Source organism: Roseovarius tolerans (assembly GCF_900109855.1).
Lineage (GTDB): Bacteria > Pseudomonadota > Alphaproteobacteria > Rhodobacterales > Rhodobacteraceae > Roseovarius > Roseovarius tolerans.
In genome coordinates this window covers 1-56,978 of sequence record NZ_FOBO01000008.1, presented here as the reverse complement: position 1 = coordinate 56,978, position 56,978 = coordinate 1, and the positions used below count along the sequence as shown (strand labels likewise).

The 56,978-nt window shown below is 64.2% G+C and carries 52 protein-coding genes, 1 tRNA gene and 1 pseudogene (1 of these 54 running past the window's edge); 24 read left to right on the top strand and 30 right to left on the bottom strand.

The annotated features are described in order from the left end of the window. The 5 genes from BMX04_RS09540 to BMX04_RS09520 form a co-directional block, all read right to left on the bottom strand. A protein-coding gene (locus tag BMX04_RS09540) for an FAD binding domain-containing protein (protein ID WP_074786021.1) crosses the window boundary here: on the bottom strand, positions 1-483 show its 5' portion. 351 nt of this gene lie to the left of the window's left edge; the window shows 483 of its 834 coding nt (coding positions 1-483); it begins with the start codon at positions 481-483; its stop codon lies beyond the left edge, outside the window. Between the two features lie 135 nt (positions 484-618). Beyond that, positions 619-1,692 carry an MHYT domain-containing protein gene (locus BMX04_RS09535; RefSeq protein ID WP_074786020.1) on the bottom strand — a complete coding sequence of 358 codons (1,074 nt, stop codon included), beginning with the start codon at positions 1,690-1,692 and terminating at the stop codon, positions 619-621. 197 nt (positions 1,693-1,889) lie between these two features. After that, complete coding sequence (locus tag BMX04_RS09530; protein WP_074786019.1) at positions 1,890-3,233, bottom strand: sensor histidine kinase; 1,344 nt, start codon at positions 3,231-3,233, stop codon at positions 1,890-1,892. Beyond that, entirely contained in the window at positions 3,230-3,895 is a 666-nt protein-coding gene (locus BMX04_RS09525; RefSeq protein WP_074786018.1) for a response regulator transcription factor, read from the bottom strand. Before BMX04_RS09525 ends, BMX04_RS09530 begins: the two co-directional genes overlap by 4 nt. Continuing rightward, on the bottom strand, positions 3,895-4,188 hold the full coding sequence (locus BMX04_RS09520; protein WP_074786017.1) for a PepSY domain-containing protein: 294 nt from the start codon (positions 4,186-4,188) through the stop codon (positions 3,895-3,897). Before BMX04_RS09520 ends, BMX04_RS09525 begins: the two co-directional genes overlap by 1 nt. A 133-nt stretch (positions 4,189-4,321) precedes the next feature. Here BMX04_RS09520 and BMX04_RS09515 point away from each other — a divergent pair, with 133 nt between their 5' ends. Further along, the gene (locus BMX04_RS09515) at positions 4,322-4,615 is read left to right on the top strand and encodes a PepSY domain-containing protein (RefSeq protein ID WP_050661218.1); all 294 of its coding nucleotides are present in this window, start codon (positions 4,322-4,324) and stop codon (positions 4,613-4,615) included. Beyond that, a complete protein-coding gene (locus BMX04_RS09510) occupies positions 4,615-5,223 on the top strand; it encodes a cytochrome b/b6 domain-containing protein (RefSeq protein WP_074786016.1) in 609 nt (202 codons plus the stop codon). Before BMX04_RS09515 ends, BMX04_RS09510 begins: the two co-directional genes overlap by 1 nt. Before the next feature lie 11 nt (positions 5,224-5,234). Here the strand turns inward: BMX04_RS09510 and BMX04_RS09505 are convergent, their stop codons facing one another. Then, a complete protein-coding gene (locus tag BMX04_RS09505; RefSeq protein WP_074786015.1) occupies positions 5,235-6,200 on the bottom strand; it encodes an NAD(P)H-binding protein in 966 nt (321 codons plus the stop codon). 184 nt (positions 6,201-6,384) lie between these two features. Between BMX04_RS09505 and BMX04_RS09500 the strand changes: the two genes are divergently transcribed. Further along, complete coding sequence (locus BMX04_RS09500) at positions 6,385-8,187, top strand: M24 family metallopeptidase (RefSeq protein ID WP_074786014.1); 1,803 nt, start codon at positions 6,385-6,387, stop codon at positions 8,185-8,187. Positions 8,188-8,244: 57 nt separating this feature from the next. Then, a complete protein-coding gene (locus BMX04_RS09495; RefSeq protein WP_074786013.1) occupies positions 8,245-8,589 on the top strand; it encodes a DUF427 domain-containing protein in 345 nt (114 codons plus the stop codon). Between the two features lie 235 nt (positions 8,590-8,824). Here BMX04_RS09495 and BMX04_RS09490 read toward each other — a convergent pair whose 3' ends face one another. Then, entirely contained in the window at positions 8,825-10,201 is a 1,377-nt protein-coding gene (locus tag BMX04_RS09490) for an FAD-binding oxidoreductase (RefSeq protein ID WP_074786012.1), read from the bottom strand. An 87-nt stretch (positions 10,202-10,288) separates the two neighbouring features. On the opposite strand from BMX04_RS09490, the gene BMX04_RS09485 reads away from it, so the two are divergent. Next, positions 10,289-11,977 (top strand): chloride channel protein, encoded by a 1,689-nt coding sequence (locus tag BMX04_RS09485; protein ID WP_074786011.1) that lies wholly within the window; start codon positions 10,289-10,291, stop codon positions 11,975-11,977. Positions 11,978-12,149: 172 nt separating this feature from the next. Here BMX04_RS09485 and BMX04_RS09480 read toward each other — a convergent pair whose 3' ends face one another. Both BMX04_RS09480 and BMX04_RS09475 read right to left on the bottom strand, forming a co-directional pair. Continuing rightward, positions 12,150-12,587 (bottom strand): DsrE family protein, encoded by a 438-nt coding sequence (locus BMX04_RS09480; RefSeq protein WP_074786010.1) that lies wholly within the window; start codon positions 12,585-12,587, stop codon positions 12,150-12,152. 115 nt (positions 12,588-12,702) lie between these two features. Then, entirely contained in the window at positions 12,703-14,334 is a 1,632-nt protein-coding gene (locus BMX04_RS09475; RefSeq protein ID WP_074786009.1) for an acyl-CoA dehydrogenase family protein, read from the bottom strand. 129 nt (positions 14,335-14,463) lie between these two features. Here BMX04_RS09475 and BMX04_RS09470 point away from each other — a divergent pair, with 129 nt between their 5' ends. From BMX04_RS09470 to BMX04_RS09455, 4 genes are all read left to right on the top strand, one after another. Beyond that, a complete protein-coding gene (locus BMX04_RS09470; protein ID WP_074786008.1) occupies positions 14,464-14,760 on the top strand; it encodes an FtsB family cell division protein in 297 nt (98 codons plus the stop codon). 340 nt (positions 14,761-15,100) lie between these two features. Further along, positions 15,101-16,111: a pyruvate dehydrogenase (acetyl-transferring) E1 component subunit alpha gene (pdhA, locus tag BMX04_RS09465; protein WP_050661226.1), complete on the top strand. Its 1,011-nt coding sequence runs from the start codon at positions 15,101-15,103 to the stop codon at positions 16,109-16,111. Positions 16,112-16,126: 15 nt separating this feature from the next. Next, on the top strand, positions 16,127-17,509 hold the full coding sequence (locus tag BMX04_RS09460; RefSeq protein ID WP_074786007.1) for a pyruvate dehydrogenase complex E1 component subunit beta: 1,383 nt from the start codon (positions 16,127-16,129) through the stop codon (positions 17,507-17,509). 13 nt (positions 17,510-17,522) lie between these two features. After that, positions 17,523-18,854, top strand: a complete 1,332-nt coding sequence (locus BMX04_RS09455) for a pyruvate dehydrogenase complex dihydrolipoamide acetyltransferase (RefSeq protein ID WP_074786006.1) — start codon at positions 17,523-17,525, stop codon at positions 18,852-18,854. A gap of 51 nt (positions 18,855-18,905) precedes the next feature. Here the strand turns inward: BMX04_RS09455 and BMX04_RS09450 are convergent, their stop codons facing one another. The 9 genes from BMX04_RS09450 to BMX04_RS09410 form a co-directional block, all read right to left on the bottom strand. Beyond that, the gene (locus BMX04_RS09450) at positions 18,906-19,184 is read right to left on the bottom strand and encodes an HlyU family transcriptional regulator (RefSeq protein ID WP_074786005.1); all 279 of its coding nucleotides are present in this window, start codon (positions 19,182-19,184) and stop codon (positions 18,906-18,908) included. Between the two features lie 9 nt (positions 19,185-19,193). Further along, positions 19,194-21,179, bottom strand: coding sequence for an RNA polymerase sigma factor RpoD (gene rpoD, locus BMX04_RS09445; protein ID WP_074786004.1), 1,986 nt, complete (start codon positions 21,177-21,179; stop codon positions 19,194-19,196). Between the two features lie 120 nt (positions 21,180-21,299). After that, a complete protein-coding gene (gene dnaG, locus BMX04_RS09440) occupies positions 21,300-23,252 on the bottom strand; it encodes a DNA primase (protein WP_074786003.1) in 1,953 nt (650 codons plus the stop codon). Positions 23,253-23,291: 39 nt separating this feature from the next. After that, positions 23,292-23,579 (bottom strand): DNA primase, encoded by a 288-nt coding sequence (locus BMX04_RS09435; protein ID WP_074786002.1) that lies wholly within the window; start codon positions 23,577-23,579, stop codon positions 23,292-23,294. Between the two features lie 31 nt (positions 23,580-23,610). Further along, on the bottom strand, positions 23,611-24,198 hold the full coding sequence (locus BMX04_RS09430; RefSeq protein ID WP_074786117.1) for a sarcosine oxidase subunit gamma: 588 nt from the start codon (positions 24,196-24,198) through the stop codon (positions 23,611-23,613). After that, positions 24,191-27,121 carry a sarcosine oxidase subunit alpha family protein gene (locus BMX04_RS09425; protein WP_074786001.1) on the bottom strand — a complete coding sequence of 977 codons (2,931 nt, stop codon included), beginning with the start codon at positions 27,119-27,121 and terminating at the stop codon, positions 24,191-24,193. The genes BMX04_RS09430 and BMX04_RS09425 overlap by 8 nt, the downstream gene beginning before the upstream one ends. Then, a complete protein-coding gene (locus BMX04_RS09420) occupies positions 27,118-27,375 on the bottom strand; it encodes a sarcosine oxidase subunit delta (RefSeq protein WP_074786000.1) in 258 nt (85 codons plus the stop codon). Before BMX04_RS09420 ends, BMX04_RS09425 begins: the two co-directional genes overlap by 4 nt. 57 nt (positions 27,376-27,432) lie before the next feature. Further along, on the bottom strand, positions 27,433-28,686 hold the full coding sequence (locus tag BMX04_RS09415; RefSeq protein ID WP_074785999.1) for a sarcosine oxidase subunit beta family protein: 1,254 nt from the start codon (positions 28,684-28,686) through the stop codon (positions 27,433-27,435). A gap of 132 nt (positions 28,687-28,818) precedes the next feature. Further along, positions 28,819-30,249 carry a Glu/Leu/Phe/Val family dehydrogenase gene (locus BMX04_RS09410; RefSeq protein WP_074785998.1) on the bottom strand — a complete coding sequence of 477 codons (1,431 nt, stop codon included), beginning with the start codon at positions 30,247-30,249 and terminating at the stop codon, positions 28,819-28,821. 355 nt (positions 30,250-30,604) lie between these two features. Between BMX04_RS09410 and BMX04_RS09405 the strand changes: the two genes are divergently transcribed. The 3 genes from BMX04_RS09405 to BMX04_RS09395 are packed head-to-tail and all read left to right on the top strand — an operon-like array spanning position 30,605 to position 33,550. Next, entirely contained in the window at positions 30,605-32,407 is a 1,803-nt protein-coding gene (locus BMX04_RS09405) for a Tad domain-containing protein (protein WP_083398146.1), read from the top strand. Further along, positions 32,404-32,940, top strand: coding sequence for a TadE/TadG family type IV pilus assembly protein (locus BMX04_RS09400; RefSeq protein ID WP_050661237.1), 537 nt, complete (start codon positions 32,404-32,406; stop codon positions 32,938-32,940). The genes BMX04_RS09405 and BMX04_RS09400 overlap by 4 nt, the downstream gene beginning before the upstream one ends. A gap of 1 nt (position 32,941) precedes the next feature. Further along, entirely contained in the window at positions 32,942-33,550 is a 609-nt protein-coding gene (locus BMX04_RS09395; RefSeq protein ID WP_074785997.1) for a TadE/TadG family type IV pilus assembly protein, read from the top strand. A 12-nt stretch (positions 33,551-33,562) separates the two neighbouring features. Here BMX04_RS09395 and BMX04_RS09390 read toward each other — a convergent pair whose 3' ends face one another. Further along, positions 33,563-34,045 carry a hypothetical protein gene (locus BMX04_RS09390; RefSeq protein WP_074785996.1) on the bottom strand — a complete coding sequence of 161 codons (483 nt, stop codon included), beginning with the start codon at positions 34,043-34,045 and terminating at the stop codon, positions 33,563-33,565. 155 nt (positions 34,046-34,200) lie between these two features. Between BMX04_RS09390 and BMX04_RS09385 the strand changes: the two genes are divergently transcribed. Then, a complete protein-coding gene (locus tag BMX04_RS09385; protein ID WP_074785995.1) occupies positions 34,201-35,103 on the top strand; it encodes a pirin family protein in 903 nt (300 codons plus the stop codon). A gap of 65 nt (positions 35,104-35,168) precedes the next feature. On the opposite strand, the gene argE is transcribed toward BMX04_RS09385, so the two are convergent. Both argE and BMX04_RS09375 read right to left on the bottom strand, forming a co-directional pair. Then, positions 35,169-36,332 carry an acetylornithine deacetylase gene (gene argE / locus BMX04_RS09380; protein ID WP_074785994.1) on the bottom strand — a complete coding sequence of 388 codons (1,164 nt, stop codon included), beginning with the start codon at positions 36,330-36,332 and terminating at the stop codon, positions 35,169-35,171. 2 nt (positions 36,333-36,334) lie between these two features. Then, entirely contained in the window at positions 36,335-38,155 is a 1,821-nt protein-coding gene (locus tag BMX04_RS09375; RefSeq protein ID WP_074785993.1) for an ABC transporter ATP-binding protein, read from the bottom strand. 291 nt (positions 38,156-38,446) lie between these two features. Here BMX04_RS09375 and BMX04_RS09370 point away from each other — a divergent pair, with 291 nt between their 5' ends. The 3 genes from BMX04_RS09370 (at position 38,447) to BMX04_RS09360 (ending at position 42,162) form a co-directional block, all read left to right on the top strand. Then, entirely contained in the window at positions 38,447-40,153 is a 1,707-nt protein-coding gene (locus BMX04_RS09370; RefSeq protein WP_074785992.1) for a peptide ABC transporter substrate-binding protein, read from the top strand. 76 nt (positions 40,154-40,229) lie between these two features. Next, on the top strand, positions 40,230-41,237 hold the full coding sequence (locus BMX04_RS09365; RefSeq protein WP_074785991.1) for an ABC transporter permease: 1,008 nt from the start codon (positions 40,230-40,232) through the stop codon (positions 41,235-41,237). Continuing rightward, positions 41,230-42,162 carry an ABC transporter permease gene (locus BMX04_RS09360; RefSeq protein WP_050661244.1) on the top strand — a complete coding sequence of 311 codons (933 nt, stop codon included), beginning with the start codon at positions 41,230-41,232 and terminating at the stop codon, positions 42,160-42,162. The genes BMX04_RS09365 and BMX04_RS09360 overlap by 8 nt, the downstream gene beginning before the upstream one ends. Positions 42,163-42,471: 309 nt before the next feature. Here BMX04_RS09360 and BMX04_RS19400 read toward each other — a convergent pair whose 3' ends face one another. The 6 genes from BMX04_RS19400 to BMX04_RS09335 all read right to left on the bottom strand — a co-directional run bounded on the left by BMX04_RS19400 (position 42,472) and on the right by BMX04_RS09335 (position 47,718). Beyond that, positions 42,472-42,621, bottom strand: coding sequence for a hypothetical protein (locus BMX04_RS19400; protein WP_175477345.1), 150 nt, complete (start codon positions 42,619-42,621; stop codon positions 42,472-42,474). Next, a complete protein-coding gene (locus tag BMX04_RS09355) occupies positions 42,606-43,604 on the bottom strand; it encodes a phage portal protein (RefSeq protein ID WP_244888513.1) in 999 nt (332 codons plus the stop codon). The genes BMX04_RS19400 and BMX04_RS09355 overlap by 16 nt, the downstream gene beginning before the upstream one ends. A gap of 149 nt (positions 43,605-43,753) precedes the next feature. Beyond that, positions 43,754-44,518 (bottom strand): potassium channel family protein, encoded by a 765-nt coding sequence (locus BMX04_RS09350; protein ID WP_074785990.1) that lies wholly within the window; start codon positions 44,516-44,518, stop codon positions 43,754-43,756. Positions 44,519-44,582: 64 nt separating this feature from the next. Continuing rightward, entirely contained in the window at positions 44,583-46,400 is a 1,818-nt protein-coding gene (locus tag BMX04_RS09345) for an ABC-F family ATP-binding cassette domain-containing protein (RefSeq protein ID WP_074785989.1), read from the bottom strand. A gap of 41 nt (positions 46,401-46,441) precedes the next feature. Then, complete coding sequence (locus BMX04_RS09340; protein ID WP_074785988.1) at positions 46,442-47,173, bottom strand: GNAT family N-acetyltransferase; 732 nt, start codon at positions 47,171-47,173, stop codon at positions 46,442-46,444. A gap of 77 nt (positions 47,174-47,250) precedes the next feature. Beyond that, positions 47,251-47,718 (bottom strand): outer membrane protein assembly factor BamE, encoded by a 468-nt coding sequence (locus BMX04_RS09335; protein WP_074785987.1) that lies wholly within the window; start codon positions 47,716-47,718, stop codon positions 47,251-47,253. An 88-nt stretch (positions 47,719-47,806) separates the two neighbouring features. Here BMX04_RS09335 and BMX04_RS09330 point away from each other — a divergent pair, with 88 nt between their 5' ends. From BMX04_RS09330 to BMX04_RS09315, 4 genes are all read left to right on the top strand, one after another. Continuing rightward, the gene (locus BMX04_RS09330) at positions 47,807-48,364 is read left to right on the top strand and encodes a YceD family protein (protein WP_083398144.1); all 558 of its coding nucleotides are present in this window, start codon (positions 47,807-47,809) and stop codon (positions 48,362-48,364) included. A gap of 167 nt (positions 48,365-48,531) precedes the next feature. After that, entirely contained in the window at positions 48,532-48,738 is a 207-nt protein-coding gene (gene rpmF, locus BMX04_RS09325) for a 50S ribosomal protein L32 (RefSeq protein ID WP_050661262.1), read from the top strand. Positions 48,739-48,760: 22 nt separating this feature from the next. Then, positions 48,761-49,867 (top strand): phosphate acyltransferase PlsX, encoded by a 1,107-nt coding sequence (plsX, locus tag BMX04_RS09320; RefSeq protein WP_074785986.1) that lies wholly within the window; start codon positions 48,761-48,763, stop codon positions 49,865-49,867. Further along, complete coding sequence (locus tag BMX04_RS09315) at positions 49,864-50,838, top strand: beta-ketoacyl-ACP synthase III (RefSeq protein WP_074785985.1); 975 nt, start codon at positions 49,864-49,866, stop codon at positions 50,836-50,838. The genes plsX and BMX04_RS09315 overlap by 4 nt, the downstream gene beginning before the upstream one ends. Here BMX04_RS09315 and BMX04_RS19050 read toward each other — a convergent pair. Further along, positions 50,785-51,168 carry a hypothetical protein gene (locus tag BMX04_RS19050; RefSeq protein ID WP_139194527.1) on the bottom strand — a complete coding sequence of 128 codons (384 nt, stop codon included), beginning with the start codon at positions 51,166-51,168 and terminating at the stop codon, positions 50,785-50,787. The two genes, BMX04_RS09315 and BMX04_RS19050, sit on opposite strands and share 54 nt — an antisense overlap. Between BMX04_RS19050 and ihfA the strand changes: the two genes are divergently transcribed. The 4 genes from ihfA to BMX04_RS09295 all read left to right on the top strand — a co-directional run bounded on the left by ihfA (position 51,160) and on the right by BMX04_RS09295 (position 53,671). Beyond that, positions 51,160-51,462, top strand: a complete 303-nt coding sequence (ihfA, locus tag BMX04_RS09310) for an integration host factor subunit alpha (RefSeq protein ID WP_074785984.1) — start codon at positions 51,160-51,162, stop codon at positions 51,460-51,462. The genes BMX04_RS19050 and ihfA overlap by 9 nt on opposite strands. 14 nt (positions 51,463-51,476) lie before the next feature. After that, entirely contained in the window at positions 51,477-52,382 is a 906-nt protein-coding gene (locus BMX04_RS09305; RefSeq protein ID WP_074785983.1) for a MerR family transcriptional regulator, read from the top strand. 56 nt (positions 52,383-52,438) lie between these two features. Next, positions 52,439-52,515 (top strand) — tRNA-Pro (locus BMX04_RS09300). A 79-nt stretch (positions 52,516-52,594) separates the two neighbouring features. Next, positions 52,595-53,671 carry a 2'-deoxycytidine 5'-triphosphate deaminase gene (locus BMX04_RS09295; RefSeq protein WP_074786114.1) on the top strand — a complete coding sequence of 359 codons (1,077 nt, stop codon included), beginning with the start codon at positions 52,595-52,597 and terminating at the stop codon, positions 53,669-53,671. A 147-nt stretch (positions 53,672-53,818) separates the two neighbouring features. Here BMX04_RS09295 and BMX04_RS09290 read toward each other — a convergent pair whose 3' ends face one another. Together BMX04_RS09290 and BMX04_RS19645 are read right to left on the bottom strand one after the other, a co-directional pair. Next, a complete protein-coding gene (locus BMX04_RS09290) occupies positions 53,819-55,594 on the bottom strand; it encodes a Hint domain-containing protein (protein WP_074785982.1) in 1,776 nt (591 codons plus the stop codon). A gap of 1,068 nt (positions 55,595-56,662) precedes the next feature. Then, positions 56,663-56,978, bottom strand: a pseudogene (locus tag BMX04_RS19645) (hypothetical protein); the annotation flags it as partial.

Genomic DNA, 56,978 nt, shown 5'->3' with positions numbered 1-56,978 from the left:
CCGGGCAGTGAAATAAGCCGCCTCATAGAACGCGCGCGCGGCCACCTCGCGGGTGCCCTCCGGCCCCACCAACTCAAACCGCGCATCCACGCATTGCATCAGCCCCGGCATGTCATTTCCCGGATCGCCATTGGCGACATTGCCGCCGACCGTGCCCAGATAGCGCACCTGCGGATCGGCGATCTGCAACGCCGCTTTGCGCAGGATCGGCAGCGCCGTGGCCAGCCCCTCATGGGTGATCATCTCATGCTGCGTGACCATCGCGCCGATGCGCACCTCTCCCCCTGCGATCTCGATACCGCGCAGATCGTCGATGGCCTGCAAATCCACCAGATGCGCCAGATCGGCCATGCGCAGCTTCATCATCGGAATGAGGCTGTGACCGCCCGCAATCACCCGCGCCTCGTCGCCATGCTGCTGCAAAATCCCGATGGCCGACGCGATATCGGTCGGCCGGTGATACTCGAACCCGGCTGGTATCATGTGTTGTCCTCCCTGCGACCCGTCCTCCCCGACTGGCCATGGGCATCAAGCGCCGCCTTCTGCTCACGCTCAAATCACGCGGAACAATCCGCGCTGTTCATTTCACGAAATGCGAATTACCCGCACGAACTGCGATCAGAGGCCCAGTGCCTCGCGGATCGCCGTCAGGCGCGAGCGGCTGACCGGCACCTTGGAGAGCGCGGGCACAGCCTCAAAATAGCACGTGCCGTTATCCTTGTGCCGCTCGAACCGCGAGACATGCGCCGGATTGACCAGGTAACTGCGATGCACGCGCAGGAACCCTGACGGGAGCAGCCGCACCTCGGCCTCGGTGATCGACCACGGGCAAAAGAGCTTATCCTCGCCCTGATAAAGCACCGTGTAAGGCCCCTCGGCACGGATTGCGGCCACGGCGGCGGCATCGGCGAAATGGGTCTGCCCCTCGCGCTCATAGGGCAGGCGCGCGGGCCGCGATGCAGGCACCGGCACGGGCGGCGCCTCGGCGGGTTTCAGGAACGTCACCCCGGTCAATAGGAACGCAGCGCAAATCAGGAACACCGACACCGTGACGCCCATGGCGAGAATGCGATTATCGAGCACCGGCCCCGCCCCGCCCGCCTGATCCGTGGCGACAAAGCCGGTCAGCGCGATGGCCACGAAATGCACCGCAAAGACCGCGCTGCCAAAGCAGACCGTACCCAGCAGGATGTTGCGATGCGTGCGCGCGTCATAGGCCACCCAGATCGCCAGAGAGGACAGGATCACCGAGGCCAGCGTCGCGCTCATCACCTGCACCGGCCCCGACACCGCGCGGCACATCTGCATCCCCGCCATGCCGATGTAATGCATGACCACGATGCCAAGCCCCACGATCACCCCCGCTCCGAGGATCGCGCGCGGCGTGCGCCTGCGGAAATGCAACAGCAGCAGCGCCAGACCCACCATCAGGATCGCCACCAAGGCCGAAACCAGCGTTATCAGCGCATCGTAATAATAAAGAATCGGCAGTTGCAGCCCCAGCATGGCCACGAAATGCATCGACCAGATGCCACCGCCCAGCACCACGGCGGCCAACGCCACCAACAGCTTGCGCCGCCCCTCATCGAGATGCGACGCGCCGCGTGTCAGCGACAGCCCGGTGAACCCGGCCATCAGCGCCACGGCGAGCGACGCGGCCACCAGCCAAGGATTATGCGAATAGTCCAGCACCTGCGTGATCCCCCGGCCCTGCAGGCAAAGCCTAGCAAGGCGCGGCGGCACACGCAATTTTATCACGCATGAGGCGCGGGAATGTGAGGGGTGCGCGAATGAACCCAATGGTGCGATAAGCGGCCTGAAGCGGACGTTTGATTGCCACCCGCGCGCAACGCGGTCGAAAACCGCCGCGCATCGCCATGCCGGCCCTCCTACCCCGCGCCCAGAACCACCGTCGCCCGCAGCCCCCGCGCGCCGTTCTCCAGCCGCAAGCTCCCGCCCGCGCCCTCCACGATGTCACGCGCAATCGCAAGGCCGAGCCCCTCGCCCGGCCCGCTCTCATCAAGCCGCGCGCCCCGACGCATCAGATCGGCCAGCCGCGCCTCTGGAATGCCCGGCCCGTCATCGGCCAGTTCAAGATGCACGCCGCCATCATCGCTTTTCGACACCAGCACCGTCACCCGGGCGACCGCGTGGCGCGCCGCATTCTCGGCCAGCGCCCCCAAGGCCTCGGCCAGATCGCTCTCGTCGATCACCGCCATCAGGCCGCGCGCCCCGCTCACCTGCCAGTCAAGCCGCCCGCCCTCGGGTGTGCGCCGCAAGACCGAGATGACCCGCTCCACAACCTGCCCGACATCGGCCCGGGCGTGGCGCGCGCGCGCTGCGCTTCGGGTGCGCGCCAACTCGCGCGTGACGTGGCGCTGCATCGCGTCCGCCACGCTTTCGATCGCGTCCGCAGCCGCACCTTGCCCCGCATCGCGCAGCCGTGCCGTCTCGCCCATCAGCGCTTGCAACGGGGTCTTGAGTCCATGTGCCAGATCGCCAGCACGCGCACGCGCCCGCTCGATATCCGCCTCGCGCTCGGCCAGAAGGGCGTCCATCCCGGCGGCAAGCGGCTGCACCTCACCGGGCCAGTCTGTGCCCATGCGCGCGCTCTCGCCCCGGCGCAAGTCGCTCAGTCGCGCACCCAACCGCCGCAACGGGCGCAACCCCACCACAAGCTGCGCCCAGCCTGCCGCCACCAGCACCAGCGCCAGCAGCGCCAGATAGGGGGCCATGTCGCGGGCAAAATCGCGCCGCGCCTGCGCCAGCTCTGCCGCCTCCATCGCCACCGCCGCACGGGCCGCTCCGCCTCCCAGACTGTCCGGCAGGCTGACGCGCCGCTCCAGCACCAGCACCGCACCACCCTGCGGCCCCGGCACCTGATGGACATGCGGCGCACCATCCTGCGGCGTGTCCTCGGGCAGGGGCAGCGCGTAATCCCACAGCGACCGCGCGCGCAGATCAGTCGCACCCGCCTCGACCTGCCAATAGAGCCCGCCATACGGCCGCGCAAAGCGCGGATCGGCGGGCGGCGTCACCAAGACCAGCGCATCGCCGCGCCGTTCGAGCCCCGCGATGACCTGATCAAGATGCACCGAGAGTTCGGCCAGCGCCCGCCGCTCCACATGGGTGCCGAACAATGCCACCAGGCCAACCCCGGCCAGCCCGAGCGCCAGCGCTGTCGCCACCGCCCCCGCAACCGCCAGCCGCAGTCGGAGCGAGAGCCGCGTCACGCCTCCGTCCCTTCGATGAAATACCCAAAACCGCGCCGGGTACCGATCACCCCCGTCCCCAGCTTGCGCCGCAGCCGCGCGATCACCGCCTCAAGCGCGTTGGCCTCGCGCGCGTCCTCATCACCGTAGAGATGCTCGAGCAATTCGGTGGGCGGCACCACCCGCGCGCGATGCAGCGCGAGATAGGACAACAGCCGGTATTCCAGCGCCGTCACCTGCACCGGCGCACCGCGCACGGTCACCCGCATCCGGTTGGTATCGAGCGCAAGCGCGCCCACCTCCATCATCGCACCCGCGTGGCCCGCCGCTCGGCGCACCAGCGCCCGGGCGCGCGCGACCAGTTCCTCCATGCGGAACGGCTTGGGCAGGTAATCATCGGCACCGCTCTCGATCCCCTCGACCCGGTCCTGCCACGCGCCGCGCGCGGTCAGCACCAGCACCGGCATCACCCGCCCCGCCGCCCGCCAGCGACGCAGCACCGATAGCCCGTCCAGACCCGGCAGGCCCAGATCCAGAACCGCGAGATCATAGTCTTCGGTATCGCCCAGAAACCACGCCTCTTCGCCGTCGCCGCAGGATTCCACCCGAAACCCGGCCTGTCCGAGCGCCGCACACAGATCAGCAGCAATGCGCGGGTCATCCTCGACCACCAGCGCGCGCATCAGTCCTTCTCGACTTCGAGTATTCGGCCACTGGTGGCGTCTATCTCGACCTCGATCACCCGACCCGACCCGGTGATCATCTCCAGCTCATAGAGGTAGCGCCCGTCATCCTCGTCGAATTCCACCTCGATCACGTGGCCCCCGAATCGGCCGGTGGCAATCGCGGTGATCTGCGACAGCGGCAGGATCGCGCCGCGCTCGAATGCGGCGCGGGCGCGGTCGTGATCATCGTCATCGCTGGCCTGCACCGGGGCAGCCAGAAGCACGAGAAGGGCGAGAAACATGCGCATCATGGGATCACTCTCTATCCGGACCGACCTGACAGCAAGCTGACAATCGCCGTCAGGTTCGCGTCAGGGCGAATCGATCATACCCCAGATGTTACCGCGGCACATCCGCCGCTCATATCAACCAAGGAGACACGACATGACCTTCAAGCACATCTTGATCACCGCCACCGCCCTCAGCATCGGCGCGGGCGCGGCCCTCGCCAGCGACGACAACTATCGCCGCAGCGCCGACCTGCCCCCGCGCGCCGAATGGATGAGCATCGCAGACCTCGCCTCACGGCTCGAAGCCGAGGGCTACAAGATCCGCGAAATCGAGGTCGAACACGGCGTCTACGATGTCGAAATGTTCGACGACAAGGGCTACAAGGTCGAGGGTTATTTCGACCTCGTCACCGGCGAGCGCGTGAAGTATCGCGGGTATGACGACTGATGGAACGACCATCTGAGCCCGAGACCGTCACGGTCTGGGACCCGCTGGTGCGCCTCGGGCATTGGGGATTGGTGGTGGCGTTTGCCACCGCCTACCTCACCGAGGGCGAGCCTGAATGGCTCCATACCTACGCAGGCTACGCCATCGCCGGGATCGTGGCGTTGCGCGTGATCTGGGGCTTTGTCGGCCCGCGCCGCGCGCGTTTCTCCGATTTCGTCACCGGGCCGGGCCGCGTTCTGGCCTATCTCAAGGGGCTGCTGACCGGTCCGTCCGAACGTCATCTCGGCCATAGCCCGGCGGGCGGCGCGATGACCGTGGCGCTTCTCGTAGCGCTTGCCGCCACGGCCCTCACCGGCATGGGCAATCTTGCCGCCGAAGAAGGGCGCGGGCCGCTCGCGGGGATCGTGGCGCAGGCCTCTGATCACGGTGCGGGGCTTGACAATCACGACGAGGACGATGGCGCGGAGCTCTGGGAAGAGACCCACGAGGTTGCCGCCAACCTCACGCTGATCCTGATCGTCTTGCATCTGGGAGGCGTGGCGCTGGCCAGCTACGCACATCGCGAAAACCTCGCCCGTGCCATGGTCACCGGCCGCAAACGTGCCTGACGGCGGGCCCCTCAGAACACCGCGTGCGCGCCACGCGGTGCCTCTGCCTCACCTCGCGCGAGCCTGCCGTAAAACGCCTCCAGCGTCTCCTGCCCGGTCTCGGGCGTGGCCTGCGCATCATAGCGCCCAGTCACCGGGTCAAGAACCAGCATCGATTGCGTCGCATAATATCGCCCGATTCGCGCCAGCTCCGCCTTGGCCGCGAGCCGGGCCGACACCCGCCCGCCAAGGCTCAGCCCCGCCACGATCGCATCCATCAGCCGCACCGACACATGGCGAAACTCCGGCTCCATCCCCAGCGCGCGAAACAGCATCCCCCCCTGCTCCAGCGGGGTGATCGCGGGGCCGGGCCCCCCGATCGGCAAGATCCGGTCCCGGCGCGCCGGATCACCCGGACACCCCAGCATGTAGCGCGCCAGATCGCCGTCGCTGATCGGCTTGCAGGCAGTGCCCCGCCCGTCCCCGAACAGCAAAAACGGCTTGCCCGCACGCAGCCGCTCCAACTGACCCGAAAGGGACTTGAAAAACGCCGTCGGGCGCACGATCGAATAGCGCTGCCCCGACGCAATCAGCGCCGCCTCCGCCGCCAGCTTGGCGCGCTGAAACTCCAGCAACGGGCGCTGTACGCAGATCGCCGACAACAGCACGAAATGCCCCACGCCCGCCGCCCGTGCCGCCTCCACCGCCGCCACGGTGGCGGCGTGATCGACCGCCCAGGCATCGGCGGGTGCGCCATTGCGCGAGGCCATGCAGCAGATCACCACATCCGCGCCGCCTGCCTCCAGCGCCTGCGCCACCGTGCCAAAATGCAGCCCAACAGCCTCGGGCAGACCATGCCCGCCCTGCGCGTGATGCGGGCGCAGCACGCAGTCCACCGCGTGGCCACCCTCCAGCGCCGCCATCACCACCGCGTGCCCGATGGTGCCGGTCGGCCCCAGCACCAGCACACGCGTCTTTGCCTGATCCTTCACCGTCATCACCCGATGGGGCACCGTCCCAACGAATAAATCAACCCGCCCCGGCTTCATCTTGCCAAAAATATTCCGGGGGAGTCGCCGTCAGGCGACGGGGGCAGCGCCCCCCTCTCACGCCCCGGTGATTGCCATTCGGCGCGTCGTTCTCTAGCAAGATGCCCGAGACGCCCCCGCGAAAGGCCCGGCCATGTTCCAGAGCTTCACCGAGACCGCACGCCCCGAGCAGGGCCCGCCGCGCCTTGCGCGCCTGCGCGCCGCGATGCAGACGACCGGGCTTGCGGGCTTTCTGGTGCCGCGCTCCGATGCGCATCAGGGCGAATACGTGGCCCCTTGCGACGCGCGCCTGCAATGGCTGACCGGCTTCAGCGGCTCGGCGGGGTTCTGCGCGGTGCTGGTGGATGCGGCGGGCGTTTTCGTCGACAGCCGCTACCGCGTGCAGGCCCGCGCGCAGGTCGACACCGCGCATTTCACCCCCGTCGACTGGCCCGAAACACGGCTCGCCGACTGGCTGATCGCACATCTGCCCGAGGGCGGCGATGTCGGGTTCGACCCGTGGCTCTATACGCCCGAGCAGATCGAGACCGCGCGCGCTGCATTAGGTCAAAACGGGGTCCGGCTGGTGCCCTGCGACAACCTCATTGACACCATCTGGCCAGACCGTCCGGCGCCGCCGCAAGGCGCGATCACACCCTGGCCCGAGCACTATGCGGGTCAGAGCCATGCCGACAAACGCGCGGCTCTCGGCCAGGGTTTGCGCGACGCGGGCCAGACCTCAGCCGTCCTCACATTGGCGGATTCGCTGGCCTGGTTGTTGAACATTCGCGGCTCCGATATTCCCCGCAACCCGGTGCCGCAGGGCTTTGCCATCCTGCACGAGGACGGGCGCGTGGCGCTCTTCACCGACCCGGCCAAGCTCAACGACACCGCCCGCGCGCACCTGGGCGACACTGTTGCGCTCGCCCCGCCCAAGGATTTCGGCCCGGCGCTCGACGCGCTCAGGGGCCCCGTGCGACTGGATCGTGAGAGCGTGCCGCTCTGGGTGGTGCAGCGGCTCGAAGCGGCGGGCGTGGAGACCGCATGGGGCACCGACCCCTGCATCCTGCCCAAGGCGCGCAAGACCGCAGCCGAGATCGCCGCCACCCGCGCCGCTCATCTGCGCGACGGCGCGGCGGTCTGCGAATTCCTGGCGTGGTTCGACGACCAGCCCCCCGGCACGCTCACGGAAATCGACGTGGTGCGCGAGCTTGAGACCTGTCGCGCGGCCACCGGCGCATTGCTCGATATCAGTTTCGACACAATCGCGGGCTCCGGTCCCAATGGTGCGCTGCCGCATTACCGGGTCAGCGAGGCCAGCAACCGCCGCCTCCTCGACGGCGATCTGCTGGTGCTCGACAGCGGCGGGCAATATATCGACGGCACTACCGATATCACCCGCACCTTGCCCGTGGGCACGCCCGGAGAGGCCGAGCGCGCCGCCTTCACCCGCGTGTTGCAGGGCATGATCGCCATCTCGCGGCTGCGCTTTCCGCGCGGCCTCGCGGGGCGCGATCTCGACGCGCTCGCTCGCTATCACCTGTGGCTCGCCGATCTCGATTATGGCCATGGCACCGGGCACGGCGTCGGCGTCTATTCCTGCGTCCACGAAGGGCCGCAGCGCCTGTCGCGCACCGGGACCGTGCCGCTGGAGCCGGGCATGATCCTGTCGAACGAACCGGGCTATTACCGCGAAGGCGCCTTCGGCATCCGTATCGAGAACCTGATCGTGGTCGAGGAGGTGGCCCCCCTGCCCCATGGCGACGGGGCCACGCATCTCGGCTTCGAGACGCTGACATTCGCGCCGATCGACCATCGCCTGATCGACACAGCCCTGCTCAGCGCGTCTGAGCGCGACTGGCTCAAGACCTATCACGCCGCCTGCCGCGACAAGTTGGGGCCTCTGCTTTCACCAAACGCGCGGCTATGGTTGGAAAAAGTGACGCAGACATGCTGACATATTCCTGTTAGGTTCCTGCGTCAAAGCAATGAAAAGACGAAACGAGAGGGATGGATGATGCCGAAGATCACGATACGCAAGGCGACAGGAACATGGACCGTGCGCGCCGGGGGCGCCGTTCTGGCCGAGAGCCGCAATGCGCTCGAACTGACCGAGGGCGACTATCCCTTCGTGATCTATTTCCCGCGCGACGACATCGCCATGGCCTTTCTGGACGAGAGCGAACAGACCAGCCATTGCCCGCACAAGGGTGACGCGCGCTATTATTCCATTGTCACCAAGAGCCAGACGCTGGAAAACGCGGCCTGGAGCTACGAAGACCCCAAGCCCGAGGTGGCCGAGATCAAGGATCACGTGGCGTTCTACTCCAGCGATCGCGTCGCGGTGGAACAGATCTGAGGTAGGTTCTGGCCTGGAGCTGCCGTTGTCGTGAGCCGCGCATCGACGGGCCGCGGTGCGGCGATCTAACGTCAGTTTTGTAGCGCTTTATCTCAGCCAAGCCCGAAAAACATCCGAGCGCAGAGCAGGTTGCAGCCAAATCGCCGTGCCGGGGGGCGGCCCGGCGATGCGCGGCGGCCTTCGGCCTTGATTCCGCGCATGAGTGTAGCGGTCAACGGCAGGCCAAAACACCCACCTACCCCCCCGGCGGCACCAACTTACCGGGGTTCATGATCCCCTCGGGGTCAAGCGCCGCCTTGATCACGCCCATCATCGCCCAGCCAGCCCCATGCTCGCGCGCCATGTAATCGAGCTTGCCCACACCGATCCCGTGCTCGCCGGTGGCGGTGCCACCCAATGCGAGGCTGCGCTCGACCATACGCGCGGCGGCACCCTTGGCGCGAGTGAGTTCATCGGGATTGCTCTCGTCCACCAAGAGCACCGCATGAAAATTGCCATCCCCCACATGCCCCAGGATCGGCCCAGGCACCCCGGCCTCGTGCAGGTCCGCGCGGGTGTCCTCGATGGCCTGCGCCAGCTTCGAGATCGGCACGCAGATATCGGTGACCACCGCCCGCGCACCCGGCCGCGCGGCGAGGATCGCGTAATAGGCATTGTGCCGCATCGTCCAGAGCGCCGTACGCGCCTCGGTCCGGGTCGCCCAGTCAAAACCCGATCCGCCATGATCGGCGGCCAGCGCCCCGAAACTCTCGGCCTGTTCGGTCACGCCACCGGGGCTGCCGTGAAACTCCAGCAACAGGTGCGGCTTTTCCGGCAGGTCCATACGCGCATAGGCATTCACCGCGCGCACGCTGTCGGTGTCCATCAACTCGATCCGCGCCATCGGCACCCCGCACTGGATCGTATCGATCACGGTCTGCACCGCCTGCTCCACCGTCTCGAAGCCGCAAACGGCGGCCGATATCGCCTCGGGCTGGCCATAAAGCCGCAGCGTCAGTTCCGTCATCAGCCCCAGCGTGCCCTCGGAGCCGACGAAAAGCCCCGTCAGATCATACCCGGACGAAGATTTGCGCGCCCCCGTCCCGGTGCGCAGGATCTCGCCCGCCGCCGTCACCACCTCGAGGGCCAGCACATTGTCACGCATCGTGCCATAGCGCACGGCGGTGGTGCCGCTGGCGCGCGTCGCCGCCATCCCCCCGAGCGACGCATTGGCACCGGGATCGACCGGGAATATCAGCCCCGTGGCGCGCAGTTCCTCGTTCAGCGCCTCGCGCGTGACGCCGGGCTGCACCCGCACGGTCATGTCCTCCTGCGCGATCTCCAGAACCCGGTTCATGCGGCTGAAATCCACCGCGATGCCCCCGGAAAACGCCTGTGCCTGCCCCTCCAGCGAGGTGCCGGTGCCCCAGCCGATCACCGGCAGGCCATGCCGCGCGCAGACACTGACGATCTGCGCCACCTCCTCGGTGGTCTCGGGATAGGCCACCGCATCGGGCGGGGCTTCGGGAAAATACGATTCGCTGCGCCCGTGCAGGTCAAGATCGGACTTGGACCGCGTCACCCGTTGTCCTAGACAGGATTGGAGTTCGGCGATTGCGTCAAGTGTGTCCATGTCGTGGCTTTCATTCGTGAGTGTGACCCCACAATAGGCGATGCGAGCCCGAGACGAAAGCGCGGTCCGGACGGTCAAGAGGTGGAGATGCAGGCAGAGGACGCGTCGTTTATCCGTCAACTGTGCCGCGCGGCGGCACAGGGCCTGCGCGAGGGCTGGCAGGTGCTGCGCAAACGCGGGCCGAGCCAGTTCCAGTTCTGGCTGATCGCGCTGATGATCGGCGTCGCGGCGGGATTTGCCGCGCTGTTCTTCCGCAAGGGGATCACTGCGCTTCAAGGCCTCGTTTACGGGACCGACGACGTGACCCGCCTGCACAGCCTTGCCGAACAACTACCGTGGTACTGGATCTTGATGCTACCGGTGGCGGGGGGGCTGGTGGTGGGGCTGATCCTGCACCATTTCACCCCCGACGCGCGCGTACGCTCGGTCGCTGACGTGATCGAGGGCGCGGCGATGGCCGAAGGCCGCGTCGAGCGCCGCGAGGGGCTGGCCTCGGCCGCCGCGTCGCTGATTACACTGGGCACGGGTGGCTCGTCGGGTCGCGAGGGTCCGGTGGTCCACCTCGCGGGCGTGATCTCCAGCTGGGTCAGCGACCGCATTCACGCCGACGGGGTCACCGGGCGCGACCTTCTGGGCTGTGCGGTGGCCGCCGCCGTCTCGGCCTCGTTCAACGCCCCTATCGCCGGGGCGCTCTTCGCGCTCGAGGTCGTGCTGCGGCATTTCGCGGTCCACGCTTTTGCCCCCATCGTGATCGCGAGCGTGGCCGGCACGGTGATCAACCGGCTCGAATTCGGCGATGTCACCGAATTTGCACTGCCGCAGGCCAGCGCGCTGGAATTCTACGCCGAACTGCCCGCCTTCCTGATCCTCGGGCTGGTCTGCGGCGTGGTGGCAGCGGCGCTGATGCGCGCAATCTTTCTGGCCGAGGACGTGGCGAGCCATGTGCAACTGAAACTGCGCCTGCCGCGCTGGCTGCGCCCTGCCGGGGCGGGGCTGTTGCTGGGCGCAATCGCAATCTGGTTTCCGCATATCATCGGCGTCGGATACGAGACCACCTCGGCAGCCCTCACCGGCGCGCTTTTGTGGCACGAGGCGGTGGTCTTTGCCGTGCTCAAGGTCGCGGCGGTGGCGATCACCATCGGTGGGCGCATGGGCGGCGGGGTATTCTCGCCGTCGCTGATGGTCGGCGCGCTGACCGGGTTGGCCTTTGGTCACATGGCGACGGCGGTCTTTCCCGACGTGTCGGGGGCCTACACGCTCTACGCGCTGGCGGGAATGGGGGCGGTTGCCGCGGCGGTACTGGGCGCGCCGATATCAACCACGCTCATCGTGTTTGAGCTGACCGGCGACTGGCAGACCGGCCTTGCGGTGATGGTTGCGGTATCGATGTCCACCGCGCTCGGCTCCAAGCTGGTGCGGCGCTCGTTCTTCCTGACCCAACTCATGCGGCGCGGCATCCGCCTTGCGGCGGGCCCGCAGGATTACCTTCTGGCAATGTTCCGGGTTCGCGCACTGATGCGCCCTCCCGAACACGAACGCGCGGCAGACGAGACGCAATGCTGGTCGCTGATCGAACAGGGCGTCTACATCGACGTCACCACCACGCTTGAGGCCGCGATGCCGATGTTCGAGCGCGCAGGCGTGCCGTTCGTGCCGGTGGTGATGCTGACAGGGGGCGATCAGCCGCCCGAATTGCAGGGCGCGCTCTTTCACGTGGACGCGCTCAAGGCCTATAACCGCGCCTTGGCGGCCGTGTCCGAGGAAGAGCACAGCTAAACCCATGAACCGGTATGTTCCTAGCGTGTCGCGGATATCGGATTGAGGCACTAATGCGTCACATCAGATGCATGTCATGAGGCGGGCCGCCTCGCAGTCTCGTCCCCTCACAGGAAACACAGACACTCATACCCTTGGGCGACGGTGTGAGGCGGCCCTGCGGATCAGCCCGTCAGAAGGACATGATCCGCGTTCCATCAGCCAGCAATCGCTTGGCCACCGCAGGCGGCTTGGCCGCGCCGATCCCATCAAGCAGCGCCTCCTGCGCAACGCCCTTACCGGGCAGGTAGATCGCACAGACCTCGACCGTGGCACCCTGCTCCATGATCTTCTGCATCAGCAGTTGCGGGCTCATCCCCTTGGGCGGTTGCGGTGCGGTGGCCGCCTCCGGGGCGTCTTTCAGCGCCAGATCTCCCGCCGGGCCGCACAAGAGCACATAGGCCCCCGCCCCCGCCTGCATGGACTGCATGGTCAGCACCATCGACATGAGCTGCGTCTGCGGCTCTTCGCTGGTCAGGATGGTGACCATTTTCGTGGCCTCCTCAGCCTGCGTTGCGGGTGCAGCCAGCGTGGCAAGGCCAAGGGCGGCGGCGGTCAGGACTTTACGCATGAGAACCTCTCTCCGAGTTAAGGTGATTTCAGAATCTCTCTTTCACACCCGCACCCTATGCGACCGTTTACGATCCCAGCCTTGATCTGGGTCAAACACATTCGGCTTTCGGAATTTATTGACTGAAACCGCCAAGCCGCGCCAGAACCGCCTCGGTGTCGATCCGTCCAATGGCCCCGGCGACGCGCCCGCGCGGCTCGCTCAGACGGGTGGCGATATAGGCCCCGGCCACCGCGTCAGGTGCATGGCGCAGCAGCAACGAGGCGGTGAGCAGCGTGGCGAGGCTCTCGGCATACCAGCGCGCCTGTGCCTCCCCGGGTGGCTTGGGAAAGGTCTGCATATGCGCGCGCAGCGCCGCGTCGAACCGCGCATCCTGCCCCGCCACCTGCGCCAACTCCTCCGACAGTGCCTCGCCCGCCAGCGGCTCGCGCGCCAGCGTGCGCAGGATATCGAGGCAGATCACGTTGCCCGACCCCTCCCAGATCGAATTGAGCGGCGCCTCGCGGTAGAGCAGCGGCAGGGGCGTATCCTCGACATAGCCCATGCCGCCCATCACCTCCATCGCCTCGTAGACCAGCCCGGGGCAGAGCTTGTTGCCGAGAAACTTGGCCAGTGCGACGCCCAGGCGGGCAAAGGCGCGGTCGCGCGGACTGCTGCCGTCAAACGCCCGCGCCACGTGCATCCCGAGCGCAAGCGTCCCCTCCCAATCGAGCACAAGATCGGCCAGTACCGACCGCATCAGCGGCTGGTCGATCAGCTGTTTCTGAAACGCGCTGCGATGCCGCGCCCAATACGTGGCATGATCGAGCGCGGCGCGCATCAGTCCCGCGGGCGCCATCGCGGTATCGAGCCGGGTGTGATGCACCATCTCGAGGATCGTGCGCACGCCCGCGCCCTCCTCGCCCAGCCTGTAGCTGAGCGCCCCGTGATACTCGATCTCCGCCGAGGCATTGGCACGATTGCCCAGCTTGTCCTTCAATCGCTGGATGTGAATGCCGTTGCGCCCGCCCTCCAGCCAGCGCGGCACCAGAAAGCAGGTCAGCCCGCCCTCGGCCTGCGCCAGCGTCAGGAACCCATCCGACATCGGCGCGGAACAGAACCATTTATGCCCGGTCAGCCGGTAGTGATCGCCCTCCGGCACGGCCCGTGTCGCATTGGAGCGAATATCCGACCCGCCCTGCTTTTCGGTCATCGCCATGCCCAGCGTCGCGCCTGCCTTGCGCGCCAGCACCTTTGCCTCCGGGTCATAGGCGCGCGCCGTCAGCTTGGGCACCCACTCGCCCAGCAGCGCGGTGTCGGCCCGCAGCGCCGGGATCGCGGCATAGGTCATGGTCATCGGACAGCACACGCCCGGCTCCACCTGGCTGGTGAGATAGACCATCGCGGCATGGCTGGCATGGCCGCCCGCCGCCCCCTCCCACGGCAGGGCGGCATAGCCAGCGCCGACCAAGGCCTGCATCAACGCGTGATAGGCGGGGTGAAAGCGCACCTCGTCGAGCCTGCGCCCGCCCGCGTCGAACAGCACCAGCTCGGGCGGCTGTCGGTTCGCGTCGCGCCCCGCCGCGCGCATCGCCTGCGTTCCCATCTTTGCGCCGTAGTCCGCCAGATGATCGCCATCCGCCCCCGACGCCCCGGCATGGGTCTGCAGGGCCGGATCATCCCCCCACAGATCCAGATCGCCACGCGCCACAGGCTGGTTCATGACCTCGTGGGTGGCAAGCGTCTCATGCGCGGGGGTCTGGGACATGGCGGGCCTCCTTTCCGTCATGCTAGAGCGCTGAAATTCGCGGCGAAAGGGGATTCACAAAGCGAATCACCTGTGGCATGGTGCATTGGATCGCCCAACAAGAGGCGGCAGAACGAGGCAGAGCACACCATGACCCCCCGCAGCCGCCCCTGGGGCACGCTGATCTTTTTCACCGTGGCGTTCTTTCTGGGCGCCTATTTCACCTTCGCCGCCGTGCAGGGGGATTACGGGCTGTTCCGCCGTGCCGAGATCGAGGCGCAAAGTGCCGAGTTGCGTGCACAGCTCCAGACACTGGAGACACAGGTGGCGCGGATGGAAAATCTGACGCACCGGCTGTCGGACGGCTATCTTGATCTCGACCTGCTCGACCAGCAGGCCCGCGAGGTTCTAGGCCTGATGCGCGGCGACGAGATCGTCATTCGGTAAGGCCCGGCGGTGGCCTGGAGGGGACATTCGATTGGCAGACCCGGCGCGGAATCAAGGCCGAAGGCCGCCGCGCCATCGCATATCCGCCCCCCGGACAGGCGATTTGGTCAAGTCAGCGCGTCGATTGAACCTTTTGCGGCACGGCAGAAATAAAGTGCTATGAAACACCGTCGGATCGCCTGCCCGCGGACATGCGATGGCGCGGCTTACGCCACGGTCTGCTCCAGGCCAACCAACCCCGCTGTCACCTCCACCAAATTCACTCTCGCAACGCCGCAATGATTGGTGTATGAAATAGTTTAATGCTAAACTATATTCGCCAACAAGGAGTTGCCCGCCCATGGCCACCCGGAAAAGCGCCAAGAAACCAAACGTTTCCGCCGACGAACTCACCCAGTATTACCGTGACATGCTGCTTATCCGCCGATTCGAGGAGAAGGCAGGCCAGCTTTATGGCATGGGCCTGATCGGCGGCTTCTGCCATCTCTATATCGGGCAAGAGGCCGTCGTCGTGGGCCTCGAGGCCGCCGCCGAGGACGGCGACAAGCGCGTCACCACCTATCGCGATCACGGCCACATGCTCGCCTGCGGGATGGACCCCAAGGGCGTCATGGCCGAACTCACCGGGCGCGAGGGTGGCTACAGCCGGGGCAAGGGCGGGTCGATGCACATGTTCTCGACCGAAAAGCAGTTCTACGGCGGCCACGGCATCGTCGGGGCCAACGTGCCGCTTGGCGCGGGGCTCGCCTTCGCCGACAAGTATCTTGAAAACAATCGCGTCACCTTCACCTATTTCGGCGATGGCGCGGCCAATCAGGGGCAGGTCTACGAGACCTTCAACATGGCCGCGCTCTGGGACCTGCCGGTGATCTTTGTGATCGAGAACAACCAATACGCCATGGGCACCTCGCAGAAACGCTCCACCTCCACCCCTGACATCTACACCCGGGGCGAAGCCTTCGGCATTCCCGGCGAGGCGGTTGACGGCATGGACGTGCTCGCGGTGAAAGAAGCGGGCGACAAGGCCGTCGCGCACTGCCGCTCCGGCAAGGGGCCCTATATCCTTGAAATCAAGACCTACCGCTACCGTGGCCATTCGATGTCCGACCCCGCCAAGTATCGCACCCGCGAAGAGGTGCAGAAAATGCGCGAGGAGAAAGACGCCATCGAACATGTGCGCGAGCTGCTGATCTCCGGCGGCCACGCCTCCGAGGAGGATCTCAAGGCCATCGACAAGGAAATCAAGGAAGTGGTCAACGCCAGCGCCGATTTCGCCAAGGAAAGCCCGGAGCCCGCAACCGACGAACTCTGGACCGACATCATCGCCGACGTGGCACCGCAGAACGCCTGAGGAGGAGAGACGACAATGGCTACCGAAATTCTCATGCCCGCCCTCTCCCCCACGATGGAGGAAGGCACACTCGCCAAATGGCTGGTCAAGGAAGGCGACACCGTCAATGCCGGTGACATCATGGCCGAAATCGAAACCGACAAGGCCACGATGGAATTCGAGGCGGTGGACGAAGGCACCATCGGCAAGATCCTGATTCAAGACGGCACCGAAGGCGTCAAGGTCAACACCCCTATCGCCGTCCTGCTGGAAGAAGGCGAAAGCGCCGACGATATCGACACCGCCTCAAGCGCCCCGGCCCCCGAGGCCAAGGACGACGGCGACGGCGACGACGCGGAAGCCCCGAAATCCGCCGAGACCAAGGCCACCGCCGCCCCCAAATCCGACACCAGCCCCGACTGGCCCGAGGGCACCGAGATGGAGAACAAGACCGTCCGCGAGGCCCTCAACGCCGCCATGGCCGAGGAAATGCGCCGCGACGACACGGTCTTTATTATGGGCGAAGAGGTCGCTGAATACGAGGGCGCCTACAAGATCACCCAGAACCTGCTGGATGAATTCGGCGGCAAACGCGTGATCGACACGCCGATCACCGAACACGGCTTTGCCGGTATCGGGGTTGGCGCATCCTGGGGCGGCTTGCGGCCCATCGTCGAATTCATGACTTGGAACTTCGCCATGCAGGCGATCGACCAGATCATCAACTCCGCCGCCAAGACGCTCTACATGTCCGGCGGTCAGATGGGCAGCCCGATCGTCTTCCGTGGCCCCAACGGCGCCGCCGCCCGCGTCGGTGCCCAGCACAGCCAGGACTACGCCGCCTGGTATGCCCAGGTCCCCGGCCTGCGCGTGGTGCAGCCCTACTCGGCCGCCTGCGCCAAGGGCCTGCTGAAAAGCGCCATCCGCGACCCCAACCCGGTGATCTTCCTCGAAAACGAGATCCTCTACGGCAAGTCCTTCGAGGTGCCCAAGATGGATGATTTCACCATCCCCTTCGGCAAGGCCAAGATCTGGCGCGACGGCTCGGACGTGACCATCGTCAGCTTCGGCATCGGCATGACCTACGCGCTCGAGGCCGCCGAGAAACTCGCCGAGGACGGCATCGACGCCGAGGTGATCGACCTGCGCACCCTGCGCCCAATGGACACCGACACGGTGATCAAGTCGGTGATGAAAACAAACCGCTGCGTCACCGTCGAGGAAGGCTGGCCCGTGCCCTCCATCGGTAGCTACATCTCCTCGGTGCTGATGCAAAAGGCGTTCGACTATCTCGACGCGCCTGTGATCAACTGCACCGGCAAGGACGTGCCGATGCCCTACGCGGCCAATCTCGAAAAGCTGGCGCTGACCTCGACCTCCGAGGTGATCGACGCCGTGCGCCAAGTGACCTACCGGTAAGGAGAGCGACGCGATGCCAACCGAAATACTCATGCCCGCCCTCTCGCCCACCATGGAAGAGGGCACGCTCGCCAAATGGCTGGTCAAGGAGGGGGACACCGTCAACGCCGGTGACCTTCTGGCCGAGATCGAGACTGACAAGGCCACGATGGAATTCGAGGCCGTCGACGAGGGCACCATCGGCAAGATCCTGATCGCGGACGGCACCGAAGGGGTCAAGGTCAACACCCCCATCGCCGTCTTGCTGGAGGAAGGCGAAAGCGCCGACGATATCAAGTCCGGCGAGTCCAGTGCCCCGAAATCGGCGGACGCGAAAGAGCCCGCCAAGGACGAGAAAGCCGGCGGCGAAGGCTCCGGCAAGGGCAAATCCGCAGAGCCAGTCGCCAAGTCCGACACCCCCGCCCCGGCAGCCCCCAAGGACGACAGCGGGGAGCGTATCTTCGCCTCGCCCCTTGCCCGCAGGATCGCTGCGGAAAAAGGGCTGGATCTCACACAGATCAAGGGCTCCGGCCCGCATGGCCGCATCGTGCGCGCCGATGTCGAGGATGCCAAACCCGCCGCCGCCGCCAAGGAGGCCGCCAAACCGGCGGACAAGGCCCCGGCCCCCGCCTCCGGCCCCTCCGCCGATGCCGTCATGGCTATGTACGAGGGCCGCGAGTTCGAGGAGGTCAAGCTCGACGGGATGCGTAAGACCATCGCCGCGCGCCTGACCGAGGCCAAGCAGACCGTGCCGCATTTCTACCTGCGCCGCGAAATCAGGCTCGACGCGCTGATGAAATTCCGCAGCGACCTCAACAAGCAGCTTGAATCGCGCGGCGTGAAACTGTCGGTCAACGACTTCATCATCAAGGCCTGTGCCCTGGCCTTGCAGGCCGTGCCCGATGCCAATGCCGTCTGGGCGGGCGACAAGGTGCTCAAGCTGAAACCCTCGGACGTGGCCGTCGCCGTCGCCATCGAGGGCGGGCTGTTCACGCCGGTCCTCAAGGATGCCGAGATGAAATCGCTCTCGGCGCTATCGGCGGAGATGAAAGACCTCGCCACCCGTGCCCGCGACCGCAAGCTTGCCCCCCATGAATATCAGGGCGGCACCTTCGCGATCTCTAACCTCGGCATGTTCGGGATCCAGAATTTCGACGCCGTCATCAACCCGCCGCATGGCGCGATCCTCGCCGTCGGCGCGGGCCAGAAAAAGCCGGTGGTCGGTTCTGATGGCGAACTGACCGTTGCCACGGTCATGTCGGTGACACTCTCGGTCGATCACCGGGTGATCGACGGCGCAATGGGGGCGGAACTCCTGCAGCAGATCGTCGAGAACCTCGAAAACCCGATGGTCATGCTGGCCTGACAAAAAGCCCCGGCCTCCGGGCCGGGACACGCGCCTTACGTGGCGCGGACCTCAGCGGAAAATCCGTTCGCCCTGCTCGTCGATGACCTGTTTCGCCTTACGGATCGAAAACGTCTCGGCCTCATCGAGGCTGCGCAGCGTGTCGGCGCGCAGCAGATGATGCACCTTCACCTCGCCGCCGACCTCCTTCTCGATCCGAGCACCGACGCGATACCCCTCATTGTCACTATGCGGCGCGGCGATGATCCGAAAATCCTTATAGGTTTCAGACACCTCCGCCCGCGTCTCGGACTTGCCCCCTCCTCCGAACAGGCGTGACAGGATCGACATTAGGCCTCCTTACTGATCCAGGAAACTCCGCAGCTTCCGCGACCGGCTGGGATGCTTTAGCTTCCTAAGAGCCTTGGCCTCGATCTGACGGATGCGTTCGCGGGTGACCGAGAACTGCTGTCCCACCTCTTCGAGCGTGTGGTCCGTGTTCATCCCGATGCCGAAGCGCATGCGCAGCACCCGTTCCTCGCGCGGCGTCAGCGAAGACAGCACCCGCGTCGTGGTTTCCTTCAAGTTGTCCTGAATAGCGGAATCAAGCGGCAGGATGACGTTCTTGTCCTCGATGAAATCGCCAAGCTGGCTGTCTTCCTCGTCGCCAATCGGCGTCTCCAGAGAAATCGGCTCCTTGGCGATCTTCATCACCTTGCGGACCTTTTCGAGCGGCATTTGCAGCTTTTCGGCCAGCTCTTCCGGCGTCGGTTCCCGTCCGATCTCGTGCAGCATCTGACGGCCCGTGCGCACCAGCTTGTTGATCGTCTCGATCATATGTACCGGAATGCGGATGGTGCGTGCCTGATCGGCGATGCTACGCGTGATCGCCTGACGGATCCACCATGTCGCATAAGTGCTGAACTTGTAGCCCCGGCGGTACTCGAACTTGTCCACCGCCTTCATCAGGCCGATATTGCCTTCCTGAATGAGATCAAGGAATTGCAGGCCACGGTTGGTGTATTTCTTGGCAATCGAGATGACCAGACGCAGGTTCGCCTCGACCATCTCCTTCTTGGCCTGACGCGCCTCTTTCTCGCCCTTCTGGACCTGCCCGACGATGCGGCGGAACTCGGAGATATCAAGGCCCACATACTGACCGACCTGCGCCATGTCGGCGCGCAATTCGGCCACCTTCTCGGGGCTGCGCTCCATGAACATCTGCCAGCCGCGCCCGGATTTCGCCGCCATATCGTCGAGCCAGTTGGGATCGAGTTCGCGCCCGCGATACTCCTCGACGAATTCCTTGCGGTTGATCCGCGCCTGATCGGCGAGTTTGACCATCGCCGTGTCGATCTGCATGATCCGGCGGTTGATCCCGTAAAGCTGGTCGATCAGCGCCTCGATGCGGTTGTTGTGCAGGTGCAACTCGTTGACGAGCTTGACGATTTCGGACCGTAGCTTCTGGTATTTCGCTTCCTGATCGGCCGAGAACGACCCGTCCTCGTTGAGCGTCGCAGAAATCCGGCTGTCCTGCATTTCGCTCAGCTGCGCGAAATCCTCAGCAATGCGGTCGAGCGTTTCGAGCACGCGCGGCTTGAGCGCGGCTTCCATCGCCGCAAGGCTCATGTTGGCCTGCTCGTCCTCGTCCTCGTCATCCTCGCTCTGGATCGGATTGCCGTCGGCATCGAGTTCCGGCTCGTCGCTGCTCTCACTGCGATTGGCCGGCGGGCTGGTGACGTTGGCAGCCTCGACGACCGGTTCGGCCCCCTCCTCGCCCGGCTGATTGCCGAACGTGGCCTCAAGGTCGATCACGTCGCGCAGCAGAATGTCTTCGCCCAGAAGTTCGTCGCGCCAGATGGTGATCGCCTGAAAGGTCAGCGGGCTCTCGCAAAGGCCCGCGATCATCGTGTTGCGCCCGGCCTCGATCCGCTTGGCGATCGCGATCTCGCCCTCGCGGCTCAGCAGTTCAACCGAGCCCATCTCGCGCAGGTACATGCGCACCGGATCATCCGTGCGGTCGAGCTTTTCTTCCTTGCCCGAGCCAAGCGTGATCTCGCCGCGCTTGCCCACTTCGGCGACGGCGGTGGTCTTGCTCTCTTCTTCTTCGGCGTCCTCGGCCTCGATGATGTTGATGCCCATCTCCGAGAGCATCGACATCACGTCCTCGATCTGCTCGGAACTGACCTGGTCGGGCGGCAGCACCTCGTTGAGCTGATCGTAGGTGATGAACCCCTTCTCACGCGCCTCGGCAATCATCCTCTTGACCGCCGCCTGAGACATGTCGAGCGAGACCTCGGTCTCGGCGTCGTCGGGCTTTTGGTCCTCGGTATCCTTGGCGGCCATGAAAGACTCCTCAGTTAGGGACGGTGCAGGTGATTCGGTTAACCCGAATCAATAGCGCGATCAGGTGATTCGCACACCCGTTTACCCCGATTTTATTGTCCATTCTTCCCCAAAATGCGGTTATCGCCTCTGTTTGGAAAAGCTTATCTTACCCAGGAGCGCGGCAAACTGCTCTTTCTCGTCACGTTTGATCGCCGCTCCGTTCTCACCCAGCTCGTATTCGGCCTTGTCCTCCTGCTGGCTGCGCAGCGCCTTGTTGCGCGCCTCCGCCGCCTGTGCAAGCCGCCATGTGATCGCCTCGTCGGCCAGTCCGGCCATGTCCTCGGCGGCCTCGTGCATCTCGGCTTGCACGCCCCGCTGTGCCATCAGCTTGGCCAGTTCCTCGCTCAGGGTCAGGCTGGCAAGCTCGGTGTCGCCCGGATACCGCACCGGCGGGGCAAGCGCGACATGGGGCAGTGCCAGCAGCTTTTCAAGGGGCGCGGCACCCATCTCGTCCTCGATCTGCGCGCGCAGGGTGTCGGCCCCGGCGGACGCATGGCGCAGGATCAGCGCGCGCAGCCGCGCGTGATCCGGGTCCTGACATTCCATCCGCTCGATCTGGCTCTCGAAACTCTCCATCACCTCGGGGCAGCAGATCAGCGTCGCCAGAATCACCGCCTCGCGCAGATGCGTATCCCCCGCCGCCGTGACCAGCAGCGAGGATTTCGTGGTCGCGCGGGCAGGCTCTGGCGGGGGCCACTTGCCGCCACGCGGACGAGGCGTGAACGTGCCGCCCCCCGCCGCACGGCGCGGGTTGAAAAGTTGCCAGCGCAGGTCCTTGAGTTCCTGATCGTAATAACTGCGCAGCGACGGATCGCGGATCAGCCCGGCCTTCTCGCGGCAGACGCGCTCCAGCGCCGCCTTGCGCTCGGGGCTGTCAAAGTCGCGCCCCTCGGTCTCGCGCTGCCACAACAGGCGCACCATCGGCATCGCCGCCTCAACCCGCGTTTGCACCGCTCCCGCACCCTCGGCCCTCAGCAGGTCATCGGGGTCCTGCCCCTCTGGCATCAGCGCAAAGCGCAGCGATTTGCCCGCTTCGAGCAGCGGGAGGGCAAGGTCGATCACCCGGTAGGCGGCCTGTAACCCGGCCCGGTCGCCGTCGAGCATGATCACCGGCTCAGGCGCGATCCGCCACAACAGCTGCATCTGATGCTCGGTCACCGCCGTGCCCAGCGGGGCCACCGCCGCGCCAAAGCCCGCCGCCACCAGCGCGATCACATCCATATAGCCCTCTGCCACGATCAGCGGCTGGCCCTTGCCCGCCGCCTCGCGCGCAGGCCCGTGGTTATAGAGGGTGTGCGACTTGTCGAAAATCTCGGTCTCGGGCGAGTTGAGATATTTGGCGCTGTTATCGGGGTCCATCGCCCGCCCGCCAAAGGCGATGCACCGCCCGCGCGCATCGCGAATCGGGAACATGATGCGGTTGCGGAACGTGTCATAGGGCTTGCCACCCTTTTGGCTTTCCTTGGCCAGACCACAGGCAAGGATCATCTCGGGCGCCACGCCCTTGCCCGTCAGGTGATCCCACAGCCCCTGCCAGCCGTCGGGGGCAAAGCCCAGATCAAACCGCGCCTGCGTCTCGTCAGTCAGCCGACGCCCCTTGAGATAGTCACGCGCCGCAGCCCCAGCCCCGCTGCGCAATTGCAGGCCGAAATACTTGACCGCCTGCTCCATCACCTCGACCAGTTGACCACGGCGGTCGGCCTTTTGCTGCGCCTGCGGGTCGCGTTCGGGCACGCTCATGCCCGCCTCGGTGGCGAGGATCTTCACCGCCTCGATGAAATCAACATTCTCGGTCTCACGGACGAATGAGATCGCGTCACCCTTGGCGTGACAGCCAAAGCAGTAGTAAAACCCCTTGCGGTCATCCACATGAAAAGACGCGGTTTTTTCCTGATGAAAGGGGCACGGGGCCCACATGTCGCCCTTGGCCTGATTGGACTTGCGCGTATCCCACATGACCTTGCGCCCGACGACCTGAGATAGCGACAGGCGGCTTTGCAACTCGTCAAGGAATCCGGGGGGCAGGCTCATACCCCTATATTGGGCGCGTGGCGCTCAGAGTCCAGTGCTCTACTGCGCCTCACATTGCGTGACATAGCTGCCCGCCACGTCCTTGCTCAATTCCACCTCGTCGAGCGTATAGACCCAATCCACCAGCGGCTGCACGGCAGGTTCATAGGGGGCCATCTCGCCGGTAATCTCGGCGCTGATCGCCTTGATCGTCTGCGGGGCCTCTTGCCCGTCCTTGCGCGCCTCGACGGCCCGCGCCACGATCTCGCCCGTGGGGGCACAGATCGGGTTCTGCGCCGTGGCGCTCAGCGGCAGGGTGCATAGAGCGGCAATCAACATCAGGCGCATGGCGGTCTCTCCCTTTGGACTATGACCGTATCTAGGGCAAATGATGCGCCCTGTCAGCGCCTTCCCTCGGGGAATTTCGCCGCGCCGCGACCCGTCGCATCGCCGTCTCGACCTCGTGGATCAACGTCCCGGCCATCGAGCGAAAGACCATGATCCGCCAGTTGTCCGCGCCCATGCGCGCGATCGCCCCGGCCATATGCGCCACCTCGGTGCGGGCGACATGGCCACGCTTGAACACCTGATCGCGCAGATCAAGCGGGCAGAGCCGCGCCAGCACCTCCGGCGCCCCCGGCCCCTCCAGCGCCAGCACCGCCCAGGCATCGGACTGATCGACAAGAGCGGCATGCGCCGCCAGCCCCGGATCAGGCTCTGGCCCGATCAAGAGCGCCATATCGCGCCCGAACCACATCGCCCGCGCGCCCTTGCGCCCGGTCATCCGCCCGGCCTTGGGCCAGCCCATGCCATGCGCCGCCTGCATCGCCTCCGACAGCGCGGCGGCCTGCCCCTTGTAGGGCGCAAGCCACGTCATCCGCTCGCGCACAACCTCGCTCAAGCGCAGATCGCCCGCCGTCACCGGCAACCGCCCCTCGCCGGGGCTCTCCGCTTGCAACTCAACCACGCAACCGCCCTCCATCCGGGTCATACTGCACCACGCCCGTCACCTCGCAGACCGTCTCCGAGCCGCGCAGGTGATCGACCATGCGCACCCGCTCGCCGATCCGCTCCGGCCCGCGCCGCAGAAACGCCTGCCCGATCACATGGCCAAGCGTCGGCGAATAGCAGGCGCTGGTGATATAGCCCTGATCGTTGGCGCTCACGGCCTCGGCGCTTTCATCAAACAGATGCGCGCCGGGCAAGAGTTCCTTCACCGCGCCCACGGGTTTGAGCCCCACCAGCCGCTCCCGCTCCGGGTCCATCAACCCGACCCGCGACGCCGCCGCCTTTCCGATGAAATTCTTCTTGCCGCTCATCATTCCCTGCATTCCGATATCATAGGCCGTCACCCGCCCGTGGATCTCGGCATGGGTGATAAAGCCCTTCTCGATCCGCAGCACATTCAGCGCCTCCATCCCGTAGGCCCCGCCGCCCATGGCCTCGGCGCGCGCCACCAACTCACGGAATAGCGCCGCCCCATAGCGCGCGGGCACGGCGATCTCATAGGCATGCTCGCCCGAGAAGGATATCCAGAAGAGCCGCCCCGCCACTCCGCCCACGCCCACCGCGCCGCAGGCCATGAAGGGAAAACCCGCATCGTCAATCGGCGCATCTAAAAGACCATTGAGCAGATCGCGCGCCTGCGGCCCCGCCACGGCGAACTGCGCCCACTCTTCCGTCACTGACACCATCCGCACGTCCCAGTCCGGCCGCAGCACCTGCGCCACAAACTCCAGATGCCGCATCACCTGACCCGCCGCCGCCGTGGTGGTGGTCATCAGGTAATGGCTCTCCCCCAGCCGCGCACAGGTCCCGTCATCCATGACATGCCCATCCTCGCGCAGCATCAGGCCATAGCGCACACGGCCCTCCTTCAGCGTGGAAAACGTGTTGGTATAGACGAAATCCAGAAACCGCGCCGCATCCGGGCCCTGAATGTCGATCTTACCAAGGGTCGAGACATCGCAGACCCCCACGGCATTCCGCACCATCGCCACCTCGCGATCACAGGATTGCCGCCACGTGTGCTCCCCCTTGCGCGGGAAATAGCTGGGCCGATACCACAGCCCCGCCTCGATCATTGGCGCACCCCGCGCCACGCTCTCGGCATGCGAGGTGGTCAGGCGTTCGGGCGCAAAGCCCTTGCCCTTAGCCCCCGCCCCCATCGCCGCAATCGGCACCGGCACATAAGGCGGGCGAAAGGTGGTGGTGCCGGTTTCGGGAATGCCGCGCCCGGTCGCATCCGCCAGCACTGCGAGCGCATTGACGTTGGAATTCTTGCCCTGATCGGGCGCCATCCCCTGCGTCGTGTAGCGCTTCATATGCTCGACCGAGCGAAAGTTCTCGCGCGCGGCAAGATCCACGTCCTTGACCGTCACATCGTTCTGGAAATCGAGCCAGGCGCGCCCCTTGCCCGGCACCTGCCAGAGCGGAAAGATGTCATAGGCGGCATGGCCCGCCGACGGCACGCTCATCTCCGGCTGCTTCAACCCCAGATCGCGCACCGCGCGCAGCCCCTCGGCCAATCCACTCTCCAGACAGGCGCGTGTCGAAAACTCCCCCGCAGCCGCCCCCGCCGCGCGCTGCCCGGGCACCGCATCCTCAGGCGGCAGAAAGGCCAGCCGGTCCGCGTCCCACGCCGGTCGCGCCCCCATGTGACAGGCCAGGTGCATCGACGGGTTCCACCCGCCCGACACCGCCAGACACTCGGCGGCAATGCGCGTCTCGCCCGCAGGCGTGGCAATCGTCACCGCCTCCAGCCCGCGCCGCCCGGCTGTCCCACAGACATGCGCACCGGGGTAGAACGGCACGTCGAGATCGCAGCGCGCATAATGCCGCGAGTCAACCAGCGCCGCCACATGCACCCCCGCCTCCTGCAAATCCGCCACCGTGCGATGCGCGCTGTCATTGTTGCCAAAGACCACCGTGCTCTGCCCCGGCACCACGCCCCAGCGGTTGAGATAGGCGCGCACCGCGCCCGCCATCATCACCCCGGGCCGGTCGTTGCCCGCAAAGGCCACCGGCCGCTCCAGCGCCCCCGCCGCGAGCACCGTGCGCCGCGCCACGATCCGCCAGAAACATCCCTTTGGCGCGTGGGCGCGCTCCGCCACATCCGGCGCCAACCGTTCCAGCGCCCCATACGTGCCCTGATCATAGGCCCCCGTCACGGCCATGCGCGTCATGATCCGAACGTTGGGCATCGCGGCCAACTCGGCCGCGATCTCCTCCACCCACGCCACGCCAGGCACCCCGTCGACCTCTTCGCTCTCGGCCAGCAACCGCCCGCCAAGCCGCGTGTCCTCCTCGGCGAGGATCACATCCGCGCCCGCCTCTGCGGCCGCGCGCGCCGCCATCAGCCCGGCAGACCCGCCGCCGATCACCAACAGATCGCAATGGGCAAAGGCCCGCTCATAACGGTCCAGCGCCGCCGCGCCCGAGAGCCCCCCCAGCCCAGCGGCACGACGGATCACCGGCTCGTAGACGCGCTCCCAGAACGCGCGGGGCCACATGAAGGTCTTGTAATAGAACCCCGCCCCAAGAACCGGCGCAAAGAGATCATTCACCGCCAGCAGATCGAGCCCCAGCGTCGGCCAGCGGTTCTGACTGCGCGCCCAGAGCCCCTCGTGCAACTCGACCGTGGTCGCGCGCAGGTTCGGCTCCTGCGCCGCCCCCTGCCCCAGCGCTATCAGCGCATTCGGCTCCTCGCTACCTGCGGTCATCACGCCGCGCGGGCGGTGATACTTGAACGACCGCGCCACCATCCGCACATCGTTCGCCAGCAGCGCCGAGGCCAGCGTGTCGCCCGCAAACCCCTGATAGTCCCGCCCGTCGAAACGAAACGAAACCGGGCGCTCGCGGTCGACCAACCCCTTGCCCTCAACCCTCATGCGCCCGCCTCCGCCGCCAGCGCCACGGCCAAAACCTCATGCGTGACCGTGTCGCGGGTCACGATCAGCCAGGCCCCGCAGCCCTGCTCATGCTGCCAAAGATCGCGCGTCACACCCGCCGGGTTGTCGCGGTTATGCAGGTAATCCTCCCAATCCGGCCCCCAATCGCTCCCATCGGGCCGCGCCAGCGCCGCGCCCTGATAATAGAACTCGCGGCGATCCCGCTCGCCACAGACCGGACAGACAAGTCTCATCTCACTTGCGCTTTCATCTTGCCAAAAATACTCAAAACTCCGCCCTCTCCGCCCAACTCAATGCAGGTTATGCTGCGCGCCGGTGCCTTCCTCGTCCATCAGCCCCCGACCGGTCGCAAAGCGATCCAGCCGGAACCCCGTGGCCGCCGGATGCGGTCGGTCGGTGGCGATCAGATGCGCCATCGCGTGCCCCGACCCCGGCACCGCCTTGAACCCGCCATAACACCAGCCGCAATTGAGATAGAGGCCGTCGATCCCCGCATGGTCGATGACGGGCGAGCCGTCGGGCGACATGTCCATGATCCCGCCCCAGCTACGCAGCACGCTTGCGTTGCCGATCATTGGCATCAGCGTCATCCCCGCCTCCATCACATGCTCGACCAGCGGCAGGTTGCCGCGCGCGGCATAGGACGCATACATGTCGAGATCACCGCCAAAGACCAGCCCGCCCTTGTCGGACTGGCTGATATAGAAATGCCCCATGCCAAAGCTGATCACGTGGTCGATGCAGGGTTTCAGCCCCTCGGTGACAAAGGCCTGCAGCACATGGCTCTCGATCGGCAGGCGCATCCCCGCCATCGCCGCCACCTGAGACGAGCGCCCGGCGACGACAATCGCCAGTTTCTTCGCGCGAATGGCGCCGCGCGTGGTCTGAACGCCGCGCACCCGGCCATTCTCGATGTCGACCCCCGTCACCTCGCAATTCTGGATGAGGTCCACACCCCGGTCGCTCGCCCCCCGCGCATAGCCCCAGGCCACCGCGTCATGCCGCGCGGTGCCCGCGCGCCGCTGCAAGAGGCCGCCATAGATCGGAAACCGCGCCTGCTCGTAATCGAGATAGGGCACCATGCGTTTGAGCTCCGCCACGCTCAAGAGTTCCGCATCGTCGCCCTGATTGCGCATCGCGTTGCCGCGCCGTGCGGCTGCATCGCGCTGCCCGTCGGAGTGAAACAGTACGATCTGCCCGCGCTGCGAATGCATGACGTTGTAGTTGAGATCCTCCTCCAGCCCCTCCCAGAGCTTCAGGGAATGGCTGTAGAATTCCGAATTGCCCGGCAGGAAATAATTGGCCCGCACGATGGTGGTGTTGCGGCCCACGTTGCCGCCGCCGAGATAGCCTTTTTCCAGCACCGCGACATTTGTGATGCCGTGTTTCTTGGCCAGGTAATAGGCGGTCGAGAGGCCATGCCCGCCACCACCGATGATCACCACGTCATAGTCGGATTTCGGCGTGGCATCGCGCCAATGCGCCTGCCAGCCCCTGTTGCCGGTCAGCCCTTCCTTCAGAACCCGCAGCCCCGAAAACCGCATGCCCGCCCCCTTCTCCGTGATCCGACGCGACTGAACCAAGTCTCATCTTCAATAGCAACGGCAGAGCCGAAGCTCTGCCATCTTTCCCGCCATTTCCCGGCCCGTGCGCGACCTGCGCGCCTCAGAGCCCTGTTACAGACCCATGGCGCGATAGCTCGCCGCGACCTTGGCGATGGACACCAGATACGCTGCCGTGCGCAGATCGGTCACGTCCTGACGGTTGTGCCAGACCTCGCGCATCGACTGGTAGGCGCTGCGCATCGTATCGTCGAGCCCCGAGCGCACCAGCTCCAACTCACCCGCACCGCGCAGGTATTGCTGCTTGAAATGCGGGCTCATCTGCCAGTTATCGCCCAGATGCGCGTCAAGCCGCTCCAACTCGTCGATGATCAACTGGTGCCGCGCCTCTTCCTGACGCCGCCCGATCCGACCAAAGCGGATATGGCTGAGGTTCTTGACCCATTCGAAATAGGACACGGTCACGCCGCCCGCATTGGCATACATGTCGGGAATGATCACCGTGCCTTTCTGGCGCAGGATATCGTCGGCCCCGGCCGTGACCGGGCCATTCGCCGCCTCGATGATCAGCGGCGCCTTGATCCGCGCGGCATTCTCGAGGTTGATCACCCCTTCCATCGCCGCCGGGATGAGAATCTCGCACTCGTTTTCCAGCGCCTTGGTCCCGTCAGCGATATATTTGCCGTCCGGATAGCCATCAACGCCGCCATGACGCGCGATCCAGTTGCGCACCGCCTCCACATCGAGGCCGCTCTCGTCGATCAGCGCACCGTCGCGCTCGATGATCGCGGTGACCTTGCAGCCATCCTCCTCGCTCAGGAACTTGGCCGCGTGATAGCCCACGTTGCCAAGGCCCTGCACCACCACGCGCTTGCCGTCGAGCTTGCCCGACATGCCCGCCGCCGCGACATCCTCGGGATGACGGAAGAACTCGCGCAGCGCATATTGCACGCCGCGCCCCGTCGCCTCGGTCCGGCCCTGAATGCCGCCGCCATGGATCGGCTTGCCGGTGACACAGGCGCGGTAATTGATATCGGTGGTGGCCATGCGCTTGTACTGATCCGCGATCCAGGCCATCTCGCGCTCGCCTGTGCCCATGTCGGGGGCCGGCACGTTCTGGGCGGGATGGATCAGGTCGCGCTTGATCAGCTCATAGGCAAAGCGGCGGGTGATCATCTCAAGCTCATGCTCTTCCCACTCGCGAGGATCGAGGCGCAGCCCCCCCTTGGAGCCACCGAACGGGGCCTCGACCAGCGCGCACTTATAGGTCATCAGCGCCGCCAGCGCCTCGACCTCGTCCTGATTGACCCCCATGGCATAGCGGATGCCGCCCTTGACGGGCTCCATGTGCTCGGAATGGACGCTGCGATAGCCGGTGAAAGTGTGGATCTGCCCGCGCAGACGCACCCCGAACCGCACGGTATATGTGGCGTTGCAGACGCGGATCTTTTCCTCAAGCCCCGGCGGCAATTCCATCAGTGCCACGGCGCGGTTGAACATCAGATCCACGCTTTCGCGGAATGTCGGTTCTCTCTTGGCGGTCATTACAACTCCCTCCCTGTTGTGCCACAGTCACGCGAACACTAGACGCTCCGAGTCTCTGGCCGAGTCTCCGGCATGTGGCTGCTGGGATGGTTAAGGGCTGTGCCACGATTGTCCACCCGTAACCTGGTCCACGGCCTCCGTGGTCTTACACAATCCCGAAACGCCCGGTTTGTCGCGCCAGAGGCAACGATAAGCCCCGCCTTTCTATATTGTTGATTTAAATGAGTTAACTTTCGATTTCTTTCCCCTTTCGGCCATAATTCGACCATAATGAACTGGGATAGAGACCAATGGTGCATAATGTGTGCCAGCTTATGGTTTCGGGGGCCTTTGAGGTCATTAAGAGGTGATCAGAATGCGTGTAGAGCAAGCTCCGAGGAAACCGGGCCTGACCGCCCTGTTGAAAAATGGGACCGCGCTCGCCTCGCGGCCCATTCACAAGTTTCTGAACAAAGAGGATGGCTCCGTCACGGCCTTCTCGTTCGTCGTGTTCGTCATGATGCTCGTCATGGGCGGGATCGCCCTTGATACGATGCGTCAGGAAACCGCCCGTGCCAGCCTCCAGGCCACGCTCGACCGCGCAGTCCTAGCCGGCGCACAGGCCAGCACCAGCGCCCAGGCGCGCGACGTAATCGAGGATTACTTCGACAAGGCCGGGCTCGGCGCGTACCTGCTGGCCGAACAAGAAGACGAAATCGACATCAAGCTCAATTCCGCCAAGGTCAGCGCCCGCGCTGTGCGCATCATCGACACCTACCTGATGAAATTCGCCGCTGTGGATCAACTCCAATCCTCCGCCGGTGCCACCGCCGAGGTCACGATCCCGAAACTCGAAGTCGCCATGGTGCTCGACAACTCCGGCTCGATGCAGGGTTCACGCATGACCGCACTGCGCCCCGCAGCGGTCGAATTCGTCCAGACGGTTATGGAAAATACCGAAGAACGCGACGCCGTTATCTCGATCGTGCCCTATAGCTGGTCCGTGTCCCCCCCGAAAAGCCTTTTCGAGGCGCTCAACGTCAGCACGACCCATCAATATTCGCGGTGCCTCGAGTTCAGCGACGCGGATTACGACAGCGCCGCAATGAACCCGGCCACAGTCTATCAGCAGATGCTCTACACCTCCAAGCGCGGCACCACGTTCGGGGATCTGTCCAACGATTCGTTCGCGTGGGGGTCAGGCGACACTTACAACCAGACCTGCTATCCCGAGGACTTCTTTCAGATCCTGCCCTACGCCACCAAGCAATCCGTGATCGAGGGTAAGATCAACTCCCTGCAGGCCGCCGGCAGTACCAGCACCAACGAGGGCATCAAGTGGGGCGCAGCCCTGCTCGACCCCGCTTTCGCACCGGTCGTGACCGCCTTGCAGGTGACCAAGACCAAGATCGACGGAAACGGAAATACGGTGACGTATCACGATGTTGATCCGCTGCTGAGCAACATGCCCGCCACCTATGATACCGGCGACACGCTCAAGGTGATGCTGGTCATGAGCGACGGCAAGAACGACTATAGCTACCGGCTACCGGCTCAGTATCGTGGCGAAAACTCCAACCTCTATGAGGTGACCTACCAAGAGCAGGAGTTTCACTACCTTTATGATCGTTACGATACCAGCCGCCGCTGGTACGGCAGCCAGTACGAGCAATACTGCAGCTGGTCACGTTACGATTGCAAGTATCGCGCATCTGGCGGTCAAACCACCTCCTTCTTTCTCTACAGCCCGCACTATGATGACTTTTACAACACGGAAACCGGCGCGATTTTCCAGAACAGCGACATTACCAACATACCTGGCTACATATCGCATGAGCGCATTGACTGGGATATTGCGTGGGGCCTGATGACGCCCGAATACTACAAGAACAAGACAGGCAGCTGGGGCCCTTACAACGAATTCGGGTCCTCCGGGAGCAAAGCGATCACCCCGGGCAAGAAGGACGCGCAGATGGAGGACATCTGCGACGCCGCCAATGCTGCGGGGATCACGATCTACACGGTGGCGTTCGAAATGGGCAGTCAGGCCAGCGCGGCGAACAAACTGCGCGACTGCGCCTCGACCACCTCGCACCATTTCAACGCGACCAAGTTCAACGTCAAGACCGTGTTCAACACCATCGCGGTCAACGTCAAGCAGTTGAGGCTGACCCAATGACACGGTCGTTCGCACGGCGCGTACGCCGATACCTGCGGGACGAAAAGGGCACCGCCTCGCTCGAATTCGTGATGGTGGCCCCGCTCTTCTTCTCGTTCATGTTCTTTTCGATCGAACTGGGTTTCGTGACGCTGCGCGCGACCATGCTGGAACGCGGTCTCGACATCGCGGTCCGCGAAATCCGCCTCGGCACAGGCAGTGCGCCGCAACATGACGACATCAAGGATATCATCTGCGACAATTCGCTGATCATCCCCGATTGCGCGAACAAGCTGCGCCTCGAAATGGTCCCGACCGACCTGCGCAACTTTACCCAGCTTGATCCGTCTCCGGATTGCACCGATGCCGCCGATGAATCCAAGCCGTTGCGTGAATTTACACCCGGCGGGGAAAACCAGCTTATGATGCTGCGCGCCTGCGCCAAGTATACACCGATTTACCCGTCGCAATGGCTGGGCCGCGCGGTGTTCAAGGATCCCAATGGCGAGGCGCTTATCGTTGCCACCAGTGCCTTTGTGCAGGAGCCGATTTGATATGAAACCTTCCCTTTTGAAGCGACTGTTCGGATCATTCTGGTCGGACGAACGCGGCACCGCCGCCCTCGAAACCGTGATCATGGCCCCGTTCCTGACGATCGGCCTGTTCTTTTCCTACGAGGCCTATGGCGCCTTCCGCCAGCAAAGCCTGACCGAGAAAGCGACCTACACGATCGCCGACATCCTTTCGCGCGAGCAGAACAACGGCACGCCGATTGACGACACCTATGTCGACAACGCGAAAACGCTTTTCGACGACCTGACGCGCTCCGACATCGGCCAGTTGCGGATCACCGTCGTCCGCCGTCACCTCGACCCTGACAACAATGTGGATTTCTTCGAATTGCGCTGGTCGGAACTCCGCGGTGACGGGGCGTTCCAGGAAATGACTCAGGCGATGGTCCAGGATGCCGATGACTTCTTTCCGGCCATGCTCAACGGTCAGGAAATGATCCTCGTCGAAAGCCTGTCGCCTTACCGGCCGTCCGTCACGCTCGGCGGTGTGTTCCGTGAATTTCCGATCGAGGCGCGGATGTTCATGACGCTGCGGTTCGCACCGCAGCTGTGCCACATCGACGTCTGCAACACCAGCAACACGACCAGCTAGGCCAGCCCCCGATCAATCGGCCCCGCGCTGCGTGATGCGTTCCTGAATCATCTCGGCCATGACCTTGGCCGGGGTGCCGGGCGTCACGCCCCCCACCCCCACGCGCCGCCCGATCCGCCACCAGATTCCCGGCTCCCAAGCAAACGGACCCTTGCGGCTGAGCTTGAGCATGAAGCCGTTCGAGGGCTTGAAGGCGAACGCCCCCCGGTCCACCCCGATAATCTCGTCCATTTCCGCCACGACGCGCCCGTCGCTGCATGTCAGGCCCGCAGGCGACAGCACCAGTCGCAACGTGGTCGCTTGCCACATGCGCTGCGCCAGCCACAGCGCCCCGGTGCCGAACCCCACCATGAAGACCTGCCAGCCCAGGCTCGGGGATTGCACCAGCGCGAGATAGAGCAGGATCAGGCCCAGCCCCGCCACGGACCCCACGCCGATCACCCGGCGCCCCGCCGAAGCGGTCAGCACCACCTGCACGTCTTCATCGTCAATCATCGCGCGTCTCCCTTTGCCCCGCGCGTTTACCCCGCCTGCCCCGGCTTGGCGAGGGGGATCGTCAAAAACGCACAGCGACCCTTTGCTTGCTAACAGACCGCCCCCTGCCCCCGCGCGGCACGCATGCTTATCTAAGGGTCTGAAAGGAGACACCCATGTCGATCAGACCCGTTCTCGAAACCCGCCCCGCGCAGCCCACGATGGAGGGCGCAGGCGTGCACCTGCACCGTGCCTTCGGCTTTCACGACCCGTCCGAACTTGATCCGTTCCTGCTCTTCGACGATTTCCGCAACGATGATCCGGCGCGCTATGCCAAGGGCTTTCCGTGGCACCCGCATCGCGGCATCGAGACGATCACCTATGTCCTCGAAGGCGCGGTGGCCCATGGCGACAGCCTCGGCAACACGGGCACTTTGGGCGCGGGCGATGTGCAATGGATGACCGCCGGGTCGGGCATCCTGCATCAGGAAATGCCACGCGGCAACGCCGCCGGGCAGATGCACGGCTTTCAGCTTTGGGCCAACCTGCCCGCCCCGCTCAAGATGACCGCACCGCGCTATCAGGATGTGACGTCCTCCGATATCCCCGAGATCATCGACGATGACGGCACCCGCGTGCGGGTGATCGTAGGCGAATTCTGGGGCAGGCGCGGCCCGGTGGACGGCATTGCCGCCGACCCGCAATATCTCGATATCTCAGTGCCGCCGGGGGTGCGGAAAACCTTTCGCGTCGACACCTACCGGCGCAGCTTTGCCTATGTCTTCGCCGGGTCCGGGGCCTTTGCCGATGCCTCGCGGCCAACCGGCGTGCTGCTGGAAAAAGAGGTGGCGGGACAGGAGCTCCATCTGCGCGACCCGTCCGGCGACCGCACGCTGGTGCGCTTCGGCACCGGCGACGAGGTCACCGTGCAGGCGGGCGAGGATGGCGTGCGCTTTCTGCTGATCTCGGGCGCGCCGCTGCAAGAGCCGGTGGCATGGCATGGCCCGATCGTTATGAACACACAAGATGAATTGCGTCAGGCCATGCGAGAGTTGCGCGATGGCAGCTTCATCAAATAACGCGTTTGATGCGGCGGATCGGTCCCGGGATTTCCGGGCCATTCGCGCATCGACCGGGGCAGGCCTCAGCCCCGCAATTTCTCGACCAGCCGCCGCATGAAATCATGCCCGGCCTCGAACTGCGCCACGGTGATGAACTCGTCCGGCTGATGCGCCTGCGCGATATCGCCCGGCCCGCAGATCACCGCCGAATAACCGCGTTCCTGAAACTGCCCCGCCTCGGTGCCGTAGCTGACCACGTGGCGGCCATTGTCACCGGTGATCTGCCGCGCCAGCCCCTCCGCCGCGCCGCCCTCTTCCGGCTGCAACCCCGGCACCCGGAACTTGCGGCGCAGCTCGATCCGCGTGTCGGGATGCACCGCCTGCATCTCAGCCTCGGCCTCTGCGACCCGCGCCTCGAACCGCGCGCCCCACTCCTCGGGGTCCTCACCCGGCACGACGCGGAAATCCATGCCGAAACGGCAGTCCTTGGCGGTGATGTTATGCGCCGTACCGCCCGAGATCTGGCCGACATGCAGCGTTGTCCAGGGCGGCTCGAACATTGACCCAAGCTCTGACGGCGTGCGCGCCCGGTTTTCGGCGTTCTGCTGATTGGCCCAGTCGATCAGCGGCGCGGCAGCCATGATCGCGTTGACCCCGCGATGCATGATCGAGCTATGCACCTCGAAGCCCACCACATGCACGTCATAGCCCAGCCCCCCCTTGTGGCCGGTGACGGCCTGCAGGGTCGACGGCTCTCCGATGATCGCAAGCTCCGCGCGTGGCAAGACCTCCAGCATCCGCTCGATCATCGGCGGCGCACCGACGCAGCCCACCTCCTCGTCATAGCTCAGCGCCAGTTGCAGAGGCCGCGCGACGCCCGCATGATGCGCCTCGACCAGTGCCCAGATGGCAAGCGCGTCAAAACCCTTCATGTCAACGCAACCGCGCCCGAAATACTTGCCGTCTCGCTCCTCCACGGTAAACGGATCGCTGGTCCACGGCTGGCCATCCACCGGCACCACGTCGGTATGCCCCGACAGGACCACACCGCCCTCGACCTCCGGTCCGACATGGGCGAACAGCGCGGCCTTCTCGCCGGTCTCGTCATAATGGCGATGCGCGGTGATGCCATGCTCGCGCAGATAGTCCTCGACCCAATCCACTAGCGGCAGATTGCTGTCACGGCTCACGGTTGGAAAGCTCACGAGCGTCGTCATCAGCTCGACCGGCGAAAGTCTCTGGGTCATGATCAATAGCCGCTATCCGAGGTCAGCACGAAATGGCCCGGGTCCACCTCTTTGTATTCCGACGGCCCCGGCTCGTATCCGACCGGATGGATCGGCGACGGGATCGGCTTGAAATTCAGGTCCTTCTCGGATTTCCGGCGGCGCGGATCGGCGACCGGCACGGCCTTCATCAACGCCTGCGTATAGGGGTGCTGCGGGTTTTCGAAGACGGCGGCGCGCGGCCCCCGCTCGACGATCCGGCCCAGATACATGACGCCGACATCATGGCTCACCCGCTCGACCACCGCCATGTCATGGCTGATGAAGAGATAGCTCAGCCCCAGTTCGGCCTGCAATTCCATCATCAGATTCAGCACCTGCGCCTGCACGCTCACGTCAAGCGCGCTCACCGCCTCGTCGGCCACGATCAGCTTGGGGTTCAGGGCCAGTGCGCGGGCAATCGCAACCCGCTGCCGCTGCCCACCCGACAACTCATGCGGAAACCGCCGCAAAAACGAGCGCGGCAATTCCACCCGATCAAACAGCATCGCCACCCGGTCATCCATTTCCGACCGGCTCACAAGGCCATAATTGCGCATCGGCTCGGCCACCTGATCGGCCAGCTTCATCTGCGGATTGAGGCTCGCGAACGGGTCCTGAAAGACCATCTGCATATCGACACGGGCCTTTCGCAGATCACCGGGATCGAGCGCGATGATATCGGTGCCATCCAGCACCACCTCGCCCGCCATCGGCTCCACCAGCCGCAGGATCGACCGCCCGGCGGTGGATTTCCCGCACCCGCTCTCGCCCACAAGGCTCAGCGTGCGGCCCTTGGCGAGCGAAAAGGACAGATCCTCGACCGCATGCACATTCGCCACCGTCCGGCGAAAGAACCCGCCCTTCACGGCGAACCGCGTGGTCAGGCCCTTGACGTGCAACAGCTCCTCGTCACTGCCCTCGATCGGCTTGATATCCTGCGCATCCGCGCCCACCAGCTTCATCGGTTCGGGATAGGCTTTGCCGCGCATCTCGCCCAGCTTCGGCACGGCGGCCAGCAGCGCCTTGGTATAATCATGGCTCGGCGCCTCGAAGATCTGCTCGACGGTGCCCTCCTCGACCTTGTTGCCGCGGAACATCACGACCACCCGGTCGGCCATCTGCGCCACCACCGCCATATCATGCGTGATAAAGATCACCGCCGTCCCGGTGTCGCGCTTCAAGCGGTCCATCAGCGCCAGGATCTCGGCCTGAATGGTCACATCAAGCGCCGTCGTCGGCTCGTCCGCGATCAGCAGGCGCGGCTTGCAGGCCAGCGCCATGGCGATCACCACCCGCTGCCGCATCCCGCCAGACAATTCATGCGGATATTGATCGAGACGGCGCTCCGGCTCGGGGATGCGCACCTCCTTCAAAAGCTCCAGCGCCCGCGCACGGGCCTGCCGCTTGTCCATACCGCGATGCACGCGCAGCCCCTCGGACAGCTGCCGCCCCACGGTGAACACAGGGTTGAGCGCGGTCATAGGCTCCTGAAAGATCATCCCGATCTCATTGCCCCGGATCGTGCGCATCAGCCCCTGTTCGGTCTGCACAAGATCGACCTCGCCCCCCTCGCGGCGATCAAATAGCATCCGCCCGCCCGCGATGGTCCCGCCGCCATATTCGATGAGCCGCATCAGCGACAGCGACGATACCGACTTGCCCGATCCCGATTCGCCCACGATGCAGACGGTCTCGCCGGGATTGACCTCAAAGGACACATCCTCGACCCCCACCACCGGGCCATCCTTGGTCTCGAAGGTGACCCGAAGATTCTCGATCCGGGCAATCGGGGTGTCCAGCATGCGGCGCGGCCTTTTCTCATCCATGAGGGGCAATGCCGAAACGCTACTCACTTTCTGGGTTCAGTGTCAAACCATGTACATTCGATCACGTCAGATTGCGGAAATCGCAGAATGCGCCCCTTGCTTTTTGCCCGAATCCGGTCTGTGATGCACGAACCGGCGGGGATGCGGTGCGGGTACAAGCGTGTGCCCCCGTCCTCTTTTCCGCCACGCCAAGCCCGGCAAAAGTCGGCAAAACCGAAAACGAGATGGCCGAACCAGAGCTGTCCAACACCGGAGGAAGTAAACCCCATGACCCTGAAATCCCTGCTTCTCGGGGCAACCGCTGCGTCGTGCCTTGGCCTTGCGGCCCATGCCGAACGCGGTGCCGACGGCCATGTCAACGTGATCTACTGGCAGGCGCCGTCGATCATGAACCCCTACCTGTCCGGCGGCACCAAGGAGATCGAGGCGGCGAGCCTCGTGATCGAACCGCTCGGGCGCTACAACGAGAAAGGCGAGATGGTTCCGTATCTCGTCGAGGAAATCCCAACCGTCGAGAACGGCGGCGTCGCCGAGGACCTCAAGTCGATCACCTGGAAGATCAAGCCGGGGCTGACATGGTCCGACGGCACGGCCTTCACCGCCACGGACGTGAAATTCACCGCCGATTACTGCATGAACCCCGAGGGCGGCTGCGCGCAGCTTGCCAAGTTCGAGGGCGTGGAGTCGGTCGAGGTGATCGACGACCTGACCGTGAAGGTCAATTTCGCCGACGCCCAACCCAACCCCTACGGCCCCTTCATGGGCGGACAATCCCCGATCATCCAGGCCGCGCAATATGCCGAATGCACCGGAGCACGGGCCTCGGAATGCGCCGAGGAAAACTTTGCCCCCATCGGCACCGGACCGTTCAAGGTGGACGAGTTCCGCCCCAATGACGTGATCTCGCTCTCGGCCAATCCCGAGTATCGCGACCCCGAGAAGCCCGCCTTTGCCACCATGACCTTCAAGGGCGGCGGCGATGCCACGGCGGCAGGCCGCGCGGTGCTGGAAACCGGCGAATTCGACTACGCCTGGAACCTGCAGCTTGCGCCCGACGTGATCGCCAACATGGAAGAGGCAGGCCAGGGCGAGGCGCTTGCCGCCTTCGGCACGCTGGTCGAGCGGATCGAGGTCAACCTGACCGATCCATCGCCCGACCTGCCCGAGGGCGAACGCGCCACGGCGGCGCATCCGCACCCGTTCCTCACCGACCCGGCAGTGCGTCAGGCGCTCTCCATGGCGATCGACCGCGTTTTGCTGACCGAGATCGGCTATGGCAAGGCGGGCAAGCCGACCTGCAACTGGGTCCCCGGCCCGGATATCTACGCCTCCGACAATACCGAATGCCTGACGCAGGATATCGAAGGGGCCAAGGCGCTGCTCGACGAGGCCGGCTGGACCGACAGCGACGGTGACGGCGTGCGCGACAAGGACGGCGTGGAACTCTCGCTGCTGTTCCAGACCTCGACCAATGCCGTGCGCCAGGATTTTCAGGCGCTGATCAAGCAGTGGTGGTCGGAGATCGGCGTCGAGACCGAACTGCGCAACATCTCGGCCTCGGTGTTCTTCGGCGGCGATCCGGGTAGCCCGGACACCTTCCAGAAGTTCTATGCCGATGTGGAGATGTACGCCAACCTCTTCGACGGCACCGACCCGCAGAACTATCTCGCCTCGCGCACATGCGGCAAGGCCCCGCGCCCCGAGAGCCAGTGGCAGGGCGAGAACATCAACCGCTTCTGCGACCCGGAATATGACGAACTGGTCAAGGAGCTGGGCCGCACGGCGGACCTGAACGAGCGGGCCGAGATCGCCATCAAGCTCAACAACATGATCACCAGAGACGCCAACGTGATCATTCCCCTCGTTCACCGTGGCCGGGTCTCGGCCAAGTCCAACACCCTGGGCGGCGTGGTGCTGAACGTGTGGGATACCGAGCTGTGGAACGCGGCTGACTGGTACCGCATCAAGGAGTGATCCGGCCCGCGCCGGATAAGGGCCGGGCGCATGCCCGGCCCCTCTTTTCATTGAATACCCCGCAGAGGCGCCGCACATGCTGACTTTTACGATCCGACGGCTCGTGCTCTCGATCCCCACGCTGCTATTCATCAGCCTCGTGATCTTCCTGCTGCTCGAACTCGCCCCCGGCGACCCGATGGCACAGGTGCCGCTGACCGTGCCGCCCGAGGTCAAGGAACGCATGCGCGAGGCACTGGGCCTGGGCGAGCCGACCCATGTGCGCTTTTTCAAATGGATGTACCAGTTCTTCGTGGTCGAGCCGATGCTGCTCTTCGACCATATCTTCGGCACGGCCCTGGCCGAAGGCCAGCAGCGCGTGCTCAGCTGGCAGTTCCGCTCGCCGGTCATGGACGTGATCGTGCAGCGCATGCCGCAGACCCTGTGGGTGGTGGCGATGTCCTATGTGGTGGGCATCCTGATTGCCCTGCCCATCGGCATCTATTCCGCCTACCGGCAATATTCGCTCTTCGATCAGGCGGGCACGTTCATCACCATGGTGGGCTACTCGGTGCCGCCGTTCTTCTCGGGCGTGCTGGTGATCGTGATCTTCTCGGTGCAGCTCGGCTGGCTGCCCTCGATCTACGATACCACGCTGGAGGTCGTCGACTGGGAGACCTTCAAGAAACAGATCCTGCAGATGGTCATGCCGGTGATGGTGCTGGCCTTGCAGACCACGGCGCAGATCAGCCGCTTCATGCGCGCCTCGATGCTCGACAATCTCAACCAGGATTATGTGCGCACCGCCCGCGCCAAGGGGTTGTCGGAATGGGCGGTCGTCATGGTGCATGTGCTGCGCAACTCGATGATCCCGGTGGTCACGGTGATCGCGCTCGGGGTTCCTTACATCTTCGGCGGCGCGATCATCACCGAGCAGATCTTCAAGGTGAACGGCCTTGGCCAGCTTCTGATCACCGCCATTCAGGCCAATGACCTGCCGATGGTGCAGACCGTGACCTTCATGATCGCGGTGCTCATCGTGTTCTTCAATATCGTCGCAGACGTGCTCTATGGCGTGCTCGACCCGAGGATCCGCTATGACTGACACCCCCAAACCGATCACCGCCCTCGCGGATGAGGGCCCGACCGCCCCGCCGCGCAGCCATTGGCGCGATGTCTGGGACCAGTTCAAAAGCCACCGCGGCGCGCTCGCCGGCGGGCTGGTTTTGTTGTTCATCATCCTCGCGGTCTTTCTCGGGCCCTATATCTGGCCCTATGACGCCACCTATATCGACATCCGCTCGCGCAATCAGGGGCCCACTCTCGCGCATCCCTTCGGCACCGACCAGCTGGGCCGCGATACGCTGGCGCGGATGCTGGAAGGCGGGCGCACCTCCATCGCCGTGGGGCTGACGGCGATGCTGCTGGCGCTGGTGCTGGGTTCGCTGATCGGCGTTCTGGCCGGGTTCTTCCGCCGCCTCGACGGGCCGCTCATGCGCTTTACCGACCTCTTCCTGTCGCTGCCGCTGCTGCCGCTGCTACTGGTGATGGTGCTTCTGTTCCGCGAGGCGCTGAACGGCATGTTCGGTCCGGAAATGGGCATCTTCATCCTGATCGTGGTGGCCATCGGCGTCACCAGCTGGATGCCCACGGCGCGGATCGTGCGCGGCGATGTTCTGGCCCTGAAGGAGCGCGAATTCATCCTCGCCGCCCGCTCCATCGGGACCACCAATTTCAATCTCATCACCCGGCATATCCTGCCCAACGTGATGTCGCCGATCATGGTCTCGGCCACGCTTGGCATCGCCAATGCGATCATCACCGAAAGCGCACTGTCGTTCCTGGGCCTCGGCTTTCCGCCCGATTTCCCGACTTGGGGGCGGCTCCTGAACGATGCGACGCAATATCTGCAGGACTACCCCGAGCGGGTGTTCTGGCCCGGCCTCGCGATCTCGCTCACGGTGCTGTCGATCAACTACATGGGCGACGGCCTGCGCGACGCGCTCGATCCGCGCATCCGGGGGCGCTAGGGCCTTGCTGCCGGGCCCAGGATTAAAGGTGGCAGGGGCGGGCCGGTTATGGCCTGTTGCTGCCGTTGAAGTTCAACCCCAATGCGCGGAATCAAGGCGCGGAACGCGCCGCCGCGCAGCGCCCGACCGCACCCCGGGCGGGCGCTTTTGCAAGGTCACAAACCCGCGCAATCGTTGCAGTATTTTGCTGCCATAAAGCGCACCCCACTGAGGTTGCAACGCCCACCCGCGGTCGGGCACCGCGCGGCTTGTCCCTGAAATGGCAATGGTAGCAACAGCCCAAACCTGCCTCCAATCCGGCCCCCTAAATCACAGCTCCAACCCCGCAAACCGCCCCGGCCCGAAACTGGCCGAAACCTGCGCCACCTCGATCCGCTTACCCGCATCCGGTCCATCGGCTACCCTCGCAGCCGCCGGGTAGGTCCACACCGGGGCCTCCACCACTACCTTGCGCAACACCTCAGCGGCAACACCGTCAGCCGGTAGAACGCCCGGTTCGCCTCCTGGTAATTGGCGAATGTCGCGTCGCCGGGAATGCCCAGCAACATCGGCGGCACGCCGAAGGCCAACGCAATTTCGCGCGCCGCACTCTCCTTGGTCTTCTGAAATTCCATGTCCGACGGGCTGAAGCCCATCGGCTTCCAGTCAAGCCCGCCTTCCAGCAACATCGGGCGGCCCGCATTACGCGCGCCCTGATGATGCACCTCCATCTCGGCGACCAACCGGTCATACTGATCCGAGCCGAGCGCCCCATGCCCCTCGGCCCCCTTGTAGACAATCGCCCCCGACGGCCGTGCCGCATTATCCAAGAGCGCCTTCGACCAGCGGCTCGCGGCATTATGCACATCCGCCGCCTGCGCCGCCGCCTGCAACGGCGACAGCCCGTAGTGATCGTCCTGCGGATGAAAGCTCTTGATATGGCAGATGCAGGGGGCGCCTTCGGAGACATCGAACCGATGCTTGCGCCCTGCCACGGCATATTCATAGCCCACCGGCCAGCCATCCGCGCCCGGCACCACGCTCATCCGGTCCGAGCGCAGCACGTGCAACTCCACCGGCACGCCACCCGCGCCCACGGCCTCGACATAGCCATTGCCGGTCAGCAACAGCTGGCCATAGAGCGCCTCGAACAGTTCCGCGCGGCCTTGCGCCGGGTTCGGCATCTTGATCAGGCTCAGCACGGGGTGCATCGCAAAGCGTTGCTCGGCATCCTGCATGACCAGCGGCAGGGCGGCGGCGGCCTCGGCGATCATCTTGACACAGCGAAACCCCACCGGATTGCCCGCAAAGCCGGTCCGCGCAAGGCTCACCACGTCACGCGGGCTCCACGCCACGCGACCGGCCCCGCCCCAGGCGACGACGCGTCCCGCGGCGCTCGCCTTCTGCTCAGGAACGGCCTGCGCCTCCGCCTCATGACCCTGCCGGAAGAAATCCAGTATCATCGTGCCACTCTCCTTGATCCCGCATCGGTTCAGGCCTCTTGCCCGCTTGATGAGGATCAGACCCCGAAAGGTCTAAGGAAAGTGAACCGGACCGCGCGCACCGCGCGCCGTCGAAACACACCGACAGAATACCGACGCGATACAGCCCTCTAATCAGAGCCTTCGGTCTCGATCTTGATTTCACGCCCACAATGCTTGCAATGGATCGCATCCGGGTCATGCCTGAGCAACCCGCAGCCCTCGCATTTCTGCCGCACCTTGGCCGGCAGAAAGATCGCCCGCGCCAATCGCAGGAACAGCCCGACCCCGACCACCATGATGCCCACGGCCAGCAATCGCCCGGTGCCGGTGGTCATCAGAATGTCGCCATAGCCGGTCGTGGTCAGCGTCGTCACCGTGAAATAAAGTGCGTCGACATAAGTGTTTAGCCCCGGCTCCTGCCCGCCGCGCAGCACCAGAACCAGCGCCGTCATCGCAAAGATGAACACCAGCAGATTGACCGCCGCGACAATCGCATCCTCGTGCAATCGAAAGACCCGCACATCACGCCGCAGGTCCTTGAGCAGGTGATACGAATGCACCAGCCGCAGCGCCCGCAACAACCGCAGCGCCGCCCAACCCTGCCCGAGAAACGGCGCGGCAACGAGCGAGGCCAGAACCAGAACATCAATGATCACATAGACTTGCCGCAAATGCCTCAGACGGTTCTCGGCGATCCACAACCGGCAGGCAAGATCCGCAAGGATGATCACAGCAATCCCCGCATCCGCCGCAATCAACCCCGCGCCGAGCGGCATGGTCGCGGTGGCGAGGAAAAAGACGATCGAGACTGCATCGAAAATCAAAAGCGCATAGCGAAACCGCGTGGCACGTTTTGAGCGGCCCTCGTACAAGAGCCTGACACGATCCCTCATGCTGCGATCCGATCCACTCATAGGGGCGAGCATAGCCGCGCAACTCCGCGACTTACAGGTGAAATCAGCCCTCAGCCTCGGCCTTTTCCGCCAGCATCAGCCACTCCTCCTCGGCCTGCGCCAGAGCCGCCTGCCGCGCGCTCAGGGCCTCGGTCGCCTTCTTGAACTTGACCGGCTCTCGGGTAAATAGATCGGCGTCGGCAAGCAGCCCTTCCAGCTTGGCGATCTCGGCCTCCAGCCGCGCGATCACCCCCGGCAGTTCCTCCAGCCGATGCTTGTCGGTAAAGCTCAATTTCGAGGACTTGTCCTGCTTTGACTTTGCCGCCTTACCTTCTGTTTTATCAAGTTTTCTTTCCATCGGCGCGGCCTCATCCCGGCCCCGCTGCGCGCGGTAGTCGCTCCAGCCGCCAGCATAGGTAGTAGCGTGCCCGTCGCCCTCCATCGCGATGGTCGTGCTTGCCACGCGGTCCAGGAAATCCCGGTCGTGGCTGACCAGCAGAACCGTGCCATCGTAGTCGTCGAGCAGTTCCTGCAACAGGTCCAGCGTCTCGATATCGAGATCGTTGGTCGGCTCGTCGAGCACCAGCAGATTGCTCTCGCGCGCCATCAACTTGGCCAGTAACAGCCGCGCTTTTTCCCCGCCTGACAGGGACTTGACCGGCGCACGCGCCTGCCGTTCGTCAAACAGGAAATCCTTGAGATAGCCCACCACGTGACGCGGCTGTCCGCGCACCAGCACCTGATCCGCCTGCCCCGAGACGCGCATGTCGATATCGCCGGTCAGGCTCTCCCACAGGCTCATTTCAGGCGCAAGCTGCGCGCGCGCCTGATCGAAAACGGCGGGCAGCAGGTTAGTGCCGTGGGTCACACGTCCGGTATCCGGCGCGACCTCGCCCATCAGCATTTTTAGAAGCGTCGTCTTGCCCACGCCGTTGGGCCCGACAAAGGCCACGCGATCCCCGCGCAGGATTTTGATGCTGAACTCACTCAAGATGAGCTTATCGTCGTAACACTTTGAAATTCCATTAGCTTCTATCACCTTGCGTCCCGAGGACGGGCCCGAATCGAGCGCCATCGCCGCTGTGCCCTGACGGCGGATCTGACTGCTGCGCTCTGCCCGCAACTCCTGCAACGCCCGCACCCGGCCTTGGTTGCGCTTGCGCCGCGCGCTGATGCCTTCGACAGCCCACCGGGCCTCGGCCTTGATCTTGCGGTTGAGCTTGTGGCGCTGTTGGTCCTCTTCCTCCCAGACCTTGTCGCGCCAGGCCTCAAATCCCTCAAAACCGCGCTCCTGCCTGCGCACCATTCCCCTATCAATCCAGAGGGTTGCACGGCTAAGCTCACGTAGAAAGGCGCGATCGTGGCTGATCAGCACATACCCTTTGCGCGTCTCGCGCAGCTGCGTCTCCAGCCATCCGATTGCCTCGATATCAAGGTGGTTGGTCGGCTCGTCGAGCAGCATCAATTCGGGCGCCTCAGCCATCAGCTTGGCCAATGCCGCGCGCCGCCGCTCCCCGCCCGAGGCGGTCTCTACGGGGCGGTCAGGATCGAATTTCAGCCCCTCGGCGGCCATCTCCACGCGGTACATCTCGCCCGCGTCCAACTCGCTCATCGCGAACTCACCCAAGGTGGCAAAGCCCTTCATTTCGGGCTCTTGCTCCATGTAGCCCACGGATGTCCCGGGCGTCACGATGCGCTCGCCACGGTCCGGTTCCACCAGCCCGGCCAAGATCTTCATCAGCGTCGATTTGCCGGATCCGTTGCGCCCCACCAGCGCCACCCGGTCACCCGGCTGCACGACGAGCGATAGCGCGTCAAAAGTCGGCTCGCCCCCGAAGGTGAGGGAAATATCGTTGAGTTGGAGAAGCGGTGCACGTGCCATGAGCGCGGGCTATCCCGCCGCCCCGGCGCGGTCAAGCACCCTCAGCCAGCCATCGCCCGCAATAGCCGCTTTCGCGTATCGGGAATGGCCCCGATCTCGACCCCGGTAAAGACATGCAGCGTGCCAAGGTTGCGGTCGATCACCGCGTGATCGCTCACCCAGCCCCCCATCATCAGATAGGTGCGCAACAACGGCGGCATGTGACGCATCGCCAATTTCAGATCGGGTTTGTGCCTCTTGAGGCGTTGCGCGAATCGAAAGACGCTTGGTGCCTTGACGCGCGGCCACCAGCGATGCGGGGCCAGATGCCGCTCGCGCAGCACGGCAAAAGCGTCGAGATAATCGCCCGCGTCCACACCCTTGAACGACGAACAGCCAAACAGCATCCCGATGCCCTGCTCATCCACGAACCGGGTCATCGCAGACCACGCAACGCGCAAGATATCGGGGTCGTTCAGGCCGGGTGCGATGCAGAACCGGCCCATCTCGGCCATCTTGCCGTCAAACTCCTCAAGGGCAGACAATTCGTAGAACTGCGCCGAATAGCTCTGCGCGATCTCACAGCCGTCGTAGAGGGTCATAATACGAAAACAGCAGACTAGCCGACCCGTCGTGCTCTCCTCGACCAATATGTGATCACAGATATCATCGAAGGGATCGACATCAAGCCCACTGTCCTGACCGAGGAATGCGACCGCCCGCAGGGCTTGTGCCCGCCGGATATCCTCGTCGCCGACGCCGCGCCGCGCCAGATACCGCCTCTCGCCTGTCATTGCAGCCTCTTCACATGCCAGCGTGAGCCTAGCCAAGGCCCCGCTAGCATACAAGCCATGACAGACGCATGACGACGCTAGCTGCCGAATTCGGTGTCGTTCGCGAAGGGATTGATGTTCCCAAGGTTACCGAGCATCTGCCGCAAGAAGCCATTATCGACGACCGAGCTGTCGGTCACACGGCGCGTCAGCGGCACGACCTTGCCGTCCTCAAGCCCAAACGTCTCGATGTTGGCGATGGTGTTATCATCGTTGAAGGAAATCGCCAGCACGGTCCGTTCGACCACCTGCGGGCGGAACATGCCCCAGGTGCGCTTGCGTGAGCGGACATAGTAGTAGTCACCCTCGTCCGACATTCCCGACAGCGACGGCGGTCCCACCACATCATCCACCGTGGCGCGTGTATCCACACCGACGATAAGGTTCTGAAGGTCATCTGCGGGCGGCACATAGCCGTGGTTCTTGTAGGTGGCGCTACAGGCCGCAACGGTCAGCACACCACACAGCACAAGGCCGCGAAGTAGTCGGGATGTGGTACCTGTCATGTCTGCCCTCTTGTCATGGCCGCGCGCGGCTTTTATCCCGCTTACATCAAGGTGGCCTGCAGGTTCAAGAAAGGAAGCAGAGGGAAACATGCCCGATGAGACGCAAAATCCCGAAGTGATCCGCGTCGCGCATCTGCGCGGCAAGGACGAGATGCCGTTCGAGATCACACCGGATGCTGCCACGCGCAAGCAGATCGCAGAGGATCTCGGACTTCTCGACCTGCGCAAACTGCGCCTCAGCGGGCGCATTTCGCCAGAGGGCCGCACCGATTGGCTCCTCACGGCCGCCTTGGGGGCCACGGTCGTGCAGCGATGCGTCGTGACGCTCGACCCCGTCACGACCCGCATCGAAGAATCCGTCACACGCCGATTCTCCCCCGACGCCGAACCGCCGGATCTCGCCCCGGGAGAAGAGATGGAGATGCCCGAGGACGACACGCTCGAACCCTTGGGACAAGAGATCGATCTGCGCCGGGTGATGATCGAGGCGCTCAGCCTTGCGCTTCCGCCCTGGCCCCGCAGCGATGGCGCGGAACTGGGCCAGATGACCGCAACCGCCGAGGGCGCGGAACCACTGACCGACGAGGATACCAAGCCCTTTGCCGGCCTCAAGACACTGCGCGATCAACTCAAGGGGGAAGAGTGAAGACGGCCGCGCCGCAACGCGTCAAGAATCGCTTGCCCCGGCAACAAATCTCTGTATTTTCGCGCTCTCATCGGAATTGAGGGTTGAACCGGCGGCTCACTACGGATTAAGAGCCGCGTACACCCGTGAAACCGGGCCATCTGGCCCACAGGAATTGAGGTTGTGACATGGCTGTCCAACAGAACAAAGTATCGAAATCGCGCCGCAACAACCGCCGCGCGCATGACTCGCTGGTTGCGGGCAACCCGAATGAATGCCCCAATTGCGGCGAGCTGAAGCGCCCGCATCACGTCTGTGCCGCCTGCGGCCACTACGCTGATCGCGAAGTCGTGAGCCTCGTTGACGAGATCGACTTGGAAGACGACGCGGCTTAAGCACTCGAAGGCGATATGCCGAATGACCGCTCGGACAGACCAGACGAGGACGGGCCCTGCCCGTACAATCATCTCGGTTGACGCCATGGGCGGCGATCAGGGGCCCGCGGCAGTTGTCGCGGGTATTGCCCATTCTGCACAGAAAAACCGCGAAATCGGCTTCATCGTCCATGGCCCGGGCGATGAACTCAAGCGTCTTGTTGCCAAGCGCAAGGGGTTGGAGTCGCGTTGTGAAGTTCGCCACGCGCCGGACGTCGTCACCATGGATGACAAGCCGAGCAGCGTCGTGCGGCACGGACGCGAAACCTCGATGTGGTCCGCCCTCGAATCGGTGCGCAACGGCGAGGCCACGGTCTGCGTGTCCTGCGGCAATACCGGAGCGCTGATGCTGATGTCAGTGCTGCGCCTGCGCAAACTGCCCGGCATCTACCGCCCGGCCATCGCCGTCATGTGGCCGTCGCAGAACCCGCAAGAACACAACATCATGCTTGATGGTGGCGCGGATATTCGCGCCGACGCGAAGGATCTCATGCAATACGCGCTGATGGGGGCGTCCTACGCGCGCAACGGCTTCGGGCTGGAGCGGCCGCGCATCGGCCTGCTCAACGTCGGCACCGAAGAACACAAGGGCCGTGCCGAACTGCGCGAAGCCTATGATCTCATCGCTGCCAACGCCCGCACCGCGGATTTCGAATTCGTGGGTTTCGTCGAGGGGCGCGACCTGCCCGGCACCGTCTGCGACGTGATCGTAACAGACGGCTTCACCGGCAACGTGGCGCTCAAGACCGGCGAAGGCACCGCCAAACTGGTCGGCGATCTGCTGCGCGAGGCGTTCGCCTATTCGCCGCTCTCCCGCCTTGCGTCGGTGCTGGCCTACACGTCGCTGCGCCGCATGAAGAAACGGGTCGATCCGCGCCGCGCCAATGGCGGTGTGTTCCTTGGCCTAAACGGTACCGTCGTCAAGTCGCACGGATCGGCCGACGCGACCGGCGTAAGTTCGGCGATCAAGCTGGCCTTTGAGCTGGCGCAATCACATTTCACCGAAAGACTCGCCGCGCGCGTGGCCTCTGCTGCGCTCCTTGATCAGGGCGGCAGCGCCGAGAACACCCCGGATGAGGAGGCCCAATGACCCGCCGCGCCGTCATCGAGGGGATCGGTCATTACCTGCCGGACCGCATCGTTACCAATTCCGAATTCGAAAAGACCCTCGATACTTCGGACGAATGGATTCGCACCCGGTCTGGCATCGAGCGTCGGCGCTTCGCCGCCGAAGGCCAGACAACATCGGACCTCGCCCTTCGCGCAGCAAAAGCCGCATTGGCACAGGCCGGACTGACGGCTGAGGACATCGACGGTGTCGTGGTCGCCACCTCCACCCCAGACCTGACCTTTCCCTCCGTCGCCACGATGGTGCAGAAGGACTTGGGCATGACGCGCGGCTTCGGCTTTGACGTGCAGGCGGTCTGCGCCGGATTCATCTACGCTCTGACCACCGCCAACGCACTCATTATGACCGGACAGGCGAACCGGCTTCTGGTCATCGGTGCGGAAACCTTCAGCCGCATCATGGACTGGACCGACCGCTCCACTTGCGTGCTCTTCGGCGACGGTGCGGGCGCCCTGATCCTCGGTGCGCGGGATGGCGATGGCACCAACGCGGACCGCGGCATCCTGTCCTCGGACCTCAATTCCGACGGGCGCTACCGTGACATGCTCTATGTCGATGGCGGGGTCTCATCCACCGGCACTGCGGGCAAGCTGCGGATGCAGGGCAACCCGCTCTTCCGTCAGGCCGTCGAGAAACTCACCTCAACCGCCGAGACGGCCCTCGCCAAGGTCGGGCTGAGCGGCCCCGATGTCGATTGGATCGTGCCGCACCAGGCCAATATCCGCATCATCCAGGGCACCGCCAAGAAGATGGGCCTGCCGATGGACCGCGTGATCGTCACCGTGCAGGATCACGGCAACACCTCTGCCGCGTCGATTCCGCTAGCCATGTCGGTTGGCGTCGCCGAAGGCCGGGTCAAACCCGGCGACCTTGTACTCTCAGAAGCGATCGGCGGCGGCCTGGCCTGGGGTGCCGTGGTCCTGCGATGGTGATCCCGGCCACGCTCTGAGCTGTTTCGCCCGGCCCATTCTGCGACGGCTTGCCAAGCAGAGCAGAAGCGCATGGGTGAGCAACGCCGGAAAGCTATTGATCGTCTCGGAGACGTCGATCGGCGTGCTGGTCATGCTGCGTCCGGTCTGACATATGCCGTGCCCGCCCCATTTACCCATGTTTTGACCGCACATGCCGCGTTGCAGCCCTTGGATTCCGGAAAAACGCGCAAAAAACCGCACTTCAAGGGCAAGGGCTAAGTCGTTGACATTGACTCGGAAATTACCTTCCCGCAAAGTATCGCGAAAAACAGCGGGGATGTAATGGGACATAAGACACTTACAAGAATGGATTTGAGCGAAGCGATTTTTCGCGAAGTGGGGCTGTCGCGAAATGACGCAGCCCAAATGGTCGAGAGCGTTCTGGACCACATGTCCGATGCGCTCGTCGAGGGAGAACAGGTAAAGATTTCGTCGTTCGGCACCTTTTCGGCCCGCGACAAGACTGCCCGTGTGGGCCGCAACCCAAAGACCGGCGAAGAGGTTCCGATCAACCCACGCCGCGTGCTGACCTTCCGACCGTCGCATCTGATGAAAGACCGGGTCGCAGCCGGCAACAAGAGCTAAGGACACCGCCCAATATGGCAAAATCCGCCGACGCCTTTCGAACCATAAGTGAGGTTGCCGAATGGCTGGAGGTTCCGGCGCATGTGCTGCGGTTCTGGGAGAGCAAGTTCACGCAGGTCAAACCCGTGAAACGCGCAGGCGGGCGACGCTATTACCGCCCTGCCGACATGCGGCTTCTGGGCGGCATCAAGATACTTCTGCATGACGAGGGCATGACCATCAAAGGCGTGCAAAAAATCCTGCGCGAAGAGGGGGTGCAGCACGTGGCGGCATTGTCGCGAGGGCTGGGCGGTGAGTCCAGCGATCAGGCGCTCGATATCGCCGCGACCCCTGAGCCGCAGCCGCCCGCGCAGGTCCTCTCGTTCGAGCGTCCGACAGAAAGCGCGAGCGCCAAGGACACGCTTGGGATCACCGCAGATGAGCCTCAGCAGCCGGAGACGAAACCCGAAGAGCATGCGCCCTCTGATAACCAGGCCGATGAGGAGGACGTCGCCGCGGCTGAGGCAACTACCGACGACGCGTCTGAGCCTGCGGACGCCGATGCCGCGCAGGGTGCCGATGACCCGATGCCCAACATGTTCGCAGACGACACGACATCGCCCGAACCGCCCCCGATATACGGGAATGAACAAGGGTCTGAACCGCGACCGTCGGCAGAATCGGAAAACCTCTTCACGGCGTCCGGGAACGCGTCCGCCCCCCAGGACAGCGCGGACGAGCCACCGGCCACTCTCGCGCCGCTGCCCGCCCTGCCTGACGATCCGTCGGACAGCACACCCTCTCCGGCCGGTGCCCTGGCGTCTCTCGCAACGCTCAAACGACCGGTGTCCAGCGATTTAGCTGCCGAACTTGCCGGCTTGGCAACCCGCCTGCGCAGAAGCGGGACGTCAAAAGGCACTAACGGCGCGGGCAAGGATTAAAAATTGGGATTTCCCCCTTGTCCCTACCCGGAAAACCAGTATGAACGGCGCATCGTCGGGCTATGGCGCAGCCTGGTAGCGCGTCCGTCTGGGGGACGGAAGGTCGCAGGTTCGAGTCCTGCTAGCCCGACCAAATTTACCGACGATCCCGCCCGCCTCGGCCCCTCGGGCACCGCAACACGGATGCGGGGCAGGACGAGAGGGTGATGGCGATGACCGGGGTTGTTTCAAGCCAGCAGATCAGGGACATGATCGCCGCAGGCATACTCTCGGCCTCATCCGATATCCTGCCTGAACAGATCCAACCGGCCAGCCTCGATCTGCGTCTTGGGCCCGTTGCCTACCGCGTGCGTGCATCCTTCCTGACCGGCACCGGCCGCACCGTCGCCGACCGGATCGGTGAATTCGAGATGCACCGCATCGACCTTGAACCGGGGGCGGTTCTGGAAAAGGGATGCGTTTATGTCGTCCCGCTGATGGAACATCTCGCCTTGCCCGAAGGCGTGCAGGCCGTGGCCAACGCCAAATCCTCCACCGGGCGGCTCGACCTTCTGACCCGGGTCATCACAGATGGCGGAGTAGAGTTCGACCGCGTGGCCCCCGGCTATGCCGGGCCGCTTTACGCGGAAATCTGCCCGCGCTCCTTCTCCGTGCTCGTCCGCCCCGGCATGCGCCTCAACCAGATCCGGTTTCGCGCAGGTCAGGCAGTGCTCTGTGACGACGCGTTGCGTGCGCTGCACTCCACCACACCGCTCGTCGATGGAGACAGCGCCGTGATCGACGAGGGTCTCGGCTTTTCAGTCGATCTGCGGCCGGCGACCGGCACACTCGTGGGATACCGGGCCAAACCGCATGCCGGCGTGATCGATCTTGACCGGATCGGACATTATGCACCCGCCGACTACTGGGAAGAGGTGCATGCCGAAAACGGCCACATCATTCTCGATCCCGGTGCCTTTTACATCCTCGTCAGCCGCGAGGCGGTACATATCCCGCCCCAATACGCCGCCGAGATGGCCCCCTACGTCGCCATGGTGGGCGAGTTCCGCGTCCATTACGCAGGCTTTTTCGATCCCGGTTTCGGTCATGCGACGGCGGGCGGGGCCGGATCGCGCGGCGTGCTCGAAGTGCGCTGCCACGAGGCCCCGTTCGTGCTCGAACATGGCCAGATCGTCGGACGGCTTGTCTATGAGAAGATGGATCAGGTTCCCGATCAGCTCTACGGGGCAGGAATCGCGTCCAACTATCAGGGTCAGGGCCTGAAGCTTTCCAAACACTTCAAGAGCTGAGCACACGCGCGCGCCAGACTTTTTGTTTCCCAAAAAGAAACAATCCCGGCACATGGCCGGGATTGTTCCCACTCGAAACCGGGTAAGCCCCCGCAACCGATTTCTTTGGCCGGCCACTATGGAGGGCCGACCGGCTGCAAAGGGTTATTATTCCACGAGCAGACGTGCCTCGTGCTTTTTGAGGGACCGGCGCGCCGCCTGATAGGCTTTGACGCCTTGTGCCTCTCGCAGTTCCGGGAAGAGGTCGAAAATCTCGTCACGCTGTTCGGCCCCCATGCCATCCAGCACCTGCTCCCCGGGCTGGAAGCTTTCGGTCCAGGCCCCGTTCGACAACACCACCTCGTGCTGGTTGAACATGAAGTGAATGTAGGTCGTGCCACTCGCCTCGACCTGATCGACGCCCTCCATGCCGGTCAGGTGCTTGGCCGCGGCAAGAACCTCGCGCTCCTCGAAATAGAGCGCGGCGCGCTCGGAATTGAGCAACAGACGGTGCTGCGGGCTGACCAGCATATCGCGCTCAGGCAGGCCATGACCAAGCGCCCCGGCCCGGATCAGAACCGGCTTGAGATGCGGCGCATTCTGCAGATCCTGCATGCCAAGCGCGCGATGCCCGATCCAGCGGATTTCCTGCAAGCCATTGTCGCGGGTGATCACCCGGTCGCCAAGCTGCAGGTCTTCCACCAGCTTTTCCCCGCGCGGCGTGGCAATCAGCGTGCCGGGCGTGAAGCAGGGGATCAGGTTCTCGATCTCGGCAAAGGTCATCTCGCCCGAGACCGTGCCATCACTGTCGATGAACTCGATCCGCCCCGAGGTGGAGTTGCCGTCGGGATCGTCGGTTTCCTCGGCCACGCGCAGCGGGCCCGAGCCACTCAGGTCAAGCGTGTCATTGTCTACGCCGGTGCTGCCGCCATCAACCACGTCGCCCGCAGTGCCGCCGATGATGGTGTCTTCATCTGCGCCACCGACGATCGAGTCAGCCCCGGCACCGCCAGTCAGAACGTCATTGCCGCCCTCACCCAGCAGGGTGTCGTCGCCGTCTTCGCCGATCAGCGTATCGTCACCCGGCGCTCCGCCATCAACGACACCGCCGAGCGGGTTGAAATACACATCCGTCAGGTTGATACCATCGCCGCTGCCGTCCGCATCCGTGTAGCGGACGACAACCTGCGCGACCGGCCCTACGATGCTCACGGAAAGCGCGTTGGCCGCACCGGCATCCGTGCCGGAGCCGCTGCCATCCGCCTCTTCGCCGCTCAGCACTGAGATATCCATGCCACCGGTCAGCGTGACCGGGATCAGGTTGTCATCGCCATCAAAGGCAAATATCTGAATGTTTTCAGTGCAATCGAGATCATTGATCTGGAACGACACATCATTGACGGGGGCCGAAAACTCCAGCTTGAGGTCGGTCTCACCCGCACTCGGCAAGGACGCCGCCAGCGAGCTGTTGGCATCCGCCGGAGTGCCACCGGTCTCGACGCCGTCCACATTCTGAGGGTTGTCGGCAAAGGTGGTGTTCACCGGTCCAGTGGCCTGCAACACGGAAAACGTCACGTCTACGCTGCCGGTATCCTGCACAAAACCGCTGATCGGATCGCCCATCTCGATCGGATTGGCGTCGTTCGTGTCGGGTGCGAGGTCCCATTGAAACACTTCGCGCCCGCCACCGGGATCGCTGCTGTCCCCGACCAAAAGGTCATTCCCCGCACCGCCCTCGACCGAGTCACTGCCGGAGCCTGCGAAAACAGAATCATCGCCCTCCCCCGAAAGGATGGTGTCCGATCCGCCAAAACCATCGACGACGTCGTTGTTCGTGCCACCCGGACCATTGCCCGCATCAATGGCCTCACCTTCCGGATCGGCAGCAAATGTCGCATCGATACGGTTGTCGCTGTTATCGCCTTCAACCCTGTTCGTCGCCATGTTCTTCTCCCACTAGACACGGGGTCGGCATGTACCCCGAAGTGCTAAACTCAAATTCCCAAAGTTGGCGATGCGACCACGCGGGACGACCGTCGCAACCGAATTGCAAGGAGAATGACAGCGTAGCCCATGACCGAACGGGCCTCTTTCGGATCCCGACGTCCCATCGAAATGTCAGTTATCCAACCAACTACACAGCGATCACACTTTTGCACACGAGACATGTCACGCGCCGATTACGTGCGGTCGCCCCCAGACCTAGCAACATCACCCCCCAGTTGGGCTGCATTCTTTCTACGCCAGCCCTCTCGAACCCCCAAGGGGAATTTGGGCCGAAAAGTGCCGAAGAAATGTTCGCACGCCCCAAAATTCGCCGCATTTACCATGGCTTCGCCACAATCTCGATTCGGCATTGTTTCTCGAAACTTGCATCAAATTGGCATGAACCCAGTGATAACGACCTTGTGAGATGCATTTTCAGACGTCGTTTCACTCAAGCCGGTCCGATATTGTTTCAAAAACGCGTTCAGCCCGGCAGGCCACGTATCCGGCAAATTATGGCAAAATTCAGTCACACAGACTTATTCTGATAGTGGGTCAATCCGCAGATTCGGGACGAAACGTTTCCAAGCATTCAACAATCTCAAAGGCACAAGACGCGACGCGCCTGATTCGCGTGCAGCCGCCACTACGTCATTCAATTCGGGAGGTTGGTGCCCAAGGCGAGACTCGAACTCGCACGGTATTGCTACCGGGGGATTTTGAATCCTACCGACTTTCATACATATCAATACTTTAAACCGACGCTGAAACCACAAACGCACCAAGAACGTATCGTGAAAGTGGTTTCGCCTCCTCGATCAAGAATGGATCAAGAAAAGTCCCGCCACGGGACGACCAGGCGGGGCGGGCAGGGTTAGATCGGTCTACGATCTCTTGCTATGGCGGACCGACATGGCCAGGTTTTGACCGACGATTTTGCGCCGATTGACCGCCTCATGGGCCGCAATGATTGATTTTGCGTTACGGGAGGTGGAAATCGATTTCGCTGACTTCCGGTCTGTGGATTCAACGGATCGCCGCAAAACAGCCTTCAAAATTCTCGGCTGGGGTTTTATATTGCGAGGTCTTTCTGGGTCGTTCGTTGAGTTGCCGAGAGACTGCGCTGAGTTTGGCTTGGCTATAGTTCGACACATCGATGCCGCGCGGGAAGTATCGGCGCAGGAGCCGGTCGGTGTTCTCGTTGCTACGGCCCTCGGCGGAAAACCGCGAGGAAAGTGCCCCGATAGGTGCCTCTCCGCCGACGACACCGACATTCCCGCAACACCGGTAGAATGACAGCCTCGGCGGCGCTTGCCTGAGGTGGTGGCTCTCTCCGATGAAT

Bases quoted from the DNA above. Each gene is read 5' to 3' on its own strand.
- BMX04_RS09525 (WP_074786018.1), bottom strand. From the start codon at position 3,895: ATGCGCGCGCTGGTGGTCGAGGATGACCCGCGCATTGCTGCTGATCTG.
- BMX04_RS09520 (WP_074786017.1), bottom strand. From the start codon at position 4,188: ATGATGCGCATGTTTCTCGCCCTTCTCGTGCTTCTGGCTGCCCCGGTG.
- BMX04_RS09515 (WP_050661218.1), top strand. From the start codon at position 4,322: ATGACCTTCAAGCACATCTTGATCACCGCCACCGCCCTCAGCATCGGC.
- BMX04_RS09510 (WP_074786016.1), top strand. From the start codon at position 4,615: ATGGAACGACCATCTGAGCCCGAGACCGTCACGGTCTGGGACCCGCTG.
- BMX04_RS09505 (WP_074786015.1), bottom strand. From the start codon at position 6,200: ATGACGGTGAAGGATCAGGCAAAGACGCGTGTGCTGGTGCTGGGGCCG.
- BMX04_RS09500 (WP_074786014.1), top strand. From the start codon at position 6,385: ATGTTCCAGAGCTTCACCGAGACCGCACGCCCCGAGCAGGGCCCGCCG.
- BMX04_RS09495 (WP_074786013.1), top strand. From the start codon at position 8,245: ATGATGCCGAAGATCACGATACGCAAGGCGACAGGAACATGGACCGTG.
- BMX04_RS09490 (WP_074786012.1), bottom strand. From the start codon at position 10,201: ATGGACACACTTGACGCAATCGCCGAACTCCAATCCTGTCTAGGACAA.
- BMX04_RS09485 (WP_074786011.1), top strand. From the start codon at position 10,289: ATGCAGGCAGAGGACGCGTCGTTTATCCGTCAACTGTGCCGCGCGGCG.
- BMX04_RS09480 (WP_074786010.1), bottom strand. From the start codon at position 12,587: ATGCGTAAAGTCCTGACCGCCGCCGCCCTTGGCCTTGCCACGCTGGCT.
- BMX04_RS09475 (WP_074786009.1), bottom strand. From the start codon at position 14,334: ATGTCCCAGACCCCCGCGCATGAGACGCTTGCCACCCACGAGGTCATG.
- BMX04_RS09470 (WP_074786008.1), top strand. From the start codon at position 14,464: ATGACCCCCCGCAGCCGCCCCTGGGGCACGCTGATCTTTTTCACCGTG.
- pdhA (WP_050661226.1), top strand. From the start codon at position 15,101: ATGGCCACCCGGAAAAGCGCCAAGAAACCAAACGTTTCCGCCGACGAA.
- BMX04_RS09460 (WP_074786007.1), top strand. From the start codon at position 16,127: ATGGCTACCGAAATTCTCATGCCCGCCCTCTCCCCCACGATGGAGGAA.
- BMX04_RS09455 (WP_074786006.1), top strand. From the start codon at position 17,523: ATGCCAACCGAAATACTCATGCCCGCCCTCTCGCCCACCATGGAAGAG.
- BMX04_RS09450 (WP_074786005.1), bottom strand. From the start codon at position 19,184: ATGTCGATCCTGTCACGCCTGTTCGGAGGAGGGGGCAAGTCCGAGACG.
- rpoD (WP_074786004.1), bottom strand. From the start codon at position 21,179: ATGGCCGCCAAGGATACCGAGGACCAAAAGCCCGACGACGCCGAGACC.
- dnaG (WP_074786003.1), bottom strand. From the start codon at position 23,252: ATGAGCCTGCCCCCCGGATTCCTTGACGAGTTGCAAAGCCGCCTGTCG.
- BMX04_RS09435 (WP_074786002.1), bottom strand. From the start codon at position 23,579: ATGCGCCTGATGTTGATTGCCGCTCTATGCACCCTGCCGCTGAGCGCC.
- BMX04_RS09425 (WP_074786001.1), bottom strand. From the start codon at position 27,121: ATGAGGGTTGAGGGCAAGGGGTTGGTCGACCGCGAGCGCCCGGTTTCG.
- BMX04_RS09420 (WP_074786000.1), bottom strand. From the start codon at position 27,375: ATGAGACTTGTCTGTCCGGTCTGTGGCGAGCGGGATCGCCGCGAGTTC.
- BMX04_RS09415 (WP_074785999.1), bottom strand. From the start codon at position 28,686: ATGCGGTTTTCGGGGCTGCGGGTTCTGAAGGAAGGGCTGACCGGCAAC.
- BMX04_RS09410 (WP_074785998.1), bottom strand. From the start codon at position 30,249: ATGACCGCCAAGAGAGAACCGACATTCCGCGAAAGCGTGGATCTGATG.
- BMX04_RS09405 (WP_083398146.1), top strand. From the start codon at position 30,605: ATGCGTGTAGAGCAAGCTCCGAGGAAACCGGGCCTGACCGCCCTGTTG.
- BMX04_RS09400 (WP_050661237.1), top strand. From the start codon at position 32,404: ATGACACGGTCGTTCGCACGGCGCGTACGCCGATACCTGCGGGACGAA.
- BMX04_RS09395 (WP_074785997.1), top strand. From the start codon at position 32,942: ATGAAACCTTCCCTTTTGAAGCGACTGTTCGGATCATTCTGGTCGGAC.
- BMX04_RS09390 (WP_074785996.1), bottom strand. From the start codon at position 34,045: ATGATTGACGATGAAGACGTGCAGGTGGTGCTGACCGCTTCGGCGGGG.
- BMX04_RS09385 (WP_074785995.1), top strand. From the start codon at position 34,201: ATGTCGATCAGACCCGTTCTCGAAACCCGCCCCGCGCAGCCCACGATG.
- argE (WP_074785994.1), bottom strand. From the start codon at position 36,332: ATGACCCAGAGACTTTCGCCGGTCGAGCTGATGACGACGCTCGTGAGC.
- BMX04_RS09375 (WP_074785993.1), bottom strand. From the start codon at position 38,155: ATGCTGGACACCCCGATTGCCCGGATCGAGAATCTTCGGGTCACCTTC.
- BMX04_RS09370 (WP_074785992.1), top strand. From the start codon at position 38,447: ATGACCCTGAAATCCCTGCTTCTCGGGGCAACCGCTGCGTCGTGCCTT.
- BMX04_RS09365 (WP_074785991.1), top strand. From the start codon at position 40,230: ATGCTGACTTTTACGATCCGACGGCTCGTGCTCTCGATCCCCACGCTG.
- BMX04_RS09360 (WP_050661244.1), top strand. From the start codon at position 41,230: ATGACTGACACCCCCAAACCGATCACCGCCCTCGCGGATGAGGGCCCG.
- BMX04_RS09355 (WP_244888513.1), bottom strand. From the start codon at position 43,604: ATGATACTGGATTTCTTCCGGCAGGGTCATGAGGCGGAGGCGCAGGCC.
- BMX04_RS09350 (WP_074785990.1), bottom strand. From the start codon at position 44,518: ATGAGGGATCGTGTCAGGCTCTTGTACGAGGGCCGCTCAAAACGTGCC.
- BMX04_RS09345 (WP_074785989.1), bottom strand. From the start codon at position 46,400: ATGGCACGTGCACCGCTTCTCCAACTCAACGATATTTCCCTCACCTTC.
- BMX04_RS09340 (WP_074785988.1), bottom strand. From the start codon at position 47,173: ATGACAGGCGAGAGGCGGTATCTGGCGCGGCGCGGCGTCGGCGACGAG.
- BMX04_RS09335 (WP_074785987.1), bottom strand. From the start codon at position 47,718: ATGACAGGTACCACATCCCGACTACTTCGCGGCCTTGTGCTGTGTGGT.
- BMX04_RS09330 (WP_083398144.1), top strand. From the start codon at position 47,807: ATGCCCGATGAGACGCAAAATCCCGAAGTGATCCGCGTCGCGCATCTG.
- rpmF (WP_050661262.1), top strand. From the start codon at position 48,532: ATGGCTGTCCAACAGAACAAAGTATCGAAATCGCGCCGCAACAACCGC.
- plsX (WP_074785986.1), top strand. From the start codon at position 48,761: ATGACCGCTCGGACAGACCAGACGAGGACGGGCCCTGCCCGTACAATC.
- BMX04_RS09315 (WP_074785985.1), top strand. From the start codon at position 49,864: ATGACCCGCCGCGCCGTCATCGAGGGGATCGGTCATTACCTGCCGGAC.
- ihfA (WP_074785984.1), top strand. From the start codon at position 51,160: ATGGGACATAAGACACTTACAAGAATGGATTTGAGCGAAGCGATTTTT.
- BMX04_RS19050 (WP_139194527.1), bottom strand. From the start codon at position 51,168: ATGTCCCATTACATCCCCGCTGTTTTTCGCGATACTTTGCGGGAAGGT.
- BMX04_RS09305 (WP_074785983.1), top strand. From the start codon at position 51,477: ATGGCAAAATCCGCCGACGCCTTTCGAACCATAAGTGAGGTTGCCGAA.
- BMX04_RS09295 (WP_074786114.1), top strand. From the start codon at position 52,595: ATGACCGGGGTTGTTTCAAGCCAGCAGATCAGGGACATGATCGCCGCA.
- BMX04_RS09290 (WP_074785982.1), bottom strand. From the start codon at position 55,594: ATGGCGACGAACAGGGTTGAAGGCGATAACAGCGACAACCGTATCGAT.